This is a genomic window from Nocardia sp. NPDC051981, from assembly GCF_040680715.1.
Lineage (GTDB): Bacteria > Actinomycetota > Actinomycetes > Mycobacteriales > Mycobacteriaceae > Nocardia.
This window is the reverse complement of sequence record NZ_JBFAXK010000020.1, coordinates 110,734-153,117: the sequence shown is the minus strand read 5'-3', so window position 1 is coordinate 153,117 and position 42,384 is coordinate 110,734. Positions and strand designations below refer to the sequence as shown.

The 42,384-nt window shown below is 68.7% G+C and carries 42 protein-coding genes, 1 rRNA gene, 2 pseudogenes and 1 riboswitch (1 of these 46 only partly in view); of the genes and pseudogenes, 23 read left to right on the top strand and 22 right to left on the bottom strand.

What is annotated here, in order from left to right; genetic code table 11:
- Positions 1 to 186 precede the first annotated feature (186 nt).
- From rrf to AB0L60_RS29800, 5 genes are all read left to right on the top strand, one after another.
- Positions 187 to 303, top strand: a 5S ribosomal RNA gene (gene rrf / locus AB0L60_RS29820).
- A 180-nt stretch (positions 304 to 483) separates the two neighbouring features.
- Positions 484 to 831 (top strand): YrdB family protein, encoded by a 348-nt coding sequence (locus tag AB0L60_RS29815; RefSeq protein ID WP_364620467.1) that lies wholly within the window; start codon positions 484 to 486, stop codon positions 829 to 831.
- Positions 832 to 1,149: 318 nt separating this feature from the next.
- Positions 1,150 to 3,150 carry an elongation factor G gene (gene fusA / locus AB0L60_RS29810; protein WP_364620464.1) on the top strand — a complete coding sequence of 667 codons (2,001 nt, stop codon included), beginning with the start codon at positions 1,150 to 1,152 and terminating at the stop codon, positions 3,148 to 3,150.
- Between the two features lie 150 nt (positions 3,151 to 3,300).
- Complete coding sequence (locus tag AB0L60_RS29805) at positions 3,301 to 3,735, top strand: SRPBCC family protein (protein WP_364620461.1); 435 nt, start codon at positions 3,301 to 3,303, stop codon at positions 3,733 to 3,735.
- Positions 3,728 to 4,210 (top strand): MarR family transcriptional regulator, encoded by a 483-nt coding sequence (locus tag AB0L60_RS29800; RefSeq protein WP_364620458.1) that lies wholly within the window; start codon positions 3,728 to 3,730, stop codon positions 4,208 to 4,210. The genes AB0L60_RS29805 and AB0L60_RS29800 overlap by 8 nt, the downstream gene beginning before the upstream one ends.
- Before the next feature lie 20 nt (positions 4,211 to 4,230).
- Here the strand turns inward: AB0L60_RS29800 and AB0L60_RS29795 are convergent, their stop codons facing one another.
- Positions 4,231 to 5,079, bottom strand: coding sequence for a GNAT family N-acetyltransferase (locus tag AB0L60_RS29795; RefSeq protein WP_364620455.1), 849 nt, complete (start codon positions 5,077 to 5,079; stop codon positions 4,231 to 4,233).
- A 256-nt stretch (positions 5,080 to 5,335) separates the two neighbouring features.
- Between AB0L60_RS29795 and AB0L60_RS29790 the strand changes: the two genes are divergently transcribed.
- Positions 5,336 to 5,974, top strand: a complete 639-nt coding sequence (locus AB0L60_RS29790; RefSeq protein WP_364620453.1) for an HAD family hydrolase — start codon at positions 5,336 to 5,338, stop codon at positions 5,972 to 5,974.
- Positions 5,975 to 6,026: 52 nt separating this feature from the next.
- Here the strand turns inward: AB0L60_RS29790 and AB0L60_RS29785 are convergent, their stop codons facing one another.
- A complete protein-coding gene (locus tag AB0L60_RS29785; protein ID WP_364620450.1) occupies positions 6,027 to 6,509 on the bottom strand; it encodes a dethiobiotin synthetase in 483 nt (160 codons plus the stop codon).
- A 93-nt stretch (positions 6,510 to 6,602) separates the two neighbouring features.
- Positions 6,603 to 6,719: riboswitch (SAM riboswitch) on the top strand.
- Positions 6,720 to 6,882: 163 nt separating this feature from the next.
- Between AB0L60_RS29785 and AB0L60_RS29780 the strand changes: the two genes are divergently transcribed.
- The 9 genes from AB0L60_RS29780 (at position 6,883) to AB0L60_RS29740 (ending at position 15,848) form a co-directional block, all read left to right on the top strand.
- Entirely contained in the window at positions 6,883 to 8,043 is a 1,161-nt protein-coding gene (locus tag AB0L60_RS29780) for an ABC transporter substrate-binding protein (RefSeq protein WP_364620447.1), read from the top strand.
- Positions 8,044 to 9,879 carry an ABC transporter permease gene (locus AB0L60_RS29775; protein ID WP_364620444.1) on the top strand — a complete coding sequence of 612 codons (1,836 nt, stop codon included), beginning with the start codon at positions 8,044 to 8,046 and terminating at the stop codon, positions 9,877 to 9,879. It abuts the gene before it with no gap.
- Positions 9,860 to 10,729, top strand: a complete 870-nt coding sequence (locus AB0L60_RS29770; RefSeq protein WP_364620441.1) for an ABC transporter ATP-binding protein — start codon at positions 9,860 to 9,862, stop codon at positions 10,727 to 10,729. Before AB0L60_RS29775 ends, AB0L60_RS29770 begins: the two co-directional genes overlap by 20 nt.
- Entirely contained in the window at positions 10,722 to 11,471 is a 750-nt protein-coding gene (locus AB0L60_RS29765) for an ABC transporter ATP-binding protein (RefSeq protein WP_364620439.1), read from the top strand. Before AB0L60_RS29770 ends, AB0L60_RS29765 begins: the two co-directional genes overlap by 8 nt.
- Positions 11,468 to 12,484, top strand: a complete 1,017-nt coding sequence (locus tag AB0L60_RS29760; protein ID WP_364620435.1) for an LLM class flavin-dependent oxidoreductase — start codon at positions 11,468 to 11,470, stop codon at positions 12,482 to 12,484. Before AB0L60_RS29765 ends, AB0L60_RS29760 begins: the two co-directional genes overlap by 4 nt.
- The gene (locus tag AB0L60_RS29755) at positions 12,481 to 12,930 is read left to right on the top strand and encodes a hypothetical protein (RefSeq protein ID WP_364620432.1); all 450 of its coding nucleotides are present in this window, start codon (positions 12,481 to 12,483) and stop codon (positions 12,928 to 12,930) included. The genes AB0L60_RS29760 and AB0L60_RS29755 overlap by 4 nt, the downstream gene beginning before the upstream one ends.
- Positions 12,923 to 13,528 carry a peroxidase-related enzyme gene (locus AB0L60_RS29750; RefSeq protein ID WP_364620429.1) on the top strand — a complete coding sequence of 202 codons (606 nt, stop codon included), beginning with the start codon at positions 12,923 to 12,925 and terminating at the stop codon, positions 13,526 to 13,528. Before AB0L60_RS29755 ends, AB0L60_RS29750 begins: the two co-directional genes overlap by 8 nt.
- Positions 13,529 to 14,240: 712 nt before the next feature.
- Positions 14,241 to 14,873 carry a TetR/AcrR family transcriptional regulator gene (locus AB0L60_RS29745; RefSeq protein WP_245550798.1) on the top strand — a complete coding sequence of 211 codons (633 nt, stop codon included), beginning with the start codon at positions 14,241 to 14,243 and terminating at the stop codon, positions 14,871 to 14,873.
- 108 nt (positions 14,874 to 14,981) lie between these two features.
- Positions 14,982 to 15,848, top strand: coding sequence for an alpha/beta fold hydrolase (locus AB0L60_RS29740; protein ID WP_364620425.1), 867 nt, complete (start codon positions 14,982 to 14,984; stop codon positions 15,846 to 15,848).
- A gap of 13 nt (positions 15,849 to 15,861) precedes the next feature.
- Here AB0L60_RS29740 and AB0L60_RS29735 read toward each other — a convergent pair.
- From AB0L60_RS29735 to AB0L60_RS29725, 3 genes and pseudogenes are all read right to left on the bottom strand, one after another.
- Positions 15,862 to 17,338, bottom strand: a pseudogene (locus tag AB0L60_RS29735) (aspartate ammonia-lyase).
- A gap of 75 nt (positions 17,339 to 17,413) precedes the next feature.
- Positions 17,414 to 17,746: pseudogene (locus tag AB0L60_RS29730) on the bottom strand (cyclic nucleotide-binding domain-containing protein); the annotation flags it as partial.
- 19 nt (positions 17,747 to 17,765) lie between these two features.
- Positions 17,766 to 19,814 (bottom strand): prolyl oligopeptidase family serine peptidase, encoded by a 2,049-nt coding sequence (locus AB0L60_RS29725; protein ID WP_364620423.1) that lies wholly within the window; start codon positions 19,812 to 19,814, stop codon positions 17,766 to 17,768.
- A 115-nt stretch (positions 19,815 to 19,929) separates the two neighbouring features.
- Here AB0L60_RS29725 and AB0L60_RS29720 point away from each other — a divergent pair, with 115 nt between their 5' ends.
- Together AB0L60_RS29720 and lpdA are read left to right on the top strand one after the other, a co-directional pair.
- Positions 19,930 to 20,931, top strand: coding sequence for a membrane dipeptidase (locus AB0L60_RS29720; RefSeq protein ID WP_364620420.1), 1,002 nt, complete (start codon positions 19,930 to 19,932; stop codon positions 20,929 to 20,931).
- A 177-nt stretch (positions 20,932 to 21,108) separates the two neighbouring features.
- A complete protein-coding gene (gene lpdA, locus AB0L60_RS29715; RefSeq protein WP_354851406.1) occupies positions 21,109 to 22,512 on the top strand; it encodes a dihydrolipoyl dehydrogenase in 1,404 nt (467 codons plus the stop codon).
- Positions 22,513 to 22,626: 114 nt separating this feature from the next.
- Here the strand turns inward: lpdA and AB0L60_RS29710 are convergent, their stop codons facing one another.
- Entirely contained in the window at positions 22,627 to 23,106 is a 480-nt protein-coding gene (locus AB0L60_RS29710) for a nucleoside deaminase (protein WP_364620416.1), read from the bottom strand.
- Positions 23,107 to 23,124: 18 nt separating this feature from the next.
- Positions 23,125 to 23,523, bottom strand: coding sequence for a helix-turn-helix domain-containing protein (locus tag AB0L60_RS29705; protein ID WP_354847147.1), 399 nt, complete (start codon positions 23,521 to 23,523; stop codon positions 23,125 to 23,127).
- A 109-nt stretch (positions 23,524 to 23,632) separates the two neighbouring features.
- On the opposite strand from AB0L60_RS29705, the gene AB0L60_RS29700 reads away from it, so the two are divergent.
- The gene (locus AB0L60_RS29700; RefSeq protein ID WP_364620412.1) at positions 23,633 to 24,484 is read left to right on the top strand and encodes an SDR family oxidoreductase; all 852 of its coding nucleotides are present in this window, start codon (positions 23,633 to 23,635) and stop codon (positions 24,482 to 24,484) included.
- Positions 24,485 to 24,526: 42 nt separating this feature from the next.
- Here the strand turns inward: AB0L60_RS29700 and AB0L60_RS29695 are convergent, their stop codons facing one another.
- The 5 genes from AB0L60_RS29695 to AB0L60_RS29675 form a co-directional block, all read right to left on the bottom strand.
- Positions 24,527 to 25,018, bottom strand: coding sequence for a transglycosylase SLT domain-containing protein (locus tag AB0L60_RS29695; RefSeq protein ID WP_364620409.1), 492 nt, complete (start codon positions 25,016 to 25,018; stop codon positions 24,527 to 24,529).
- 134 nt (positions 25,019 to 25,152) lie between these two features.
- Positions 25,153 to 26,373, bottom strand: a complete 1,221-nt coding sequence (locus tag AB0L60_RS29690; RefSeq protein WP_364620407.1) for an RNA polymerase sigma factor — start codon at positions 26,371 to 26,373, stop codon at positions 25,153 to 25,155.
- A gap of 29 nt (positions 26,374 to 26,402) precedes the next feature.
- Positions 26,403 to 26,759, bottom strand: a complete 357-nt coding sequence (locus AB0L60_RS29685; RefSeq protein WP_364620404.1) for a YciI family protein — start codon at positions 26,757 to 26,759, stop codon at positions 26,403 to 26,405.
- A 3-nt stretch (positions 26,760 to 26,762) separates the two neighbouring features.
- Positions 26,763 to 27,350, bottom strand: coding sequence for a dihydrofolate reductase family protein (locus tag AB0L60_RS29680; protein WP_364620401.1), 588 nt, complete (start codon positions 27,348 to 27,350; stop codon positions 26,763 to 26,765).
- Positions 27,351 to 27,460: 110 nt separating this feature from the next.
- On the bottom strand, positions 27,461 to 27,838 hold the full coding sequence (locus AB0L60_RS29675; protein ID WP_364620399.1) for a VOC family protein: 378 nt from the start codon (positions 27,836 to 27,838) through the stop codon (positions 27,461 to 27,463).
- A 125-nt stretch (positions 27,839 to 27,963) separates the two neighbouring features.
- Here AB0L60_RS29675 and AB0L60_RS29670 point away from each other — a divergent pair, with 125 nt between their 5' ends.
- Together AB0L60_RS29670 and AB0L60_RS29665 are read left to right on the top strand one after the other, a co-directional pair.
- Complete coding sequence (locus tag AB0L60_RS29670; protein WP_364620396.1) at positions 27,964 to 28,743, top strand: TetR/AcrR family transcriptional regulator C-terminal domain-containing protein; 780 nt, start codon at positions 27,964 to 27,966, stop codon at positions 28,741 to 28,743.
- A 96-nt stretch (positions 28,744 to 28,839) separates the two neighbouring features.
- Positions 28,840 to 29,502, top strand: coding sequence for a GNAT family N-acetyltransferase (locus tag AB0L60_RS29665; RefSeq protein ID WP_364620393.1), 663 nt, complete (start codon positions 28,840 to 28,842; stop codon positions 29,500 to 29,502).
- 26 nt (positions 29,503 to 29,528) lie between these two features.
- Here the strand turns inward: AB0L60_RS29665 and AB0L60_RS29660 are convergent, their stop codons facing one another.
- The 9 genes from AB0L60_RS29660 to ramB all read right to left on the bottom strand — a co-directional run bounded on the left by AB0L60_RS29660 (position 29,529) and on the right by ramB (position 38,471).
- Positions 29,529 to 30,068, bottom strand: coding sequence for a carboxymuconolactone decarboxylase family protein (locus AB0L60_RS29660; protein ID WP_364620390.1), 540 nt, complete (start codon positions 30,066 to 30,068; stop codon positions 29,529 to 29,531).
- Between the two features lie 65 nt (positions 30,069 to 30,133).
- Positions 30,134 to 30,901, bottom strand: coding sequence for a GntR family transcriptional regulator (locus AB0L60_RS29655; RefSeq protein ID WP_364620387.1), 768 nt, complete (start codon positions 30,899 to 30,901; stop codon positions 30,134 to 30,136).
- 11 nt (positions 30,902 to 30,912) lie between these two features.
- Positions 30,913 to 31,605 (bottom strand): urea ABC transporter ATP-binding subunit UrtE, encoded by a 693-nt coding sequence (urtE, locus tag AB0L60_RS29650; RefSeq protein ID WP_364620385.1) that lies wholly within the window; start codon positions 31,603 to 31,605, stop codon positions 30,913 to 30,915.
- Positions 31,589 to 32,461 carry an urea ABC transporter ATP-binding protein UrtD gene (gene urtD, locus AB0L60_RS29645; protein ID WP_364620382.1) on the bottom strand — a complete coding sequence of 291 codons (873 nt, stop codon included), beginning with the start codon at positions 32,459 to 32,461 and terminating at the stop codon, positions 31,589 to 31,591. Before urtD ends, urtE begins: the two co-directional genes overlap by 17 nt.
- The gene (urtC, locus tag AB0L60_RS29640) at positions 32,458 to 33,636 is read right to left on the bottom strand and encodes an urea ABC transporter permease subunit UrtC (RefSeq protein WP_364620380.1); all 1,179 of its coding nucleotides are present in this window, start codon (positions 33,634 to 33,636) and stop codon (positions 32,458 to 32,460) included. The genes urtD and urtC overlap by 4 nt, the downstream gene beginning before the upstream one ends.
- A complete protein-coding gene (gene urtB / locus AB0L60_RS29635) occupies positions 33,633 to 34,517 on the bottom strand; it encodes an urea ABC transporter permease subunit UrtB (RefSeq protein WP_364620377.1) in 885 nt (294 codons plus the stop codon). The genes urtC and urtB overlap by 4 nt, the downstream gene beginning before the upstream one ends.
- 111 nt (positions 34,518 to 34,628) lie before the next feature.
- Positions 34,629 to 35,903 carry an urea ABC transporter substrate-binding protein gene (urtA, locus tag AB0L60_RS29630; protein ID WP_354847105.1) on the bottom strand — a complete coding sequence of 425 codons (1,275 nt, stop codon included), beginning with the start codon at positions 35,901 to 35,903 and terminating at the stop codon, positions 34,629 to 34,631.
- A gap of 290 nt (positions 35,904 to 36,193) precedes the next feature.
- Complete coding sequence (locus AB0L60_RS29625; protein WP_364620372.1) at positions 36,194 to 36,805, bottom strand: hypothetical protein; 612 nt, start codon at positions 36,803 to 36,805, stop codon at positions 36,194 to 36,196.
- A 256-nt stretch (positions 36,806 to 37,061) separates the two neighbouring features.
- Complete coding sequence (ramB, locus tag AB0L60_RS29620; protein WP_364620369.1) at positions 37,062 to 38,471, bottom strand: acetate metabolism transcriptional regulator RamB; 1,410 nt, start codon at positions 38,469 to 38,471, stop codon at positions 37,062 to 37,064.
- A gap of 106 nt (positions 38,472 to 38,577) precedes the next feature.
- Here ramB and AB0L60_RS29615 point away from each other — a divergent pair, with 106 nt between their 5' ends.
- Positions 38,578 to 40,095 carry an ATP-dependent DNA ligase gene (locus tag AB0L60_RS29615; protein ID WP_364620366.1) on the top strand — a complete coding sequence of 506 codons (1,518 nt, stop codon included), beginning with the start codon at positions 38,578 to 38,580 and terminating at the stop codon, positions 40,093 to 40,095.
- A 388-nt stretch (positions 40,096 to 40,483) separates the two neighbouring features.
- Here the strand turns inward: AB0L60_RS29615 and AB0L60_RS29610 are convergent, their stop codons facing one another.
- The gene (locus AB0L60_RS29610; protein ID WP_354847094.1) at positions 40,484 to 40,924 is read right to left on the bottom strand and encodes a DUF4254 domain-containing protein; all 441 of its coding nucleotides are present in this window, start codon (positions 40,922 to 40,924) and stop codon (positions 40,484 to 40,486) included.
- A 104-nt stretch (positions 40,925 to 41,028) separates the two neighbouring features.
- On the opposite strand from AB0L60_RS29610, the gene AB0L60_RS29605 reads away from it, so the two are divergent.
- On the top strand, positions 41,029 to 41,973 hold the full coding sequence (locus tag AB0L60_RS29605) for a hexose kinase (protein ID WP_364620363.1): 945 nt from the start codon (positions 41,029 to 41,031) through the stop codon (positions 41,971 to 41,973).
- Positions 41,974 to 42,126: 153 nt separating this feature from the next.
- On the top strand, positions 42,127 to 42,384 hold the 5' portion of the coding sequence (locus AB0L60_RS29600) for a hypothetical protein (protein ID WP_364620360.1). The gene runs 96 nt beyond the window's last position; the window shows 258 of its 354 coding nt (coding positions 1-258); it begins with the start codon at positions 42,127 to 42,129; the stop codon falls past the right edge of the window.

Sequence of the window (42,384 nt, the reverse complement as noted above, 5' to 3'; positions counted from 1 at the left end):
GTAACAGATGTAGGTGACTGGTACTAATAGGCCGAGGACTTACCAACAAAGAAGCTACGCGTCCACTGTGCAGTATCTGAAACAACACACAGATCCTGCTGTTCCCTTGGGGAATGGGTGCTCGAGGGCAAGGCCCTCGATACTCCCTTTCCCCGCGGGACGCGGGGTGTGACAGTTTCATAGAGTTACGGCGGCTATAGCGGTGGGGAAACGCCCGGTCCCATTCCGAACCCGGAAGCTAAGGCCACCTGCGCCGATGGTACTGCACTCGACAGGGTGTGGGAGAGTAGGACACCGCCGGAACATCCTTCGCGAAGGCCCCCAGCTCATGCTGGGGGCCTTCTGCGTTTTCTGGGTATTTCTCGGCCTGCCGGGCCCTTGGCATTTCCGCCTCCGATCGCAAAGCGAGAGCACTGCTCTTGACTCGGTACCCACACTGGGTGATCATGGGTCTTAATTGAGAGCACCGATCTCGGAGTAGACATGATCACCACCGCCTGGACGGCCGTCAACCTGACCCTCGCCTTCGTGCTGGAACTCGTCGCCGTCGGCGCGCTGGCCTACTGGGGCGTGCGCACCGGTCGCGGCCGGATCGCCAAGGTGCTGCTGGGTGGCGGCGTCGCCCTGGCCGCCATGGTGCTGTGGGGCGTGTTCGCCGCACCGCAGGCGAGTTTCTCGATCCCCGTGGCGGCGGTGGCCACCAAGCTCGTGGTGTTCGGCGGTGCGGCCGCCGGGCTCTGGCAGCTGGGACATCGGTCGGCCGCGGTCGCCTTCCCGGTCCTGGTCGTCGCGAATCTGGCCGTGATCCATGCCGGGCATCTGGCGATGTAGCGCCGGCCGAGCTCGACCGGGCCTCTGCGAAATTCACGCGACATCGAAAACGTTGCGCTGTTACGGTCGCACGGCGGAGCGGGAGGTTCCGCCGAACTCGAGAGCAGGAAGGGGCCGATCATGCGCGTTCATCGCGACGTCGTCGTGGCCCGCCCGCGCTTCGAGGTGATCCTGGTGTCTTCGCCGGCTCGGTGCCGGCTGCGCGGCCGGTACTGAGTACCCCCGGGGCGTCTGCCCTGTCCGGGGGAATCGCGCTGTTCTGTTCCGGATCAGCACGAAGGACGTATGACCGTGCGTACCAACCTTTCTCGACAATCCTTGGCAATCGTTCGCAATCTCGGGATTCTCGCGCATGTGGATGCCGGGAAGACGACGGTGACCGAGCGGATGCTGTTCCTCACCGGGATCACCCACAAGCGCGGCGAGGTGCACGACGGCACCACCGTCACCGATTTCGATCCGCAGGAACGGGATCGGGGCATCACCATCTTCGCGGCGGCCGTGAGCTGCGAGTGGGCCGGGCACCGGCTCACCGTCATCGATACCCCGGGGCACGTCGACTTCTCCGATGAGGTCGAGCGGTCCCTGCGGGTATTGGACGGCGCGGTGGCTGTTTTCGACGCCGTGGCGGGGGTGGAGCCGCAGAGCGAATCGGTGTGGCGGCGCGCCGACCGCTACGGCGTGCCCCGGATCGCCTTCGTCAACAAGATGGATCGCGCCGGGGCCGACCTGACGGCCGCGGTCGCCTCGATTCGCGAACGGCTGCATCCGGTTCCGGTACTCGTCCAGCTGCCGGTGTACACCGGCGACGTGTTCGCGGGTGTGGTGGATCTGGTTCGCCTGCGCGCCCTCACGTGGGAGAACGGCCTCGTGGCGGGCCCGGTTCCGGATCACCTCGCGGACGAGGTGGCGCAACGCAGGCGCGAACTGGAAGATGCGGTGGCGGAGCGGAATTCGGCAGCGCTGGAGGAGTTCGTCGAGCGCTCCGGCCTGTCCGCCGAGACCCTGACCGCCGCGCTGCGGGAGCTCACCCTCTCCGGCCAGGTGGTGCCGGTGCTGTGCGGCGCGGCCTACCGCGATATCGGCATCGAGCCGCTGCTCGACGCTGTGGTCGCGTATCTGCCGTCACCGCTGGACCGGCCCGCGGTCGGGGCCGGTGGCGACGTCCGAGCCGCGGATCCGGCGGAACCGTGTGCGGCACTGGCCTTCAAGGTGCATGCCACCCCGACCGGGCGGCTCACCTTCGTGCGTGTCTACTCGGGTGTCCTGCGGAAGGGCGACACCGTGCTGGACGTGGGTGGTGGTCGTCGCGAGCGGGTCGCGCGCATCCTGCGGGTGCAGGCGGACCGGCACGCGGAGGTCGAGACCGCGGTGGCGGGCGACATCGTCGCGCTGGTCGGCCCGAAGGCCGTGGGGGTCGGCGCGACCCTGTGCGCGCCGGGCGCCCCGGTGCTGCTGGAACCGCCGGCTCCCACCGAGCCGGTGGTGTCGGTGGCGGTCGAGGCGAGGACCGGCGCGGACACCGAGAAGCTGGCGGTGGCCCTGGCCCGGCTGGCCGTGGAGGACCCGTCCCTGACGGTGCGGACCGACCCGGAGACCGGGCAGACCCTGCTCGCCGGACTGGGCGAACTGCACCTCGAGGTCGTGGTGGAGAAGCTGCGCCGTGACCGCGGGCTGAGCGTGACCGTGGGCAGGCCGCAGGTGGCGTACCGGGAGACCGTGGTGCGCGGCGTCCGGGGCCTGACCTACCGGCACGCCAAGCAGGACGGCGGGGCCGGGCAGTGGGCGCACATCGTGCTCGATGTGCAGCCGATGCGTGAATCCGAGCCCGGGGCAACGGGATTCGAGTTCGAGTCGACGGTGGTCGGTGGCCGGGTGCCGGCGGAGTTCGTCCGCGCGGTGGCGGCCGGCTGCCGGGACGCACTGGCGGAGGGCCCGCTCGCGGGTCATCCGGTCACCGGAGTCCGGGTCACGCTCACCGATGGCGCGACGCATTCGAAGGATTCGTCGGAGCTGGCGTTCCGCACCGCGGGCCGCCTGGGGCTGCGGGAAGGCTTGCGCGCCAGCGCCATGGCGGTGCTGGAGCCGCTGGTGGAGCTGACCGTGACCGTGCCGGAGGACCATGTCGGCGCGGTGCTCGGTGACCTCGCCGCCCGGCGCGGCCGGGTGACCGGCTCGGTCACCCGGCCCGGCGTCGTGGTGGTGACGGCCACGGTGCCGCTGGCCGAATTGTTCGGCTACGCAACCCGTTTGCGCAGTTGCACACAGGGCCGGGGCACGTTCACCACGCGCCCGCTGGGCTACGCCCCGGCCCCGTAAGGGGTGGCCGGGGCCCGGTGGCGGCGGCATATCGAAGCCGTCCGTCACCGGGCCCCGTTGTCGTGTGGGGCTATCGAAATCGCCGGAAGGGTTGATTGTTGTCGCGACTACGGTTACTGTTGTCGCAACAACAGAATTTCCCGAGGGGAGATGGCAGTCATGATGTACTCGTTCACCGAAGAGGCCGTGATCACCGGCGACATCGACAAGATCTGGGCGGTCGCCACCGATGTGGCCCGCTGGTCGGAATGGGACCCGCACGAGGAGAAGTCCCGCATCGATGGCGAGTTCGCGGCCGGGACCACCGGGTGGGTCAAGCCGAAGGGGGCGCCGGCGGGGCCGTTCACCATCGTCGCCGTGGAGCCGGGACGGTCGTGGACCAGCGAGGCGGGTATTCCGTTCGGGAAGCTGCGCGGCCACCGCACCTACCAGACCCTCGGCGACGGCACCGTGCGGGTGGCCGAGAATGTCGAGGTGCACGGGCTGTTCGGGCCCTTGTTCAAACTCGTCTGGGAGAAGGCCATGCGCGCGGACATGCCGCTGACCTTCGCGGCACTGGAGCAGGAGGCGCTACGGCGTGGCTGAATCATCGGGGCGGGCGCCGGGAACTTCGCGGCAGGCGCATGGCGTGCCGCGGGGACCGCTCATGAGCCCGGGCTTCTGGTTGCACCACGCCGCGCTGGAGTGGCGGGCGACGCTGGAGCGCAATCTGCGCCCGCTCGGCCTCACCCCCACCCAGTTCAACCTGCTGGCCTCGGCGGGCTGGCTGAGCCGGGAGGGCGAGCTGCCGACCCAGCAGCAGGTGGCCGACATGTCCGGTTCAGATCGAATGATGGCGTCCAAGGTGATTCGGGGGCTGGAGGAGCGCGGCCTGCTCCTCCGTCACGCCGATCCGGCCGACGCCCGGGTCCTGCGCATCGAACTGACCTCCGCCGGACGGGAACTGGCGAGCCAGGGCGTGCAGACCGCCGTCGACACCGATGCCCAGCTCTTCGGCGACGACGGCGACCAGCTGCGCGAACACCTGAAACCGATTGCCGCGCACCGGCTGCCGGGCTGATCAGGGCACGACCGGGCTGGTCAGGGCTTGACCAGGATCGCCCGCGTGTAGAGCAGCCCGAAGCCCAGCCGCTGCACATTCTGCTGGGACTTCGAGCCGGGCTGGGTGGTCACCACCGCGATATCGCAGCCCGCCGCGGTCGCCTCGGCGAGGCGTACCGACAGCAGCGACGACTGCACCCCGTGCCGCCGATGCGCGGGATCGGTTGCCGCGCCGGTCAGCTGGGCGACGCCCTGGGACATGCGCATGCTCGCCCCGCCCGCCACCCGTCCGCCCCGACGGGCCAGATACCGCCGCACCCCCGCCGCACCGGTGAGATCCCGCATGGCCCGGGCGATGACATCGGCCGGAAATTCCTCGTGCGGCGCCACACCCTGGGTATCGGGATGCGCGAACCCCTCCGCGACCACTTCGAGCCAGGTGTCGAACTCGTCCTCGCCGCTGGGTTTCACGTCGACACCGTCGGCGGCCACCGCGGCACGCTCGCCGCCGAGCTCCAGCCCGAGCACGTTCTCGAACGACACCAGCAGATAACCGCGCGCGGTGAGGAGTTCGCCGACACCCGGATCGCCGAGCTGCGAGACCTCGGCCTGTACCGGCGTCTTCCGTGCCGCGAACAAGCGCTCGATCTCGTCGAGTTCCGACGGCTCGGGTATCCCCGCGAATCCGAGCCCGGCAACCTTGTTCAGCGGCGACCCGTCCTCGGCGAGCGACGCCACCCCGCCCGCCACCGGCAGTACGAACCCCGCATCGGCTCCCACCCGGTCCGCGGCCGCCGCGCTGCCCTTCGCGATGAGCTCCGCTTCGACCCGCTCGATCCGCGCCGCCAGCTCCGTCCCACAGAAAAGCGTTCCCTGATCACTTGGCATGCACCCGAGCCTAATTCGGGTCGCAATGGACAGGCCCGCGATTTTCCGTCCCGGGCGAGCCTGCTGCCCAGGTCGTCACGGAACGGCCTGCCGGATCCCGTGAATGCCGCAGTCCGGGCGACCGCGGGTGGTGCCGGCCTACTCAGGGCCCGGGCTGCACCGGTCGGGTCGGCGGGGCCGGTGGGTATCGCGCCGTGCGGTCCTGAGTGGGTGTGGCCGTGGTCGGGTGGGTGGACGTGGGTCGTAGGGTCTGGGGGTGAGTGTTGATCGTTCGGGTGCAGTCGCCGGTGGGCTGGTGGTCGGGTTCGACCTGGATATGACACTGATCGATTCGCGGCCGGGGATTGCGGCGGTGTGGGATGCGGTGGCCGCCCGGACCGGGGTGGCGATCGATTCGGAGCTGGTGGTGTCGCGGCTCGGGCCGCCGCTGGCGCATGAGGCGGCGCAGTGGTTTCCGGAGCACGAGGTGCCGGGGATCGTCGCGATGTACCGGGAGTTGTATCCGGATCTGGCGGTGCACGCCGCGGAGCATCTGCCGGGGGTGGTCGACGCGCTGGCGGCGGTGCATCGGGCCGGTGGGCGGGTGCTGGTGATCACGGCGAAGAACGGGCCGCACGCACAGTTGCATCTCGATCATCTCGGGCTGGCCGTCGACGAGTTGGTCGGCGGGGCCTGGGCGGAGCAGAAGGGCGAGGTGCTGCGGGAGCGCGGGGCCTCGATCTATGTGGGGGATCATCTCGGCGATGTGCGGGCGGCCAAGGTGGCCGACGCGGTGTCGGTGGCGGTGACCACCGGGCCCTATGCGGCCGAGGAGCTGTCGGCCGCGGGCGCGGATGTGGTGCTCGGCGATCTGACCGAGTTCCCGCGCTGGCTGGCCGTCCATCTCGCCGTGTAACCGGTTGACTCGCAACCGTTCTCGGCGCACCGGCCGGGCGCGGCGCGGGCGCTCACGGATAGATCGGCGGGGCGAGGGCGAGGGCCACGGCGTGCGAGGGGTCGAGGGCGGGGATCGAGGCGTCGACCGTGTGGCCGTCGGCATCGCGTACCTGCCAGCCGCCCAGTGATACGACCGGAATACCGCGGTGGTTCGCCAATGCCAGCTCGGACAGGGTGCCCCACGAGCCGCCGATGACGATGACCGCGTCGGCCGAGGCCACCAGGATCGCATTGCGCGCCTCACCCATATTCGTATAGATCGCCGCGGACAGGCCCGGGCAGACCGCGTCACGATCCCTGTCGGGACGGATGCCGAGGACGAGTCCACCTGCGCCGGAAGCGCCCCCGGCGACGGCGGCCATCACACCCGAACCGCCGCCGCACAGCACGGTCGCACCCGCCGCGGCCAGCAGCCGGCCGACCTCGCGGGCGGCCGTGGACTCGGTGTCGGTGCAGGTGCTGGGGCCGCAGACGGCAATTTGCAGGGATGGCAAGGGCTTTCCTCTCGTCGGTGCGGACGGGTCGTTGGCATCAGGGTGATTCGAATGGTGTCGGCGCGGGGTGGCCGCGGCTACCGTTCTGCCCACGGTCACGAGTATCAGCATGTTCGAGCCCCGGCTCGCTGATCGGCAACCCTCGCGCGGCGGTGGGGTGCCCCGGGTGACGACCAGGCGGTGTCCACGCGGGACCCGCAAGCGCTAGTCGAAGGAGCACAGGTCCATGTCTGGATGCCGCCCGGCCAACGGCTGAGGCCCAGCGCCCGAATTCCATGCGGGCGATTCTCTTTCCCGCACCGTACGCCTTCGGCGGTCGCGGTCGAGTCCCCATGCCCCGGCGCGGTGCCGGTGCACGAGTGCAGAGGTAGCAATGAGCAGGAACTGGTCCGGGTCACGTGGATTCCGGGTGTTGGTGGGTGTGGTGGCGGCGACCGCGGTGGCGGGGCTGCTGTCGGCGTGCGGGAACGAGTCGTCGGACAGCAAGTCGGACACCGTGTACTTCGGGGTGTCGGGCCCGAAGACGGGCGGGTCGGCCGAGTACGGGCGGCTCTGGCAGCAAGGCTTCGACCTGGCCCTGGACGAGATCAATGCGGCGGGCGGGATCGACGGCAAGAAGGTCGCGCTGAAATGGGAGGATTCGCAGTCGGATCCGAAGCAGACGGTGCCGATCGCCACCAAGTTCGTGGGCGACAAGTCCATCATCGCCGAGCTCGGCGACTTCTCCTCGCCCGCCTCCATCGCGGCCTCGCCGGTGTATAACCGCGGCAAGCTGGTGCAGTACGGGTTCACCAACTCCTCGGTGGATTTCACCAAGGGCGGCGATTACTCGTGGAGCCCCTCCATCACGCTCGACGTGTACATGGAACGCAATGCCGAGTGGGTGCGGTCCAAGGCGAAGAAGGTCTCCGTCGTCTACCTCGAAACCGACTGGGGCAAGCAGGCTTTCAAATTCTTCGAGCAGTTCGCCAAGGAGAAGGGCATCGAGATCGCCTACTCCTCGGCCATCCTGCCGGATTCGCAGGACTTCCGGCCGGTGCTGATCAAGGGCCGCGACGCCAACCCGGACGCCTTCGTGCACCTCGGTTACGGCCCGGACGGCGCGCTGGTGGTCAAGCAGCTGCGTGATGTCGGGTTCACCGGGCAGCTCTTCGCCGGCCAGAACACCCCGCAGTTCATCGATCTGGCGGGTGCGGCGGCCGAGGGCGACATCGTGAACGGCGTCTTCACGCCGTCGGATCCGAGCCCCAAGATCCAGAGTTTCGTCACCAAGTTCCGGGCCAAGTTCAACACGGACCCGGGCGATTTCAACGTCTACGCCTACGACGCGCTGAACGTGCTGGTGAAGGCCGCCAAGACCGGCGGCGCCACCCGCGAGGGCGTGCTGAAGGGCCTGCGCGAGATCAAGGACTTCGACGGAATCGGCCTGGGCACCTTCGCCTTCGATCAGCAGACGCGCCGGCCCAGCGGCGTGAAGCCGATCGAGCTGGAACTGCGCAGCGGCAAATTCGTGCCGGTCGGAAGCGCCAAATAGATGTTCGACACGCTCATCGCGGGTCTGGTGCACGGCAATGCGTACGCGCTCATCGCCGTGGGCATCACCCTCATCTTCGGGGTCAGCAATGTCATCAACTTCGCGCACGGCTCGATCTTCGCGTTCGGTTCGGTGCTGGGCTGGTGGCTGATCGCCCAGCACGGCGTGCCCTGGTGGGCCGCGCTGATCGTGGTGGTGGCGGCGACGGCGCTGGTCGGCGTCGCCATCGACATCCTGGCGGTGCGGCCGCTGCGGCGGGCCCCCGCCATTGCCGCCCTGCTGGCGACGGTGGCGGTCGGGCTGATCATCGAGAACGTGGTCGCCCTGGTGTTCGGACCCGACACCCGGCCCTTCCCGCAGGTATTGCCCACCAACAACTTCCGGGCCGGCGGGGTGCGGTTCGGCACCTCCGATGTGGTCATGTTCGCCCTCACCCTCACGGTGATGGCGGGACTGTGGGCCTTCCTGCGCTACAGCCGCCACGGCCTGGCCATTCGCGCCACCGCGCAGGACCCGGACGCCGCCGCGCAGATGGGCATCCGCGTGGGCCGGGTGCAGTCGCTGGCCTTCGCCATCGCCTCCGGGTTGGGCGGGCTGGCGGGTATCTTCGTCGGCCTCTACAACTCGAACATCTCGCCGACCAGCGGCGGCATCGTCGGCATGACCGGGTTCGTGGCCGCCACCATCGGCGGCCTGGGGTCGATTCCGGGTGCGGTCATCGGCGGTTTCGTGCTCGGCCTGGTGGAGGCGTTCGGCATCTACTGGTTCGGTGACGGCTACCGGGATCTGATCACCTTCGGTCTGCTGGTGATCTTCCTGGTGCTGCGGCCCGGTGGCCTGCTCGCCCGGCCGCCCGCCATCGAATCCGAGCCCATGACCGGCACCTTCCTCGGGTCGGGACGGGAACCGCGGGTGCGCTGGTGGCATGCCTTGATCGCGTTCGCCGTTGCGGGCGTGGCGATTCCGCTGATCGCGGACGACTACGGCATCTCGGTGGGCACCCAGATCCTGGCCTACGCCATCATCGCGGTCTCCATGACTCTGGTGGCCGGGTCGGCGGGACAGCTGGCCATCGGGCAGGCGGGTCCCATCGCCATCGGCGCGTACACCTCGGCGGTGCTGACGGTGTCGCACGGCTGGGCGTTCCTGCCCGCCATCGTGGCCGCGGGCCTCGTCGCGGCCGTGGCCTCCTCGGTGCTGGCCGCGCCGCTGTGGCGACTGGGCGGGCACTATGTGGCCATCGCGACGCTGGGCATCGGCATCGTGACGGTGGCGATCATCCGCAACTGGGAGCCGGTGACGCGCGGCAGCTACGGCATCTTCGGGATTCCCGCGCCCAGTCTGTTCGGGTACGAATTCACCACGCACACTCAGATTTTCCAGCTGGAGCTGGTGGTGCTGGCCATCGTGCTGGCGGTCATCGTCGGCGTGCAGCGGTCCCGGCTGGGGATCGCCATCCGGGCCATCGGGGCCGACGAGGTGGCCGCCCGCTCGGCGGGGGTGCCGGTGCGCGACTACAAGGCGCTGGCCTTCGCGGTGGCGGCGTTCTTCTCCGGCATCGGCGGCGCGCTGCTGGCACACCAGTACTCCTACATCGACCCGACGGTGTTCAACCTGCCGATGTCGCTGCTGGTGGTGACCATCCTGGTGCTGGGCGGCACCGCCTCGCCCTACGGCGCGGTGCTGGGCGCGGTGGTGCTGATCGGGGTGCCGGAGCTGCTGCGGCTGGCGCCGTCGTGGCGAATCGTGTTGTACGGCTTGGTCTTGCTGCTGGTGGTGCGGTTCCGGCCACAGGGAATTCTGGTGAGGAGGAATCGTGTCCCGGTCAACGCCTGACGTGCTCACGGTCACCGGTCTGCGACGCTCCTTCGGCGGCGTGCGAGCCGTGGACGGGGTCGAATTCTCGATCGCGCCGGGTGAATTCGTCTCCATCATCGGGCCCAACGGGTCCGGGAAGTCGACGACGGTCAATCTGATCTCCGGCGTGCTGAGGCCGGATTCCGGGGCAGTTCTGGTGCACGGCAACAGGATTCGACCGGGTCGCCCGGAGGCGGCCGCCGCGGCGGGCATCGCCCGGACCTTCCAGAACGGCCGCGTGTTCGGCAATATGACCGTCCGCGAGAACGTCGATGTCGGCTTGCAGCCCACGCTGCGCGCCGCGCGGCCACTGCGCGCGCTGGCGAATGTGCCCGTGCTGAAATGGATTTCGCTGCTCGCCGAGCTGGGGGTGGCGCTGGCGCCGACACCGGCGGCGCGCGCCGAGCGGCGGGCGGCGGCCGCTCGGATCGACGCGCAGCTCGCGCGGTTCGAGGAACGCCTGGTGCCGCGCGCCGACCATCCGACCCACACGCTGTCCTACGCCAATCGCCGCCGCACCGAGATCGCGCGGGCGCTTGCCGCGGAACCCGGCCTGCTGCTCCTCGACGAGCCCGCAGCGGGCATGAACCAGACCGAGACCGCCGAAATCGGCAGGCAGCTGGCCGCATTGAAGGCCCAGGGCCAGACGGTGCTGCTGGTCGAGCACAAGATGGACCTGGTCCACGACCTGTCCGACCGGGTGCTTGTGCTCGACGAGGGGCGCATCATCGCCCAGGGCACGCCCGCCGAGGTGCTGGCGGATCCGCGCGTCATCGAGGCCTACCTCGGGCGCAGCCGGGCCGGCGGGAAGGTCGGCGCGGATGTCTGAGTTCGACGAGAACACCACGCCGATCCTCGAATTCGACCGGGTGGTGGTGCACTACGGCCCGTCCCGGGCGCTCGACGAGGTCTCCCTGCGGGTGCGGCCCGGCGAGATCGTCTCGCTGCTGGGCGGCAATGCCTCGGGCAAGTCGACCACCATGAAAACCGCGCTCGGCCTGCTCGAACCGTCCTCCGGCGTGGTGCGCATCGACGGCACGGACGTGAGCGCGACGTCCCCGCCGGCGCGGATCCGGGCCGGGCTGGCCTCGGTCCCGGAGGCCCGGCGCGTCTTCCCGGCCATGACCGTCGAGGAGAACCTCTTCGTCGGAGGCTACATCCGCAAGGAGCGCCGCGCGGTGCTGGCCGCGCGCGCCGCCGAGCTGTTCGACCACTTCCCACGCCTGGCCGAGCGGCGCGACCAGCGGGCGGGCACGCTCTCCGGCGGCGAGCAGCAGATGCTGGCCTTCGCCCGCGCGCTCATGAGCAAACCGCGCCTCATCTGCATGGATGAGCCCACCATGGGATTGTCGCCACTGTTCGTCGATCGGGTGCTGGAGGAGATCGCCCGGCTCAATCGGGAGCTGGGCCTGGCCATCCTGATCGTCGAGCAGCAGGCGGAGCTGGCCCTGAGCATCGCGCACACCGCCAATGTGCTGCGCAGCGGGCGGATCGTGCTGCACGGCCCGGCCGCGGAACTCGTCGGCGATCCGGCGGTGCGCGACGCCTACCTCGGAAAGGTGACCACATGACCCCGCAACGGCTCGGCTTCTTCACCCGCCTGGTCCGCACCGATCCGGCCGAGGACGCGGGCACGGTGTACCGGCAGGCGCTCGAGCAGATCGGGCTGGCGGAACGGCTCGGCTACGACACCGCCTGGGTGGCGCAGCATCATCTGGATCCGGCCGAGGGCGGGCTGCCGTCCCCGTTCGTGTTCCTCGCCCACGCGGCCGCCCGCTTCCCGCGCATCCGCTTCGGGACCGCGATCGTGACGCTGGCCCTGGAGGATCCGATCCGGGTCGCCGAGGACGCGGCGGTGCTGGACCAGCTGTCGGGCGGGCGGCTCGAGCTCGGGTTCGGCGCGGGCGGGTCGTGGCACGCCTTCGAACTGTTCGACCTGGCCGGCGCGGATCGGCAGTCGGTGTACGCGAACAAGCTCGCGCGGGTGACCGCGGCCCTGGACGGTACACCGCTGGTCGGCGACCGTGGGCTGAACCCGCCGGCCGCCGGGCTGCGAGACCGCCTGTGGCAGGCCACCTTCTCGGCCGGAGGCGCGGGCCGGGCCGGGCGGGCCGGCGACGGACTGCTGCTGTCCAAGGCCCAGCCGCGTGATCCGGCCGCGCCGGGCGCCACCCTCTGGGAGATCCAGCAGCCACTGGTCGACGCCTACCTCGACGCGCTGCCCGCGGGCGCCGAACCGCGAATCGGCGCGTCCCGGGGCGTTTTCGTGGCCGACGACCACGACGAGGCGGTTGCCCTCGCCGAGCGCGGGGCGGCCCGGTTCCTGGATCAGCTCGGCCGCAACGGCGGACCCGAAGTGGCGGAATCCGTCGACGAGGTCTTGCGCGACATCTACATCGGAACCCCGGACGAGGTGGTGGCGCGGCTGTCGGAGGACGCGGCGCTGCGGCACGCCACCGACTTCATCGTGCAGGCGCACCCGGTCGACCCGGGCCCCGCCGCCACCCTGCGCTCCATCGAACTCATCGCCACCAAGGTCGCGCCGCAACTGGGTTGGCGACCCGACGAAAGGACCAACCAGTGACCACTGATGTCATCGATGCCGTGCTGGGTGCGCGGGCCGAATCGGTGCGCGCGGTGCGCGCGACACGCCCGGAGGTTATCGAACATTCGCAGGGTGTATTCGAGGCGCTGCTCGACGGCCCGGCCACCGCGAGCGTCGGACGGGAGCGGCTGATCGCGGCGGCGGTCGCCGTCGCCGAGCTGGCCGGCGCGCCGGAGCTGGCGGCGTACTACGCGGCGCTGGGAACCACTCCGGCGGAGGGCGATCCGGTGCTGGCGGCCATGCTGCGGCACGCCGCCCGGGTGACCTCCGCGCCGGCGGCCCTCGCCCGCGCGGACATCGACGCGCTGGCCGCGGCCGGCCTGTCCGAGCGCGACATCGTGACGGTGGCGCAGCTCATCGGGTTCGTGCACTTCCAGGTCCGGCTGCTGGCCGGGCTGCGACTGATCGGAGCGGATGATGAGTGAGCCCGGGCGCGAGGTGCGCAGCGTCGAAACATCCCGGCGGCCAAGTGGATTCACCCAGGAGCAGCTGGACTGGGTGCCGTGGGTGGAACCCATCGTGCTGGCCGATGCCGATGAGTTGCAGCGTCCCCTGCTCGAGGGCGATCGCGGTGTCGGCCCCTACTTCCGGCTACTCGCGCGCAATGCCGAGGTGCTGGCGCACCGCAGCGCGAATGATCGAGCGATCTTCTACGGTCGAGGGGGATTGACCCGGGCCGAGCGCGAACTCGCGGCGACCGTTACCTCCCGGCACAACGGGTGTGAGTACTGCGCATCCGTTCATTCACGTTTCACTTCTGCGCTGTCCAAGCGTGTCGCGGATGTGCAGCGGTTGCTGGATGAGGGCAACGGGGTGCGGATCGACGAAAGGTGGGACGCCGTCATCGATTTCGTGGACGCGCTGGCCGCCAATCCGCCGCGCGCGTCCGCCGATCATCTGAAGCGGCTGCGAGAGCTGGGTTTCGACGCCGCCGAGCTGCACGATCTGGTGCTGTCCGCCGCCTCGTTCTCGTGGGCCAACCGGCTCATGCTCACCCTGGGCGAGCCGGAGGTCCCGGCCTAATCTAGGGCTCTCTCAAAAAAGTTCTAGAAAGTTCATCGGAAATCTTCCCTGCGTGGGTACCGGATCGGTATCGTGCCGAGAGCAAACGGTCAGTGAAAGCACTGGCACCCCGGCGGATCGGAGCACCACCATGGCGAACTTCCTTTCGGATGTTCTCGTTCAGACCATTCTCAAGTTGCTGGCAACCGGCTCCTCGAGCGTTTCCGCCAAGTAGCCACGCGAGCGCCATCTTTCGGCTACTGCGCGGAAGCCGGGGTGAAGTGGAAGGACCCGATCTCCGACGGGGGATCGGGTCCTTTTTTATGCCCGTATCGACGGGTTTCGCGCCTGGTGTCGGTGGGTATCGCGCTGGGTACTCCGCCCGCATCGACTGCTCCCGCCCTGGTCCGGCCCGGCATCGCGAGGGGTCCGACAAATTAATACTAAAAAGATCCTAGAAAAGTATTCCGTCCAGTACGCCTGCTCTGTATCGTGTTGAACGGCAAACGATCAGTGACTTTCGGGTCAATGCGACATCGGGCCGCGAGTCTCTCCCCCCGGACCCGCGTCCCGAACCCGGGACGGTTCCCCTGCCTATACCCACCGTCCCGGGTGCGTCGCCCGGCCCGAAGTCACTGAGCCATCTTTCGGCTATCGCGCGGTAAGTCGAAGGTTCAAACGAAGGGCCCGATCCATGACGAGGGGATCGGGCCCTTCGGTATTGTCTGGCGCAATGTCACAGGAAACGAACGCGGGAAGAATGTACGCCGGGCAGCCCGTAGAAGACCGGCAGCGGCAGCGTCGTGCGCGTTTTCTGGAGTCCGGGCTCACGGTGTTCGCGCGCGATGGATACGCCAATAGTTCTGTCGGAGCCATCTGCAAAGACGCCGGTCTCTCCTCGAGACAGTTCTACGAGGAGTTCACCGGACGCGAATCGCTCTTGCTCGAGCTCTACGAGCAGATCGATCGCGAATCCCGGGAAGCCGTGGCGGCCACCATCGCCGAGCACTCCGACGCCAGCGCCATCGACATCATCGACGCCGCCGTACGCGCCTATATCGAGTCCATCGGGCGAGATCCGCGCAAGGCCAGAGTCGCGCTCGTCGAAGTCGTCGGGGCGGGACCCAAGGTGGAGAAGTTCCGCCTGGAACTGCGGCGTGCCTGGGGCGCGCTGCTGGCCAGCGCCGCCGAGGATGCCGCCCTGCACGGTGAAATCCCGCCCGGTGACTACGAAATGCGCGTGCTCGCCATCATCGGCGCCGTGAACTACGTGGTGGACGCCTGGAGCGGTTCGGAACCGCGCCAGCCGCTCGACGACGTGATCCGGGTGCTGCGCCGCATCATCATGGGCGCCGTCAGCGCCTGAGTCCGGACCTCCGTCAACCGACGCCCGAACCCCCCGACCACCGACCCGTCTTCGCGCCCGTCCGCTGCCTCGCGGACGGGCGCGACCTTTACGGGTAGCGTGCCGATCATGGAGACCGTGCCCATCCAGATGCCCGACGGGACGACGGTGCCGGTGCGCTTGATACCGGCGAAAGGCCCGCACCGGCATCCGATTACGGCCGACAGCCCCCGGCCCGTGGTGGTGATCGCACCCGGCCTGGGCGTCCCGGGGGAGTACTACTCGCTGTTCGGGAAGCCATTGGCGGACCGGGGTTTCGATGTGGCGCTGCTGGAGATCCGCGGAAACGGAGCCGCTCCGCCTCCCCGTGCTGGTAAGCCGAAACCTGGCGTCCCGAGCACCCACGGCTATCAGGAACTGGTGGCCATGGACTTCCCCGCCATGTTCGAGGTGGTGCGCGAGCGGTTCCCCGAGAGCACGCCATACCTGCTGGGGCACAGCATGGGTGGCCAGCTCGGCGTCATGTACGCCTCCCGGATCCGCGGGCGGCTGGGCGGATTGATCCTCATCGCCTCCGGCACGCCGCATTTCCGCGGCTACACGGGCCTGGCCGCGGTGGGCAGCGCGGCGCTGTCGCTGACCGCCAATCTGGCCGGGTTCTGGCCCGGCGACACCATTACCGCGGGCGGCTTCGGCCGGCAGTCGAAGGCGCTGATCGCCGACTGGGCGCGGCTGGCCCGCACCGGCCGATTCCAGCCCGCCGGAGCCGATATCGACTACGAGGAGCGCATCGGGCGGCTGAAACTGCCGGTCCTGTCGATCACCATGACCGGCGACGAGCTGACCCCGCGCGGGTCGGCGCGGCAGCTGCTCGCCAAGCTGTCCGAGGCCGACATCACCACCTGGCACAATCCGGACCCGCTCGGGCACAACGGCTGGATCAGCGATCCCGAGTCCACCCTCGACTATGTCGAAAAGTGGCTCCGGGACCGCTGATTCGCGGGCCGATTCAGACCGTGCGCGACCGCGGCGCGGTCATCTTCTCCGGGCTCAGCAGCTCGTCGAGCTCGTCCTTGCTCAGGGCGCTGCGCTCCAGCACCAGGTCGTAGACGCTGCCGCCGGTCCGCAACGCCTCCTTGGCGATCGCCGCCGACCGCTCGTAGCCGAGCTTGGGCACCAGCGCGGTCACCAGGCCGATGCTGTGCGCGACCAGATCCCGGCAGTGTTCCCGGTTGGCGGTGATGCCGGTGATGCAGCGGCTGGTCAGGGTGATGGCCGCATTGCGCAGCATCATCAGGCCCATCAGCAGGTCGTAGGCCATGATCGGTTCGGCCATGTTCAATTCCAGCTGGCTGGCCTCGGCGGCCATGGTGACGGTCATGTCGTAGCCGATGAGCTGGAAGCAGACCTGGTTCACCACCTCCGGGATGACCGGGTTGACCTTGCCCGGCATGATCGACGAACCCGGCTGCACCGCGGGCAGATTGATCTCGCCCAGGCCTGGCGCGCGGGCCGCTGGAGAGCAGCCGCAGATCGTTGCAGATCTTGGACAGCTGGACCGCCGCGCGCTCGAGGGAGCCCGACACCGCCACGAAATCGCCCGAGTCCTGGGTGGCTTCGACCAGGTTCTCGGCCTGGCGGATGGGCAGCCCGGTGATCTCGGCGAGATTGCGGGTCACCAGGGCCGCGTAGCCGGGCGGGCTTGTGATGCCGGTGCCGATGGCGGTGCCGCCCATGTTCACCGCGAGCAGATCCTGCCCGATGCGCTGCAAATGGCTGATGGCCTCGCCGATCATCACCGCGTACGCGCCGAACTCCTGGCCCAGGGTCATGGGGACGGCGTCCTGCAGCTGGGTGCGGCCCACCTTGATGACGTCGCCGAATTCGACCGCCTTGGCCCGCAGGGCATTCCGCAGTTCCGTCAATGCCGCGGCGGCGTCCTGCAGCGACAGGTACACGCCGAGCTTCACCGCGGTCGGGTAGACGTCATTGGTGGACTGCGAGCAGTTCACGTCGTCGTTGGGGTGCAGGTAGCGGTACTCGCCCTTGTGATGCCCCATCAGCTCCAGGCCGCGGTTGGCGATGACCTCGTTGGCGTTCATATTGGTCGAGGTGCCCGCGCCGCCCTGCACCATGTCGACCATGAAGTCTTCGCGCAGCCGAACCGCCGCCGGGCTGCCGGGCTCCAGCAGCTCGTCGCAGGCGCCGATGATGGCCGTTGCCTTCTCCTGCGTGATCGACCCGAGTTCCGCGTTCGCCAGTGCGGCGGCCTTCTTCACGTAGGCCAGCGCGGACACCAGGTGCCCGAACCGGCGCAGCTTCACGCCCGAGATCGGGAAGTTCTCCATCGCACGCAGGGTCTGCACGCCGTAGTACGCCTCGGCGGGCAGTTCCCGGGTGCCGAGCGAATCGTGTTCGGTGCGAATGCCGCCCAGCGGCTGCCGGGCCGCGATCGCCGCCGCCAGCCGCTCGGAGACGGTCCGCATGCGGTGGGCGATGAGCCCGGCGACGCGGGAGACGATGCGGTAGTAGCGATCCGGGTGCAGCCCGGCCAGTTCCCGCAGGGTGGCCCGGGGCACCACGAGCACCACCGCCCCGTCGCGGGTGCGGCCGCTGGCGGTGTGCGGGGTGTCGTCCACCAGCGCGACCTCGGACACCAGGCTGCCGGGGCCCAGGCGCGCGAGCTGGATCTCCTGACCGGTGAGCCCGGAGATGATCTGGACCTCGCCCTCGACCACGATGCCCGCCCACTCCCGCGGGGTGGCCTCGTGGAAGAGGGTTGCGCCGGCCGGATATTCGCGCCGGTGGGCGGTGGCGGCGAAGGCCCGGACATCGTCGGGATCCAGCCCGGTGGCCGCGGCGGTGGTCTCGATCAGCTCGTCCAGTGGGTCCACGTCGGCTCCTCGCGAGCGGTCAGTCCATCAGCTGCTGGGTGAAGAACTCGTAGATTATCGCTGCCTGGAAGGCGGACTGCTTGTTGTCCGCCGCGCCGCCGTGGCCGCCCTCGATGTTCTCGTAGTACCAGACGTCGTGGCCCTCGGATGCCAAGCGCGCGGCCATCTTTCGCGCATGGCCAGGGTGCACGCGGTCGTCGCGGGTGGAGGTGGTGAGCAGGATCGGCGGATACTGCCGGTCCGGGCTGGTGTTCTGGTACGGCGAGTACTTCGCGAGGTACTCCCACTCCTCCGGCTTGTCCGGGTCGCCGTACTCGGCGATCCAGGACGCGCCCGCCAGCAGCAGGTGGTAGCGCCGCATATCCAGCAGCGGCACCTGGCACACGATGGCCCCGAACAGCTCCGGGTACCGGGTCAGCATGACGCCCATGAGCAGGCCGCCATTGCTGCCGCCCACCGCGCCCAGCTGCCCGGGCGTGGTGATGCCCCGCGCCACCAGATCCCGTGCCACGGCCGCGAAATCCTCGAATGCCTTGTGCCGGTTGGCCTTCAGCACCGAGGTGTGCCATTCCGGGCCGTATTCGCCGCCGCCGCGGATATTGGTCATGACGTAGGTGCCGCCGCGCTCCAGCCAGCCCATCCCCACCATGCCGCTGTAGCTGGGGGTGCGGGAGACCTCGAACCCGCCGTAACCGGACATCACGGTCGGGCCCGGGGAGCCCTGCCGATCGCGGTGGCGGATCACGAAATACGGGATCTGGGTGCCGTCGTCGGACTGCGCGAAGAACTGCTCGGTCACGATGCCGTCGGCGTCGAAGAAGCCCGGCTCCTGCTTGAGCACCTCCACGCTGCCGCCCACCGAGCCCGACATCAGCGTGGCCGGGCGGGTGAAACCACTGGTGGAGAGCATGAATTCGTCGCCGCCGTCGAGGCGGTCCAGGTTCATGATGCTGGTGCTGGCCATGGCCGGGGTGTCGGCCAGCGGCTCGCGGGTCCAGCCGTCGGGGCCGGGGGTGAGCACGTACAGCTTGGTCTGCACGTCCTCCAGCGTGACCAGCAGCAGGTGGTTCTCGGTCCAGCCGTAGCCGTGCAGCGCGGTGTGCGCGTCGGGGGTGAACAGGACCTCGAAATCGCGTGCGCCGGAGAGGAATGCCTCGAAGTCGGCGGCCAGCAGCGCACCGGCCGGATAGGTGGCGCCGTTCACCTCCCACGGCGACTTCAGCCGCACCAGCAGCCACCGTTTGTACCAGGTCTCGGTGGCGTCGGTGGGCACGTCGATGAAGCGCAGCGTGCCGTCGGACTCCAGCAGGTAGACCTCTTCGTTGAAGAAGTCGGTGGCGCGGCTCAGGAAGTGCCGCTCGTAGCCGGGGGTGCGGTCATAGCCCGCGGACACGGCCACATCGGTGACCTCGCCCTCGTACACGAATTCCGCCGCCTCCAACGGGGTTCCGCGCCGCCAGCGCTTCACCACCCGTGGATAGCCGGAGTCGGTCAGCGAGCCGGGACCGAAATCGGTGCCCACGTACAGGGTGTCGTGATCGATCCAGGCGAAGTCCGACTTGGCCTCGGGCAGGTGGAAGCCGCCGTCCTCGGGCGCGATGAAAGCCTTTGCCTCGATATCGAATTCGCGGACCACCTTGGCGTCCGCGCCGCCGCGCGAGAGGCTGATGAGCGCGCGCCGCTGCTCCGGCCGCTTCACCGCCGCACCGCCCCAGACCCAGTTCTCGCCCTCGGCGGCCGCCAGCGCGTCCAGGTCGATGAGGATCTCCCAGTCCGGCTCGTCCTTCGCGTACTCGGCGAAGGTGGTGCGCCGCCACAGGCCCTTCGGGTGCTCGCGATCGCGCCAGTAGTTGTAGAGCCACGGGCCGCGCCGGCCCGGATAGGCGATGCGGGTGTCGGTGTCGAGCATGGCCAGCACGCGCGCCTCGAGGTCGGTGAAGCGCTCCGAGGACGCGAACCGCTGCCTGGACACCGCATTACGTTCTTCCGCCCAGGTCAGGGCGCGTTCGCTCTCGACCTCTTCGAGCCACAGGTAGGGATCCGTCACGCCCTGTCCAACACCGGTCATGCCCACATTGTTGCCGAGGCGCGCGTTCGCCGGTCGCGAACGTCGTGCCGGGCACTGCGCGGCACGGTCAGTAGGATTGTTGTTTCGCTACCGATCGGATCCAGGAGGCCTCGGCGTGTCGCATGTCCCCCGGCTGTGGGAACAGCACTGCTGCCTGCCGCTGCTGCCGACCGCGGACCTCACCGAGCTGACGCGGTACCCGCTGGGCTCGTATCTCTCGGTCAATATCGGCTACGCGCCGCAATCCACCCGCGAGTCGCTCGAGCTGGTCACCCAGTTCCGGCGGGATGCCCTGACCGACGGCCGATTCCGCCTGGTGCACAGCATCGAGGACGCCTGGCCGGAGGTCCCCACCGCGGAGACCGACGCCACCCTCGCGCTGGCCTTCGACCTCGAGGACGCCGGGCCGCTGGGGGGTGATCTCGACAATGTCGAGCTGTTCCACGAACTGGGCCTGCGCTCACTGCTGCCCACCTACAACCACGCCAACGCGGCCGGCTGCGGGTGCCTCGACACCGACGACACCGGCCTCACCGCCTACGGCCGCGACCTGATCCGCACGCTCAACGAGGTCGGGGTGTTCGCCGACGGGTCGCACTGCTCGCGGCGCACGGGACTCGACATCGCCGAGACCACGACCGTGCCGATGATCTACAGCCACTCGAATTTCGCGACGCTGTGGGCACATCCGCGCAATATCGGCGACGACCAGGCCAAGGCGTGCGCGGCGACCGGTGGCGTGATCGGTATCAACGGGGTCGGCATCTTCCTGGGGCGCAACGAACCCGCCGACGGGGCCGGGCGCATCGAGGCCATGGCCGACCACATCGCCTACGGCGCGGAACTGGTCGGCATCGAGCACATCGGGATCGGCTCCGACTACTCCTTCGACGCCGAGGATTTCAACGCCGAACTGGCCGCCAATCCGGACAGCTACTCCGAGGAGTACACGCGCTACGGCCAATTGCAGTGGGCGCCACCGGAAGACCTGCTCGGCACGTCCGGGGTGCGGGGGCTGGACGAGGCGCTGGTCGCGCGCGGCTTCTCCGCCGCCGACCGGGCGGCCGTCTTCGGCGGCAATTTCGCGCGCGTGGCGCGGCAGGTCTGGCGGGATTAGCCGCGGCGGGTTCGGCGGTATCAACGGACCGCCGGAGATCCCGGCCGGTCCACCGGGCGCGACGGACTGATCGGTCGCATCCAGACCGGTGGGCGTGACCGCTCTCACGTGCTCCGCGTCTCACGCGGGCGGGGGATGGCTGAGTGAGGTCCCGGCAACAGGTCTAGTCTCGATGCCGTGACTTCCCACTACGATGTCGTCGTTCTCGGCGCTGGTCCCGGCGGTTACGTCGCCGCGATCCGTGCCGCTCAACTCGGCCTGCGAACAGCGATCGTCGAGCAGAAATACTGGGGTGGCGTGTGCCTGAACGTGGGCTGCATTCCGTCCAAGGCACTGCTGCGCAATGCGGAGCTGGCTCATATCTTCACCAAGGAAGCGAAGACCTTCGGTATCTCGGGTAACGCGACCTTCGACTTCGGCGCGGCGTTCGACCGCAGCCGCAAGGTCGCGGACGGCCGGGTCAAGGGCGTCCACTTCCTGATGAAGAAGAACAAGATCGACGAGTTCGACGGCAAGGGCACCTTCACCGGCCCGAAGTCGCTCTCGGTCGCGCTCACCAAGGGCGGCACCGAGGACATCACGTTCGACAACGTGATCATCGCCGCGGGCACCGAGACCAAGCTGCTGCCGGGCACCTCGCTGTCCGCCAACGTGGTCACCTACGAGGAGCAGATCCTCACCCGTGACCTGCCGGGTTCCATCCTCATCGTGGGGGCGGGCGCCATCGGCATGGAGTTCGCCTACGTCCTCAAGAACTACGGCGTGGACGTGCGCATCGTCGAATTCCTCGACCGCGCACTGCCGAACGAGGACGCCGACATCTCCAAGGAGATCACCAAGGCGTACAAGAAGCTCGGCATCACCATCACCACCTCCGCGGCCGTGCAGTCCATCGAGGACGACGGCTCCAAGGTCACCGTGTCGATCAAGGACAACAAGTCCGGCGCGATCGAGACCGTCACCGTGGACAAGGTGCTGCAGGCCGTCGGCTTCGCGCCGCGCGTGCAGGGCTACGGCCTGGAGAACACCGGCGTGCAGCTCACCGACCGCGGCGCCATCGCGATCGACGAGTACATGCGCACCAACGTCCCCGGCATCTACGCCATCGGTGACGTCACCGCCCTGCTGCAGCTCGCGCACGTCGCCGAGGCGCAGGGTGTGGTCGCGGCCGAGACCATCGCGGGCGCGGAGACCATGTCGCTGGGCGACTACCGCATGATGCCGCGCGCCACCTTCTGCCAGCCGCAGGTCGCCTCCTTCGGCCTCACCGAGCAGCAGGCCCGCGACGAGGGCTACGACGTGAAGGTCGCGACCTTCCCGTTCACCGCCAACGGCAAGGCGCACGGCCTCGGCGACGCGCAGGGCTTCGTCAAGCTGATCTCCGACGCCAAGTACGGCGAGCTCATCGGCGGCCACCTCATCGGCCCCGACGTCTCCGAACTGCTGCCGGAACTGACCCTGGCCCAGAAGTGGGATCTCACGGTCAACGAACTGGCCCGCAACGTCCACACCCACCCGACCCTGTCGGAAGCCCTCCAGGAAGCGATCCACGGCCTGGCCGGCCACATGATCAACTTCTGAGTGGGAGAACAACTCTCGTAGCTCTCAGGGGCTTCGCCCCCGAACACCCCCTGAAAAGCGGCCCGGTGCCAGCGATTTCCGCTGGCACCGGGCCGCTTTCGTTCGTTCGAGCGCTCAGTCCGCCAAGTGCAGGCGGCGGTGGAGGGCGTAGACGCGGTCGGTGAGTTCCGGGAAGGGGCCGGAAACGGGGATGCCCGGGGCCACCTCCTGGATGGCGAGGGGGCGGATGGGGCCCGCGGGGACGCCGAACTCGTTGAGCCACTCCGTGAGCTGGGCGGTGGAGGCGGCGTAGACGATGCGGCCCAGGCCGACCCAGGCGTGCGCGGCCGAGCACATGGCGCAGTGTTCGCCGGAGGTGTAGACCGTGGCCGTGGCCCGGCCCTCGGGGGTGAGGTGCTCGGCGGCCCAGCGGGCCAGCTCGAATTCGGGGTGGCGGGTGGCGTCGCCGCCGGACACGCGGTTGCGGTCCTCGGCGAGCACGGTGCCGTCCGCGCCGACCAGCAGTGATCCGAAGGGCTCGTCGCCCGCGTCCAGGGCTTCGGCGGCCAGTTCCACGCAGCGCTCGAGATACTGCAGATCGGTGTCGGCGGACATGCGGCTCCGTTCTTGGGTTTACGTGCGGTGGTAGGCGGTCTGGGCCGCTTCGATCTTCGCGATATTCGATTCGAGGATCTCGATGAGGCCGACGAGCTGGTCGGCCACCTGCGCGCCGAGGTCGGTGAGGGTGTACTCGACGACCGGCGGGATGGATTGCTGGACTTCGCGATTGACCATGCCGTCGCGTTCCAGGGTCTGCAGGGTCTGGGAGAGCATGCGCTCGGAGATGCCGTCCACGCGGCGGCGCAGCGCCGAGAACCGGTAGGGGCCCTCGCGCAGGGCGGCCAGGGCGAGCACGCCCCAGCGACTGGCGACGTCTTGCAGGACCGGGCGCGAGGAGCAGTTGCGGGCGAAGACGTCGGCTTCCAGGGTGGGGTCGTCCGGGTAGGACCGGTCGGGAGGCCGAGCGTTCATGCGATCGAGGTTACCTGTGTTTCGGGTAGCGGTTCAGGAATAGCATGTGCTTACTATTAGTTAGTACATGCCGGCAGTGCAGTTCATTCCCTGAAACCTGGAGGTAGTCATGACCGTCGCAGTCACCGGAGCAAGCGGACAGCTGGGTCGCCTGGTCGTCGAGGCGCTGTTGAAGGACGGATCGCAGCCGGTGGTGGCGGTGGTCCGCGATCCCGCCAAGGTGGCCGATCTGGCCGCGCGGGGTGTCGAGGTGCGGGTGGCGAGCTATGACGATCCGGAAGCGCTCGAGCGTGCCTTCCAGGGCGTCGACCGCGTGCTGCTGGTCTCCGGCAATGAGTTCACCAAGCGCGTCGCCCAGCACACCAACGTGCTGCGCGCGGCCGAGCGGGCGGGCGTGAAACTGCTGGCCTATACCAGCATTCCGCAGGCCGGCCGCAATCCGCTGATCCTGGCCCAGGAGCACATCGGCACCGAGGCCGCGCTGGCCGGAGCGAGCATCCCGACCGTGCTGCTGCGCAACGGCTGGTACTGGGAGAACTACACCGGCGGCCTGGCGCACGCCATCGAGACCGGCGTGCTCTACGGCGCGGCGGGCGAGGGCAAGGTATCCGGCGCGGCCCGCGCCGATTACGCCGAGGCCGCCGCCCGCGTCCTCACCACCGACGGCCACGAGGGCAAGGTCTACGAGCTCGGCGGCGACGAGACGCTCTCGTATGCCGAACTGGCGCAGGTGATCTCGGAGGTGGCCGGCAAGCCGGTCCGCTACCAGGACCTGCCGCAGGCCGACTACGCCGCGGCGCTGCAGGGCGCGGGTCTGGACGCCGGCTATGCCGCCGCCCTGGCCGATGCCGACGCCGGTATCGCGGACGGCATCCTGGCCGTCGACTCCGGTGATCTGCAGCGGCTGCTGGGCCGCCCGTCGACCCCGGTCGCCGAGGTCCTCCTGGCCGCGCTGAGCTGATAGAGATACGTACCGGGCTGATCGAGTTCGGGGACCGGCAGCTCAGTACCAGTTGTGGGCCTGCCAGAAGGCCCATGCGGCATTCGGGCTGCCGTAGCGCTCGACCATGTAGCGGTAGGCCCAGCGCAGCTGGGTGAGCGGGTTGAACACCCAGTCCGGGCCCTCGCTGAACATCTTGTGTGCGGGGAGGGCCTGGGCCAGCCCGTAGGCGCCGGAGGTCGGGTTGATGGCGAAGACCTGCCAGTCGCTCTCGTGCGTGATGATCTGATTGAACGACCCCCACTGGTCCCCTGGCACGATGAAACGTGACAGTGTCTGCAAGGCCGGTTTGGAGAACCGCTGGGCCGCGCCGGCCAGCTGCAGCAGGGACGCCGGGTCCACCGGCAGGCCGACCGGGAGCGCGGATTGGGCGATGGGGTCGGCGATTTCGGTGCGCGCGTCGGCGGTGCCGACGGCGACGGTGAGCGGGGCGAGGGCCGCCACGAGCAGTCCGAGGACGGTGGCTCGGAGCGGACGCTTGTCGAGAATGGGCAACGCCTGGTCCTTCCGTGTCGTTCACGAAAAAACAGACCCATCTGGCTTCAGCTAGGAACCGACCGTACGCCCTGCCGTTTCCCGGGAGGGGTGAGCGACACGCGGTGAAATGCCTGATCGGAGTGGATTGCCGGTCAGCGCGCCCGGCCGAGCAGCAACTCCCGCTCGATCTCATTGCCGGTCAGCTCGGCCGCGCGCCGAAAAGCGGCCCGCGCCTCCGCATCCCGGCCCAGCCGCGCCAGCAGATCCCCGCGGACGGCGTGCAGCAGGTGATAGTCGTCGAGCGCCCCGGTCGCGGCAATGGCGTCGATCAACTCCAGGCCCGCGCCGGGTCCGTGCACCATGGCCACCGCGACCGCCCGGTTCAACTCCACGATCGGTGACGGAAACCGTTGCGCCAGCACGGCGTACAGTCCGGCGATGCGCCGCCAGTCGGTCTCGGCGGCGGTCGGGGCCACGGCGTGCACGGAGGCGATGGCGGCCTGGAGCGCGTAGCGCCCGGGTGGAAGGTCCCGCATCCGATTCAGCGTGTGCGCGCGGCCCAGGGCGGACAGGCCGCGTTCGATCGAGAGCCGATTCCACCGGGACCGGTCCTGATCGGGCAGCAGCACCAGCGCGTTGTCCGCGTCACTGCGGGCGGTGGTGCGGGAAGCCTGCAGTTCGAGCAGGGCCGCCAGCCCGTACGCCTCCGGCTCCTCGGGTAGCAGCCCGGTCAGGATGCGCGCCAGACGCAGTGCGTCCTCGCACAATTCGGCCCGGACCCAGCGCTCGCCGGAGGTGGCGGTATAGCCCTCGTTGAAGATCAGGTAGATGACCTCGAGCACGGAGTCCAGGCGCGCGGCCAGCTCGGCGCCCGCGGGCACCTCGTAGGGAATCCGCTTGGCCGCGATGGTGCGCTTGGCGCGCACGATGCGTTGCGCCACAGTCGATTCCGGGACCAGATGGGCCCGCGCGATCTCGGCCGTGGTCAGGCCGCCCACCATCCGCAGGGTGAGCGCCGCCCGCGCCGGGGGCGAGAGCACCGGATGGCAGGCGGTGAAGATCATGCGCAGCAGGTCGTCCGCGATGGCCGGTTCCGGTTCGCCGGACGGCTGCTCGGCCGTGAGCGCCTCACGGCCGAGCAGCTCCAGCTTCCGCGCGAAGTTCACGTCGCGCCGAATGCGGTCCACCGCACGGTGTTTCGCCGTCAGCATGAGCCAGCCGCCCGGATTCGGCGGGACGCCGTCGCGCGGCCACTGTTCCAGCGCCGCCACATGGGCGTCCTGCGCGAGCTCCTCGGCAGTCGCGATATCGCCGACCAGGCGGGTCAGGCCCGCCACCAGCCGCGGCCATTCGATGCGCCAGGCCGCCTCCACGGCCCGGCGCGCCCGCTCCTGCTGCGGATTCAGTTCTGGCCGTCCAGTTGTCGCACCTCGATCTCGATGTCCCAGTCCGGCCCGTGCACCCGCAGGAACCGGGACGCCCACTCGGCCGCCTCCTCCTGCGAACGGGTCTGCAGCACCAGGTATCCGCCGATGATCTCCTTGGATTCGGTGTACGGCCCGTCCATGACGGTCTGTACGCCACCGGTCTGCCGGATCCGGGTGCCCTCCTCGATCGGGCGCAGGCCCGCGGTGTCGAGCAGTACGCCCGCCTTGGTCATCTCCTCGATGATCTCGTTGACCTTGGCGATCAGGTCGTCGCCGGGCCCTTCCTCGGGCATCTGGGCGGGGTCCAGGCGAATCAGTGCCAGGTATCGCATTGCTCAATCCTCTCGCTGGGCGACTGCATAGCGGACATAGAGGGCACCACCGTCGAACGACTTCGATTCCAGCAGGTTCAGACCCAGTTCGGTCTTGTCCCGGAACACAGGGGTGCCGGAGCCGATTGTCACCGGATGGATGACGATGCGGTACTCGTCGATGAGCCCGGCGTCGGCGAACCAGTGCACCAGGGTCGGGCTGCCGTAGATGACCAGCGCGCCGCCGTTCTCCGCCTTCAGCTCCGCGATGCGCGCCGCCCCGTCGCCGTCGATGATCCGGGTGTTCGGCCAACCGGCCGATTCGAGCGTGGTCGAGAAGACGATCTTGTCGATATTCGTGACCCATTCGGCGTGTTCGAGATCGTGTGCCGTGGCCTCCGGGTTGTCCGGAACGCTCGACCAGTGATCGCGCATGCCCTCGAAGGTCTTGCGGCCGTAGATCGTGGTACCGATATCAGCCCGGATGTGCTCGTCGTGGAAGGCGGCGAGGTCCGGGCTGTAGGCGCCGAATGTCCATTCCAGTCCCAGCTCGGTGTATGAGGCCGCGAATCCGTCGAGGGTCATGTGCTCGAAAGCCACCACTTTTCGCATCGGATTCCTCTCGTCGAAGTGCCGGGCCGCGGTTCGGCCCTCGCCTACTCCTCGAACGGGCCCGGCCGGAATCGACAGGTTCGACGGGCGAATCTTTCAGCGGTTTCCGGTCAGACCCACTGGACCAGTTGGATGACGATCCCGTTCGGGTCGAGCGCCTGGAAATAGCGCTCGCCCCACGGCTCGGTCTCGATGGGGGTCACGATCGGCACGCCTTCGCGTTGGACGCGGGCGTATTCGGCGTCGATGTCGTCGACGACGAACACCACCAGCAGGCCCTGGCCCGCGCTGCCCGCGATGCGCTCCGGCTTGAAGCTGCCGAGGCCGGTGCGCAGATAGATGACGTCGAATCCGGCGTCGGGCCGGGTCAAGTTGACGAAGCCGTCGGCCGACATCTTCTCGGCGAAACCGAAGTGGTCGATGAGGAACGTGGCCGAGGCGATCGGGTCGGGCACGTTCAGGGAGATGGCGGATGCGGTGATGGTCATGGGGGCCTCCTTGGGTGGTGCCGCTAAACTCTGTACTAAGTACGCTGTACTTTGTACAGACATTCCCGATGGCATGCAAAGTGACGACCGTCACATCGATACGATCGGCGACGGAGGTGACGCGAATGGCCGGACGAAGCGGAGAACGCAGCAGCGCGGGCGACCCGGTGCGCACGCTGGAACTGCTGTGGCGCGAACCCGGATCCGGCGGTTCGGCGCGCGGGCCCAAACAGCGCACCACCCTCGACGCCGTCATCGCGGCCGCGCTGGAGATCGCCGACGGTGCGGGGCTGGACGCGCTCACCATGCGGTCGGTGGCGGCCAAGCTGGGCATCACGCCCATGGCCACCTACACCTACGTGCCGGGCAAGGCCGAACTGCTCGATCTCATGCTCGATACCGTCTATCAGCGCATGCCGCGTCACGATCTCACCGGAATGCCCTGGCGGGAACGGGTTGTCACCATCGCCGCCGAGAATCGCGCCCTGCTGGCCGAGCATCCGTGGGTGGCCTGTCTGCCGACCACGCGGCCGCCGCTGGGACCCGGCGTGGCCGCGAAATACGACCACGAGCTGCGCGCCTTCGACATGCTCGGCCTCAGCGACCTGGAGATGGACGCCGCGCTCACCTATGTGCTGGGCTTCGTGACCTCGACCGCGCAGCTGGCCATCGACAGCGCTCGGGCCGCGACCGAGAGCGGGCACTCCGATCGCGAGTGGTGGGAGCGGGCGGCCCCGCTGCTGGCGCGGGTCTTCGATACCGGCCGCTATCCTCTGGCGGCCCGGATCGGCGCGGTCGCGGGGCAGGCCCACGACAGCGCCTACAGTGCGGACCACGCCTACGAGTTCGGGCTGGCCCGGGTCCTGGACGGATTGGCCGCGCTCATCGAAAACCGCAGGCCCTGAGCGCGGCCGGTCGACGACCTGCGCAAGAGAGACCGATCGGGACGATGGTCTCAATTTCGCCGCGCAGATCGGGCGATCGCGGGCAGAATTCCACCCATGCCGCGATCAACGCCGGCAATCGTCGCCGCCGAGACCTTCAGTCGGGCAGCGCAGCCGGTGCTCCCGATGGGAGACGGGCTGGTGCTGCGGCCGTGGCTGCGCCGGGACGGGCCCGAGGTGTACGCGGCCTTCCAGGATTCGGCTATTCGGCGCTGGCACGTGCGCAGCGCGGACACCGTGGAGGAGGCCGGGGAGTGGGTGGACTCCTGGGCGCGCTCGTGGAGCGGTGGCACCGCCGCCAATTGGGCTGTCGCCGATGGCCGCAGCGGCCGGCTGATGGGCCGGGCCTCGCTGCATCACATCGAACTCGGGCACGGTGAGGCCGAGCTGGCGTACTGGGTGGTCCCGGCGGCGCGCGGCCGCGGCATCGCCCCGCGCGCGGTGGAGGCGCTGGTCGGCTGGGCCTTCGAGGTGGCCGGATTCCACCGCCTGGAATTACGGCATTCCGTGCATAACGCCCAATCCTGCCGGGTGGCACACAAATCCGGCTTCGTGCTCGAGGGCATCAATCGCAGTGCGGGCCTGCACGACGACGGCTGGCACGACATGCACCTGCACGCCCGCATCCAGCCCGCCGAACCCGCCTACGCGCATCGCATCCCACACGCCGAGACCGTGCCCGACGCCGCCACCCAACCGGTCCACCGCCTGCGCCGCTGAGGCACGACCACGGCCGGATCGCGCGGCTAGTGGTCGGTTTGGATGCGGAGGGCGGTAATGGTGCTGGCCAGGCCCTCGTACTGGTTGGTGAGCAGGACGATTTCGATGAGGCGGCGCTCGTCGTAATGGTCGGCGAGGGATTGCCAGGTGGCGTCGTCGAGGTCGCGGGTGGTGACCAGCTGGTCCACGGCGGTGAGCAGCGCGCGCTCCTGGGCGGACCATCCGGCGGCGGCCGGGCCCTCGCGGAGACGGTCCAGGATTTCGGCGGTGACGCCCGCGCGGCGGCCCAGCCGGATGTGATGGTCGGTCTCGTACTCGCATTGGCGCAGGTGCGCGACGCGCAGGATGACCAGTTCGGACTCGTACCGGCGCAGTTTGCCGCCGGGCATGAGGCGGCCGGAGAAGTGCAGCCAGCCCCGGAACAGGCCGCCGGTCCGGCCCAGCGTGCTGAACAGATGCGCGTCCTCCGTGCCCGCGGCACGGGAAAGCGCCTGCCAGACAACCCAGTTCACCGGACCGAGCTCCCGCAGGCGACCGGGAGCGATGCGTGGCTTCGTCGACACCATCCCCCCAGTCAACACCCTGTCTGGGCCACTCGCCAGACCGACGGCCCGGCGCGGCGCGGATCGGGTCACTCGCGGACCGCCTGAGCGAGTTTGGTGAGCTCCAGCGCGCGGCGAGCGCGGATCAGGACGTGCGCCCGGGAGCTGGTGAGGTGGGCCAGCAGGGTGCGCAGGGCGGTGTCCAGATCCCCGGCGAGCAGGTGTTCGGCGATGGCGATATGGTCCTCGGCCATGGCGGCGATCCGCCCGGGGGTGGGCATGTCCAGGGCCCGCACCGGCCGCACCCGCGCGTGCACCGTCGAGAGCGCCTCGGCCAGTGCGGAATTCCCGGCGGCCAGCAGGAGCGTGGTGTGGAACCGCTCGTCGGCGGCGATCAGCTCGGCCCCGGGCTCCGGCGGATCCTCGCGCACGCGCCGCCAGACCTCGAGCTCTCGCTCGACCGCGCCCAGATCGTGCGGCGTGACCGCAGGCCGAGCCGCCAGGGCCGGGGGTTCCGGCTGCACGGCGGCGGCCAGCGGTTCCGGGAGTGCCGCCGCGGTGGCCTGCAAGCGTTGGATTCCTCTGGCCTCCAGGACTATTCGGAGTTCGTACAGGTCGCCGAGTTCGTCGACCCGGGGGCGGTACGGGTAGAGGCCGTCGGTGTGGCGTTCCAGCAGGCCGTCGGCGAGGAGCCGGGCCAGCGCCTCGCGGACCGGGGTGCGGGAGACACCGTAGGTCTCGGCGAGGCGTTCCTCGCCGAGTCGCTCGGTGGGTACCAGCATCCCGGCCGCGAGATCGCGTTGCAGGGATCGATAGACCCGCTCGGACAACGGAATACGCCCCCTGCGCGCGTTCACGGAGTGTCCGATCAGATCGCCATGGCCTGGCGTACCGCGGATTCCGCGCTCGCCCCGCCCGCCCCCGAGGAGGTGACGCGGCCCGAGCGCAGGACGTAGAACTGCTGCGCGGCCTGCAGCGCGAAGCCGATGTGCTGTTCGACCAGCAGTACGCTGAGGCCGCCCCGGCCGGTGAGTTCGATGATGGTGCGTTCGATCTCGGCGACCACCGAGGGCTGGATGCCCTCGGTCGGCTCGTCGAGGATCAGCAGCGCCGGTTCGGTGATGAGGGCGCGGGCGATGGCCAGCTGCTGGCGCTGACCGCCGGAGAGCAGTCCGGCCTTGCGGGACAACAGCTCCCGCAGCGCCGGGAACAGATCCAGCGCTTCGTCGATTAGTGCCTTGCCACGTTTGCGACCGTCGGCTACCACCTGGAGGTTCTCCATTGTGGACAGCTGTGGAAAACTCTGCTGCCCCTGTGGAACATAGGCGAGGCCGCGCTTGACCCGTCGCGACGGTGACATCCTGGTGATGTCCTCGCCGCCGAAGCGGATCCGCCCCGACTTGGCGGGCAGCAGCCCGACCGCCGCACGCAGCAGCGAGGTCTTACCGGCCCCGTTGTGGCCCATGATGGCCGCCACGCCATTGTCCGGAACCGTCAGGGACACACCGTGAATCACCTCGGTCCGGCCGTAGCCGGTGTGTAGGTCAACGAGTTCCAGCATCGGCGGCCTCCTTCGCCTCGTCCGATTCCTGCTTCGCGCCCATGGATTCATCAGCGCTGGTCTCCGCGGGCGGCAGCGCACCGGCCGCGGCCGTGCCGAGGTAGACCTCCTGCACCTTCGGATCGGCCTGCACCTGCTCCACGGTCCCCTCGCTGAGGACGCGGCCGCCCGCGAGCACCGTCACCGAGCTGGCGAACGCGCGCATGAAATCCATATCGTGCTCGACGACGATGACCACCCGCTCACCGCCGATGCGGCGCAGCAGGTTTCCGGTCTCCTCGCGTTCCTCGGCGCTCATGCCCGCCACCGGTTCGTCCAGCAGCAGCACCGAGGCGTTCTGCACCAGCAGCATGCCGATCTCGAGCCACTGTTTCTGACCGTGTGCGAGCACCCCGGCAGGTTTGTCGCGCAGCGCGGCGAGTCCGATGGTCTCGAGCGCCTCCTCGATGGCGGGCAGCACCGACTTGCGCCGGCGCAGCAGGGTGAGCGCGGAACGTCCCGCGCCCGCGGCGATATCGAGGTTCTGCAGCACGGTGAGCTGTTCGAACACGCTCGCCGTCTGGAAGGTGCGGCCCACCCCGAGCCGGGCGATCTGATGTACCTTGCGGCCGATCAGCTCGGCGCCGGTCTTCTGCGCCGAGCCGGTCGCGGGCACCAGGCCGGTGATGGCGTCGATGAGGGTGGTCTTGCCCGCGCCATTGGGGCCGATGAGGAAGCGCAGATCGCCCTGCAGGACGGTCAGATCCACGTCGGTGACGGCCTTGAAGCCATCGAAACTCACGGACAGGCCGCGGATTTCGAGGTATTCGCTGTCCATTCCGGCATTGCCGCCGATTTTCGGTTCGGGTGCGGTCATCGTGCTTCCACCTTCTGCTCGGCCTCCGCCTCTGCCTCGGACTCGGCCTCGACCGCCGCCTCGATCTCGGGTGCGGCGGCCGGTTCCGGTGCGGCGTCGGGGGCTGTCGCGGGCCGCAGCCGCTCCAGCAGCTGCTTGGCCATGGGCCCGAATCCGGCCAGTCCGGCCGGAATGAAGCCGACCACCACGATGAACAGCGCACCCTGGAAGTAGGTCCACGCCGACGGGAAGTGCTCGGAGAACGTGGTCTGCGCCCAGGCCACGCCGATCGCGCCCAGCACCGGCCCGAGCAGGGTGGTGCGGCCGCCGATGGCGACGCCGATCAGGAACGCGATGGACGGGACCACACCGATGTCGGCCGGGGAGATGATGCCGACGATCGGGGTGAACAGGGCGCCCGCGATGCCGGCGAAGAACGCGGCCACCACATAGGCGACGATCTTGATATTGGCCGGGTCATAGCCGAGGAACCGGACCCGTTCCTCCTGATCACGCACGGCGACAAGCAGTTCCCCGTACCGGCTGCGCATGAGCTGGCGTGCGACGGCCACCACGATCAGCAGCGTGCCCGCCGCGATGAAGAACAGCATGCGCCGGTTCACCGGATCATCCAGGCGGAAGCCGAAGAACGAGCGGAAGTCGCTCAATCCGGTGAAGCCGCCCATGGTCTGCTGCCCGGTGAGCAGGATCGCCAGCGCCGCGGCCAGCGCCTGGCTCAGGATGGCGAAGTACGCGCCCTTGACCCGGCGCTTGAACACCCCGAAGCCGAGCACCGCGGCGATGGCGGCGGGCAGCACCGCGATCGCCAGCAGCGCCACCGGCGCGGACTCGAAAGGCCGCCAGTACGAGGGCAATTGGTCCACACCCGCGATGGTCATGAACTCCGGCACATCCTCGTGCGCCTTGGCGGCGTCGGCCATCTGCATGTGCATGGCCATGATGTACGCGCCGATACCGAAGAACACGCCCTGGCCCAGGGTGAGCATGCCGCCGCGGCCCCACGCCAGGCCGATGCCGACCGCGACGATGGCGAAGCACAGGAACTTCGCGAGCAGGCTCAACCGGAAGTCGGTGAGCATCGCCGGTGCGATACCGAACAGGACGATGGCGCCGATGACGAAGCCGCCCAAAGCTTTCAGGGAAGAGTTGGCACTCAGCCGCTGGATGGTGGTCATGCCAGACTCCTCGTCCGGACGGTGAACAGACCCTGCGGGCGTGCCTGCAGGAAGATCACGACCACGATGAAGACGATCACCTTGGCGACCGTCGCGGTGGTCGAGTATTCGACGAACGAATTCAGCAGGCCCATGGCGAAGGCCGCGATGACGGTGCCCTTGATCTGCCCGAGGCCGCCGATGACGACCACGAGGAAGGCGTCCACCAGATACGACTGCCCGATGGTGGGGCTGGTGGAACCGATCAGGGTCAGGGCCACGCCGGCCACCGCGGCCAGCCCGGAACCGATGAAGAAGGTGCTCACATCGGTGAGACGCGAAGAGACGCCGGAGGTTTCGGCCAGGCTGCGGTTCTGCACCACCGCCCGGATGCGGCGGCCGAGCGGCGTCGTCTTGAGCGCGCTGGCCAGCGCGATCACCGCCACCACGGCCAGCACCATGATGAAGATGCGGGTCTTGGGCACCACGGTGCCCGCGATGGTGAGGCCGCCGGTCAGCCAGTCCGGCGCGACCACGTTCTTGGCGGGCGCGCCGAAGATGTCCCGCACCGCCTGCTGCAGGATCAAGCCGACACCGAAGGTGACCAGCAGGGTGTCCAGGGGGCGGTCGTACATCCAGCGGATGAGCCCCATCTCCAGGGCCGCGCCCAGCAGGCCGCCGATCAGGAAGCCGGCGAACAGCGACACGATCAGCGCCACGCCCGTCGCCGAGATCAGTTGTTCCACGACGTAGGTCGTGTAACACCCGGCCATGATGAATTCACCGTGCGCCATATTGATGACGCCCATCTGACCGAAGGTCAGCGACAGACCCAGCGCGGCGAGCAGCAGGATCGAGCCCAGACTCAGCCCCGTGAAGAGCTGTCCGACAGCCACGTCCATGATCAGTACCTCTCGAGCTCTATTGGTGGAGAACGCCGTACGGCTGGTGCGATGCCGCGGTGAGAGTCGCGCGGACACCGCACCAGCCGCCCCTCATCGGCGGCCGCCGAATTACTTCAGGCCCTTGGCCCAGTCGTAGTTCTTCAGGTACGGGTCCGGCTGGATCGGCTTGCCGGAATCCCAGACGGTGTAGATGAGCCCGTCGGGATGGATCTCGCCGATGCGCGCGGTCTTGGTGATGTGGTGGTTGGAGCCGTCGATGGTGACGGTGCCCTCCGGCGCGTCGTAGCTCACGCCGTCGGCGGCCTTCTGAATGTCGGCCACCGCGAACGACTTCGCCTTCTCCACCGTCGCCTTCCACAGGTAGACCGAGGTGTAGGCGGCCTCCATCGGGTCGGAGGTGGGCTTGTTCGCGCCGTAGGCCGCCTTGTACGCGGCGACGAACGCCTTGTTCTGCGGGGTGTCGACGGTCTGGTAGTAGTTCCAGGCGGTCAGCTGACCCGCCACGTTCTGCACGCCGACGCCGCCGACCTCCTCCTCGGCAATGGACACCGAGACCACCGGCATGTCAGCGGCTTTCAGGCCCGCGTTGGCGTACTCGCGGAAGAAGGCCACATTGGAGTCGCCGTTGAGGGTGTTGAACACCGCGCCCGCCTTGGCATTGCGGACCTTGTTGACGATGGTGGAGAAATCCGTGGAGCCCAGCGGGGCGTAGTCCTCGCCCTTGATCTCGATGCCATTGGCCTTGGCGTACGCCTTGATCTCGCGATTGGCGGTCTGCGGGAAGACGTAGTCGGAGCCCACCAGGTAGAGGGAGGTGATGCCCTTCTGCTTCAGGTAGTCCAGCGCCGGGATGATCTGCTGGTTGGTGGTGGCGCCGGTGTAGAAGATGTTCTTCGAATCCTCCAGGCCCTCGTACTGAACCGGGTAGTACAGCAGCGAATTCAGCGATTCGAACTTGGGCTTCATGGCCTTGCGCGACGCCGAGGTCCAGCCGCCGAACACCGCGGCCACACAGTCGGAGCTGATCAGCTTCTCGGCCTTCTCCGCGAAGGTCTTGGGATCCGAGGCGCCGTCCTCGAGCACCACGTCCAGTTTCTTGCCCAGGACGCCGCCCGCGGCATTGATCTGGTCGACCGCCAGCTTGGTGGCGTTGGCGACGGTGACCTCGCTGATGGCCATGGTGCCGGTCAGCGAGTGCAGTGAACCGATCTTGATGGTGTCCTTCGACGTGTCCACGCAGGACTTGGCATTGGAGCCCGACGCGGTGTCGCTGTCGCGCGAACCACAGCCGGCGACCAGGACGGCGGACAGCGCCAGCGCGGTCGGAATGGTGATCGCCTTCATCAGGCGGGCGGCCCTGTCCCGGCGGGGAGAGTCGTGCATGGGCGGATCCTTCACTTCACGTGTTCGGCGGCGCCACGTGCGCCGCTTGCGAATACCGCCGCGTATACAGCGGCTGTATTCGTGGAACGAAAGGTAAACGGGAAGTATTGCGCCGGAATGACTCTCGATGAATGTCCGATTTCCTACATTGCCGCGGCGTGAATTTCTGCTCACCGCATCGTGGTTCGTTCGATGTGAAGGAAACATTATTGCAGGTCAAGGGATATGAAACGGCCCGAGCCGGGGTCAGCGGAAGCTGACACCGGCTCGGGCGCAACGGTGAGATCGGCTCAGTAGCAGTACTGGTCGTGGGTGTAGTAGTCGGTGTGGCAGTCCTGCTGCCACGTCCAGCCGTCCTGCCGGTCGTCGTTGGTGGTGCCGGCGCCCGCCGCGCTGCCCGTGCCACCACCGATCAACGCACCGATCATCGCCGCGAACGGCAGGGCGATGATGCCGAGCCCCCCGGTGGCCACCGCGATGATGACGCCGACGACGACGCCGCCGAGCGCACCGCCCAACGCGCCCACGGCACTACCGGTTTCGGTCGCGCGCTGCTTGGGCGAGGTCGGCACCCACCGCCCGATATCCGCCGCACCCGGCTGCGCGACCTCGCCGGCCTCCGGATGCGCAACCAGCTTGGTCCCGTTGTCCTCGATGCTCGGATGCATAGAAACCACCAGATCCGTACCCGCGGTGGTCATCGCCAGCGGCATCCGCGACACGACCACCCCGGAGCCATCCAACACATCCACCGACGCATCGGTAAGCCGGAAAGTGCCCCCGGTCAGCGTCGTCGTTACCGTCTTGTCCGCATCCGACCGAACAATGGAGTAACCCAGATCATTCTGCCCCTGAGCGGGGTGCTGAATCGACTGCACCGCAGCCGGATCCGCCGTCGGCACCGCGTAGGACGTACCCCCTGTGATCGCCAGCGCGGCAATGGTGAGGCCAGCAGTGGCGATAACCTTCTCGATTTTCACACGATCATGTTCGTCTGCGATTCAACCCGTGTTTCCCATCCGGATAGGTCATCCAATCGGTCATCAAATGATGTCCAGCAGTCATCGAATGATGCACGGAGCCAATCCCGAAGCATCGCCGGACGAACTGAAAGGCGAATCCAGAACTTCATCGACGATGGCCGGTCGAAGGACGCGGTCACTGAATGACGTAGGGGGAGATGGAGCTTCGGTGTTCGCTGATGTCGAGTGACTTGCCGAGGGGCGGGAAGGCGCGTTGGGGGCAGTTGGAGCGTTCGCAGACGCGGCAACCGGCGCCGATGGGGGTGGCTTTGGGCTCGTTCAGGTCCAGGCCGTCGGCGTAGACGGTGCGGCCGGCGTGGCGGAGTTCACAGCCCAGTCCGATGGCGAAGGTTTTGCTGGGTTCGCCGTAGCGGGTGGCGCGGCGTTCGACGGTGCGGGCGATCCAGAGGTATTTGCGGCCGTCGGGCATCTGGGCGATCTGGGTCATGATCTTCGCGGGGTAGGCGAAGGTCTCGTAGACGTTCCAGAGCGGGCAGGTGCCGCCGCTGGAGGAGAAGTGGAAACCGGTCGCGGACTGGCGTTTCGACATATTGCCGGCGCGGTCCACGCGGACGAAGGAGAAGGGGACGCCGCGGAGTTTGGGGCGCTGCAGTGTGGACAGGCGGTGGCAGATGGTCTCGTAGCTCTGGGTGAAGAACGCCGATAGGCGTTCGATGTCGTAGCGGAAGTCCTCGGCCACCTCGTGGAAATGGGTGTAGGGGAGGACCGTGGCAGCGGCGAAATAGTTGGCGAGGCCCAGTTTTGCGAGCACGATCGAATCGTGGCCGCTGAAATTGCCCTCCGCCACCAGCTTTTCGATGAGCTCGCCGCATTCCAGATAGGCCAGCTCGGCGGCCAGCTTGAACACCCGCTGCCCGCCCGAGAGATGCGGCGCGATTTCCAGGCGGCGCTGGTCGGGATCGAAACGGTGCAGCACGCCGTCGCCCAGATCGATACGCTCCACGATCTGCACGCCGTGCGCATCGCTGAGGCGGCGCGGGATCTCGCGCTTGAGATCGCCGCCGTGGAATCGCATGCGATGGGTGAGTTCCTCGGCGGCGGTATCCAATTCGTGAATGTAGTTCTGCCGCTGATAGAAGTAGTCGCGCACTTCCTCGTGCGGTTTGGAGATGGCGCCCGAACCGCTGCCGTCGGCGAAACGGTCCTCGGTGGCGGCGGCCAGCTGCGCGGTCGTGTTCCGGTAGCGGCGATGCATGTTCACCATGGCGCGCGCCAGACCCGGGTGCGCGGACACCATTTCGGCGATCTCCTGGGCGTCGGCCTCCACCCCGAGCTCCTGGTCCATCACGACCTCCTGGAGTTCGGCGATGAGCCGGGTGTCGTCCTGGGAGGAGAAGAAGCCGGCGTCGACGCCGAAGACTTCACTGATGCGCAGCAGGACCGGTACGGTGAGCGGACGCACGTCGTGTTCGATCTGATTCAGATAGCTCGCGGAGATCTCGAGCTTCTTGGCCAGCGAGACCTGACTCAAACCGCGCTCGGTACGCAGCTGTCGCAGCCGCGCACCGACGTAAGTCTTGGCCATGTGCCCGAGTTTATTGGTGTCTTCGCATCGTTGCCAACGTGAGAGTTAGCAGAGCTGCTGCGCTGTGTGTCACATCGTTGTCGGTCGCCCGGGTTACCGTCGACGGGTGCTCTTGTCCGATGTGGTTGAGGCGTCACAGGGTGTGCGGGCGACGTCGTCGCGAAAGAACAAGATCAAGATCTTTGCCGACCTGCTGAAGCAGGCGGCGCCGCAAGAGTTGGCGCAGGTCGTGGCCTGGTTGTCCGGCGAGCTGCCGCAGGGGCGGATCGGAACGGGCTGGCGCACGCTGACCACGCTCGCGGTCGAGCCGGCCGCGGTGCCCACGCTGTCCGTGGACGAGGTGGACACCTCTTTCAGCGAGCTGGCCGAGGTCGGCGGCAGCGGGTCGGCGGCGCGACGACAGGAACTGCTGGCCACCCTGTTCGGGGCCGCGACCCAGCATGAGCACGAATTCCTGCTCCGCCTGCTGACCGGGGAGATGCGGCAGGGCGCGCTGACCGCGATCGTCGCCGAGGCGGTGGCCGCCGCCTTCGACGTGCCGATCGAGGCGGTGCGGCGGGCCCACATGCTGTCCGGGCGGCTGCCGGTCACCGCCGTCGCGGCGCGCACCGGCGGCGTCGAGGCCCTGGCCGCGTTCCGGCTCGAGGTCGGGCGGCCGATCCAGCCCATGCTGGCCTCGCCCGGCGCGACCCTCGAGGAGGCGATGGCCGAATTCGAGGGGCGGGCCAGCGTCGAGCACAAGATGGACGGCGCCCGCATCCAGGTGCATCGCGACGGCGAGCGGGTGTGGGTGTTCACCCGTACCCTGCGCGACATCACCGCGAGCGTGCCCGAACTGGTCGAGGTGGTGCGGCAGCTGGACTGCACCAGTGTCGTCCTCGACGGAGAAACCTTGGCGCTCAACGACTCCGGCCGCCCGCGGCCCTTCCAGGAGACCATGAGCCGCTTCGGCGCCGCCACCTCCCAGGAACTGCTGCTGCACCCCTACTTCTTCGACTGCCTCCACCTCGACGGCGCCGACCTGCTGGACGCCCCGCTGCGCACGCGCCGCGAGGCTCTCACCGCGGTGGCCTGCGGCCTGACCATTCCGGCCCTCATCGCCCCCGACCCGGAAGCCGCCGCCGAATACTTCGACGGCGCGCTGGCCGGGGGTCACGAGGGCATCATGATCAAATCCCTGGACGCCCCCTACGCCGCCGGCCGCCGCGGCCGCTCCTGGCAGAAGATCAAACCCACCCACACCCTCGACCTCATCGTGCTCGGCGCGGAATGGGGCTACGGCCGCCGCACCGGCTACCTCTCCAACCTCCACCTGGGCGCCCGCGACCCCGAGGGCGGCGACCCGATCATGGTCGGCAAAACGTTCAAGGGCCTCACCGACGCGCTACTCCATTGGCAGACGGCCGAATTCCCGCGCCATGAACGCAAACGCGACGGCAACACCGTCTACCTCTACCCCGAACTGGTAGTCGAAATCGCTCTCGACGGCGTCCAGACCAGCCCCCGCTACCCCGGCGGCGTAGCCCTCCGTTTTGCCCGGGTAGTCCGCTACCGCCCCGACAAGGAACCCCACCAAGCCGACACCATCGACACCATCCGCGCCCTGCTGCCCGGCACCAGATAGTCAGGGGGCGATGCCGCTCTCGCCCCTTCCGAGGCGCTGCTGGGTGGATTCCCGGGGATGCGAGGGCGGAGCCCCGAAATTGCCCTGGGGGTTCGGGGGGCGAAGCCCCTGAGAGTCTCGAGAGTGGGGACCCTCCTCACAGACGATTCACAGCTGGAACAGGGCACGCTCCGAGTTTCGGGCGACATGATTCACGTGTCGACGCTCGACCGGACGGTTGTCAGGTGACGGGACACAGGAACTGCCACCGCATCTCCCACGCGGATTCCCTGTGAGCTCGTGCCGTTCGGGAGACTTCGACGGTGGATTGCGCATGGTCCACCTTGTGGCCGGTGGTGCCCCGCCCCTCGCCGGGCACCGCCGGCCGCGGTCAAGATTCGTGTCGCGGTCAGGATTCGTAGTCGCGGGTGCCGGTCAGGTTCGGCAGCCGGCGGCGGCCCGCGGCCAGCTCACCCGCCAGATGCTCGTAGGCGATGGCCAGTTCGGTGAGCCGCTGGGCGGCATCGTGCACGGCGTCGTCGGGCGACATGGCCAGGGACAGGTAGGCGAGCGCGGAGAATTGCGCCAGCCGGTCCACCACCGTCCCCACGGTCTCGGTGTGCAGGTGGGCGTCGCGGGCGGCCTTGGGGAGTTCGGCCGCCACCCAGCTGTCGATATCGAGCACCAGCCGCGCCCGGTCGTGGTCGATCCGATCGGTGCCGCCCGCTCTGGTGAGCCGCCGCTCGTGCAGGTCCGCGAGTAAGCCGGCGCAGCGCAGCACCGGATGGTCGTCGGGGGGCAGGCCACGGCAGGCCTGCAGCAGCAGGTGTTTCGGTGGGAGCGGATGCACGGCCGACATCCTGCCCCTCGAATATCTCCGAATGGCAACGACATTCGGTGCCACTTTGCCGCGCAGGGGTTGCATCCGGTGCCGTGACGTGCCGAGATGATGGGGTGATCCTCACCGTGACCCTGAACCCGGCCTACGACATGACCTACCGGGTGGAGCATTTCGAGCGGGGCCGGGCGCAGCGGGTGCGGTCGGTGGATCAGCGGCTGGGCGGGCGCGGCATCAATGTCACGCGGGTGCTGAACCAGCTCGGCAAATACGCCCGCGCCACCGGCTTCTCGGACCATTCCTTCGCGGCCGCCGCGGAACTCGAGATGCCCGTGGATTTCGTACACGCGCTGCCGTGGGTCCGTCGCACGGTGGTGATCAGCGAATCCGATGACGGCACCGCCACCGCGCTCTGGGAGCCCGGCCCGCGGGTCACCGAACCGCACGCGGCGGATCAGCTGCGGGTGCGGGTGGCGGGCCTGCTCTCGGATATGAGCGGCCTGGTCATCTCGGGTTCGCTGCCCGGCGGGGTGAGCCCGGGCCTGCCCGCCGAGCTGGCGCGCACCGCCATCGCCCGGGGCGTGCCCACGATCTGCGACTTCGACGGCCAGCCGCTGGAATTGGCCGCGCGCGTGCCCGGCGTCGTGCTCACCCCCAATGTCGAGGAGCTGGAGCTCCTCACCGGCCGCCCGGCGGGCACCATTCCGGAGATCCTCGCGGCCGTCGATCCGCTCATCGCCGACGGCGTGGGCACGGTGGTGGTGACTCGGGGCGGCGCGGGCATGGTGGCGGTCACCCCGACCCGGGCCTGGACGGCGGCGCTGCCGAAACCGCTGGCGGGCAACCCCACCGGGGCGGGCGACGCGGCGGTGGCGGCCATCATCGCCGCGCTGGCCGCCGGCACCACACCGGACTGGCCGGAGCTGCTCGCCGACGCGGTCGCCACTTCCGCTGCCGCCGTGGTCATTCCGGTCGCGGGCGAGATCGATCGGGTGCTGCGGGATCGGCTGCTGCCCACCGTGCGGGTGCGGGAACTCGAATCCGTCGCTGTCCGGCCGTGACACTCCGCGGACACGCCGTATATGAGGAGCTGTGAACTGAACCGCGCGGCGGCGTGGTGGCGGCGACCGGGGATTGTCCCGGGTTAGGTTGGGGGAGTGTCGGACCTAGGAACTCAACCCGATCGGGGGTCGGGTGTGGACGACAGTTATCGAATGCCCCGGGTGGTGCGTGCGGCGCAGGTGCTCGCGCTGGGAATCGCGGGGCTGGGCGCGATCTGCGTAGCGTCTTCGGGATGGCTGCTGGGAGCCAAGGCCGCGATCGGGACCGCGGTGCCGTTCATCCCGGCGTTCCTGCTCGGTCTGGTCGCGCTGATATTCAACTCCGAGGGGCAGTCGGTGCGCATCGGGGCGATTCTCGTGGCGGTCATGAACATGCTGTGGACGGTGCCGTCGATCACCGCGGGGCGGCCG

Coding starts and splice junctions, on each gene's coding strand:
- urtB (WP_364620377.1), bottom strand. CDS start 34,517: ATGGACGTGGCTGTCGGACAGCTCTTCACGGGGCTGAGTCTGGGCTCG.
- AB0L60_RS29740 (WP_364620425.1), top strand. CDS start 14,982: ATGGAGACCGTGCCCATCCAGATGCCCGACGGGACGACGGTGCCGGTG.
- AB0L60_RS29750 (WP_364620429.1), top strand. CDS start 12,923: ATGAGTGAGCCCGGGCGCGAGGTGCGCAGCGTCGAAACATCCCGGCGG.
- AB0L60_RS29705 (WP_354847147.1), bottom strand. CDS start 23,523: ATGAACGCTCGGCCTCCCGACCGGTCCTACCCGGACGACCCCACCCTG.
- AB0L60_RS29780 (WP_364620447.1), top strand. CDS start 6,883: ATGAGCAGGAACTGGTCCGGGTCACGTGGATTCCGGGTGTTGGTGGGT.
- AB0L60_RS29795 (WP_364620455.1), bottom strand. CDS start 5,079: ATGCCAAGTGATCAGGGAACGCTTTTCTGTGGGACGGAGCTGGCGGCG.
- AB0L60_RS29805 (WP_364620461.1), top strand. CDS start 3,301: ATGGCAGTCATGATGTACTCGTTCACCGAAGAGGCCGTGATCACCGGC.
- AB0L60_RS29670 (WP_364620396.1), top strand. CDS start 27,964: ATGGCCGGACGAAGCGGAGAACGCAGCAGCGCGGGCGACCCGGTGCGC.
- ramB (WP_364620369.1), bottom strand. CDS start 38,471: ATGGCCAAGACTTACGTCGGTGCGCGGCTGCGACAGCTGCGTACCGAG.
- AB0L60_RS29710 (WP_364620416.1), bottom strand. CDS start 23,106: ATGTCCGCCGACACCGATCTGCAGTATCTCGAGCGCTGCGTGGAACTG.
- urtC (WP_364620380.1), bottom strand. CDS start 33,636: ATGACCACCATCCAGCGGCTGAGTGCCAACTCTTCCCTGAAAGCTTTG.
- AB0L60_RS29680 (WP_364620401.1), bottom strand. CDS start 27,350: ATGCGAAAAGTGGTGGCTTTCGAGCACATGACCCTCGACGGATTCGCG.
- urtA (WP_354847105.1), bottom strand. CDS start 35,903: ATGCACGACTCTCCCCGCCGGGACAGGGCCGCCCGCCTGATGAAGGCG.
- AB0L60_RS29745 (WP_245550798.1), top strand. CDS start 14,241: ATGTCACAGGAAACGAACGCGGGAAGAATGTACGCCGGGCAGCCCGTA.
- urtD (WP_364620382.1), bottom strand. CDS start 32,461: ATGACCGCACCCGAACCGAAAATCGGCGGCAATGCCGGAATGGACAGC.
- AB0L60_RS29665 (WP_364620393.1), top strand. CDS start 28,840: ATGCCGCGATCAACGCCGGCAATCGTCGCCGCCGAGACCTTCAGTCGG.
- AB0L60_RS29685 (WP_364620404.1), bottom strand. CDS start 26,759: ATGCGATACCTGGCACTGATTCGCCTGGACCCCGCCCAGATGCCCGAG.
- AB0L60_RS29700 (WP_364620412.1), top strand. CDS start 23,633: ATGACCGTCGCAGTCACCGGAGCAAGCGGACAGCTGGGTCGCCTGGTC.
- AB0L60_RS29760 (WP_364620435.1), top strand. CDS start 11,468: ATGACCCCGCAACGGCTCGGCTTCTTCACCCGCCTGGTCCGCACCGAT.
- AB0L60_RS29725 (WP_364620423.1), bottom strand. CDS start 19,814: ATGACCGGTGTTGGACAGGGCGTGACGGATCCCTACCTGTGGCTCGAA.
- AB0L60_RS29765 (WP_364620439.1), top strand. CDS start 10,722: ATGTCTGAGTTCGACGAGAACACCACGCCGATCCTCGAATTCGACCGG.
- AB0L60_RS29660 (WP_364620390.1), bottom strand. CDS start 30,068: ATGGTGTCGACGAAGCCACGCATCGCTCCCGGTCGCCTGCGGGAGCTC.
- urtE (WP_364620385.1), bottom strand. CDS start 31,605: ATGCTGGAACTCGTTGACCTACACACCGGCTACGGCCGGACCGAGGTG.
- AB0L60_RS29775 (WP_364620444.1), top strand. CDS start 8,044: ATGTTCGACACGCTCATCGCGGGTCTGGTGCACGGCAATGCGTACGCG.
- AB0L60_RS29815 (WP_364620467.1), top strand. CDS start 484: ATGATCACCACCGCCTGGACGGCCGTCAACCTGACCCTCGCCTTCGTG.
- AB0L60_RS29675 (WP_364620399.1), bottom strand. CDS start 27,838: ATGACCATCACCGCATCCGCCATCTCCCTGAACGTGCCCGACCCGATC.